The organism is Spirosoma pulveris, assembly GCF_054781875.1.
Map to the genome: position 1 here is coordinate 865,074 of NZ_BAAGTO010000002.1, position 57,671 is coordinate 922,744.

At 52.2% G+C, this 57,671-nt stretch carries 45 protein-coding genes (2 of these 45 cut by a window edge); 33 read left to right on the forward strand and 12 right to left on the reverse strand.

Annotated elements, in window-relative coordinates; genetic code table 11:
• Positions 1 to 550: the 3' portion of a CPBP family intramembrane glutamic endopeptidase gene (locus tag ACYVJM_RS11745; RefSeq protein ID WP_461148415.1), read on the forward strand. The gene continues 197 nt to the left of window position 1, outside the view; 550 of the gene's 747 nt are visible here — the last part of the coding sequence; the start codon falls outside the window, past its left edge; the stop codon is at positions 548 to 550.
• A gap of 11 nt (positions 551 to 561) precedes the next feature.
• Here ACYVJM_RS11745 and ACYVJM_RS11750 read toward each other — a convergent pair whose 3' ends face one another.
• Both ACYVJM_RS11750 and ACYVJM_RS11755 read right to left on the reverse strand, forming a co-directional pair.
• Positions 562 to 1,068 (reverse strand): GNAT family N-acetyltransferase, encoded by a 507-nt coding sequence (locus ACYVJM_RS11750; protein ID WP_461148416.1) that lies wholly within the window; start codon positions 1,066 to 1,068, stop codon positions 562 to 564.
• A gap of 4 nt (positions 1,069 to 1,072) precedes the next feature.
• Entirely contained in the window at positions 1,073 to 1,570 is a 498-nt protein-coding gene (locus tag ACYVJM_RS11755; RefSeq protein WP_461148417.1) for a MarR family winged helix-turn-helix transcriptional regulator, read from the reverse strand.
• Positions 1,571 to 1,805: 235 nt separating this feature from the next.
• On the opposite strand from ACYVJM_RS11755, the gene ahcY reads away from it, so the two are divergent.
• The 4 genes from ahcY to ACYVJM_RS11775 all read left to right on the forward strand — a co-directional run bounded on the left by ahcY (position 1,806) and on the right by ACYVJM_RS11775 (position 6,161).
• Positions 1,806 to 3,116, forward strand: a complete 1,311-nt coding sequence (gene ahcY / locus ACYVJM_RS11760) for an adenosylhomocysteinase (RefSeq protein ID WP_297382492.1) — start codon at positions 1,806 to 1,808, stop codon at positions 3,114 to 3,116.
• A 150-nt stretch (positions 3,117 to 3,266) separates the two neighbouring features.
• The gene (locus ACYVJM_RS11765) at positions 3,267 to 4,415 is read left to right on the forward strand and encodes a hypothetical protein (RefSeq protein ID WP_461148418.1); all 1,149 of its coding nucleotides are present in this window, start codon (positions 3,267 to 3,269) and stop codon (positions 4,413 to 4,415) included.
• 86 nt (positions 4,416 to 4,501) lie between these two features.
• A complete protein-coding gene (locus ACYVJM_RS11770; RefSeq protein ID WP_461148419.1) occupies positions 4,502 to 5,242 on the forward strand; it encodes a 5'-nucleotidase C-terminal domain-containing protein in 741 nt (246 codons plus the stop codon).
• Positions 5,220 to 6,161: a bifunctional metallophosphatase/5'-nucleotidase gene (locus ACYVJM_RS11775; protein WP_461148420.1), complete on the forward strand. Its 942-nt coding sequence runs from the start codon at positions 5,220 to 5,222 to the stop codon at positions 6,159 to 6,161. The genes ACYVJM_RS11770 and ACYVJM_RS11775 overlap by 23 nt, the downstream gene beginning before the upstream one ends.
• A 125-nt stretch (positions 6,162 to 6,286) precedes the next feature.
• Here the strand turns inward: ACYVJM_RS11775 and ACYVJM_RS11780 are convergent, their stop codons facing one another.
• On the reverse strand, positions 6,287 to 7,075 hold the full coding sequence (locus tag ACYVJM_RS11780; RefSeq protein WP_461148421.1) for a hypothetical protein: 789 nt from the start codon (positions 7,073 to 7,075) through the stop codon (positions 6,287 to 6,289).
• A gap of 392 nt (positions 7,076 to 7,467) precedes the next feature.
• Here ACYVJM_RS11780 and ACYVJM_RS11785 point away from each other — a divergent pair, with 392 nt between their 5' ends.
• The 3 genes from ACYVJM_RS11785 (at position 7,468) to ACYVJM_RS11795 (ending at position 10,686) form a co-directional block, all read left to right on the forward strand.
• Positions 7,468 to 7,764 carry a hypothetical protein gene (locus ACYVJM_RS11785; RefSeq protein ID WP_461148422.1) on the forward strand — a complete coding sequence of 99 codons (297 nt, stop codon included), beginning with the start codon at positions 7,468 to 7,470 and terminating at the stop codon, positions 7,762 to 7,764.
• A gap of 125 nt (positions 7,765 to 7,889) precedes the next feature.
• Positions 7,890 to 8,132 (forward strand): hypothetical protein, encoded by a 243-nt coding sequence (locus ACYVJM_RS11790; RefSeq protein ID WP_461148423.1) that lies wholly within the window; start codon positions 7,890 to 7,892, stop codon positions 8,130 to 8,132.
• Between the two features lie 400 nt (positions 8,133 to 8,532).
• Positions 8,533 to 10,686 (forward strand): catalase, encoded by a 2,154-nt coding sequence (locus ACYVJM_RS11795; protein WP_461148424.1) that lies wholly within the window; start codon positions 8,533 to 8,535, stop codon positions 10,684 to 10,686.
• A gap of 99 nt (positions 10,687 to 10,785) precedes the next feature.
• On the opposite strand, the gene ACYVJM_RS11800 is transcribed toward ACYVJM_RS11795, so the two are convergent.
• The 3 genes from ACYVJM_RS11800 to ACYVJM_RS11810 form a co-directional block, all read right to left on the reverse strand.
• The gene (locus tag ACYVJM_RS11800; RefSeq protein ID WP_461148425.1) at positions 10,786 to 12,057 is read right to left on the reverse strand and encodes a hypothetical protein; all 1,272 of its coding nucleotides are present in this window, start codon (positions 12,055 to 12,057) and stop codon (positions 10,786 to 10,788) included.
• A gap of 438 nt (positions 12,058 to 12,495) precedes the next feature.
• A complete protein-coding gene (locus ACYVJM_RS11805) occupies positions 12,496 to 16,275 on the reverse strand; it encodes an NPCBM/NEW2 domain-containing protein (RefSeq protein WP_461148426.1) in 3,780 nt (1,259 codons plus the stop codon).
• A gap of 364 nt (positions 16,276 to 16,639) precedes the next feature.
• On the reverse strand, positions 16,640 to 17,440 hold the full coding sequence (locus ACYVJM_RS11810) for a hypothetical protein (RefSeq protein ID WP_461148427.1): 801 nt from the start codon (positions 17,438 to 17,440) through the stop codon (positions 16,640 to 16,642).
• Between the two features lie 212 nt (positions 17,441 to 17,652).
• On the opposite strand from ACYVJM_RS11810, the gene ACYVJM_RS11815 reads away from it, so the two are divergent.
• The 25 genes from ACYVJM_RS11815 (at position 17,653) to ACYVJM_RS11935 (ending at position 48,347) form a co-directional block, all read left to right on the forward strand.
• Positions 17,653 to 18,018, forward strand: coding sequence for a LytTR family DNA-binding domain-containing protein (locus ACYVJM_RS11815; protein ID WP_461148428.1), 366 nt, complete (start codon positions 17,653 to 17,655; stop codon positions 18,016 to 18,018).
• A gap of 685 nt (positions 18,019 to 18,703) precedes the next feature.
• Positions 18,704 to 19,600 carry a glycosyltransferase family protein gene (locus ACYVJM_RS11820; protein WP_461148429.1) on the forward strand — a complete coding sequence of 299 codons (897 nt, stop codon included), beginning with the start codon at positions 18,704 to 18,706 and terminating at the stop codon, positions 19,598 to 19,600.
• Between the two features lie 76 nt (positions 19,601 to 19,676).
• Entirely contained in the window at positions 19,677 to 21,146 is a 1,470-nt protein-coding gene (locus ACYVJM_RS11825) for a right-handed parallel beta-helix repeat-containing protein (RefSeq protein ID WP_461148430.1), read from the forward strand.
• A 756-nt stretch (positions 21,147 to 21,902) separates the two neighbouring features.
• On the forward strand, positions 21,903 to 22,715 hold the full coding sequence (locus ACYVJM_RS11830; RefSeq protein WP_461148431.1) for a polysaccharide biosynthesis/export family protein: 813 nt from the start codon (positions 21,903 to 21,905) through the stop codon (positions 22,713 to 22,715).
• 33 nt (positions 22,716 to 22,748) lie between these two features.
• Positions 22,749 to 25,052: a GumC family protein gene (locus tag ACYVJM_RS11835; RefSeq protein ID WP_461148432.1), complete on the forward strand. Its 2,304-nt coding sequence runs from the start codon at positions 22,749 to 22,751 to the stop codon at positions 25,050 to 25,052.
• A 78-nt stretch (positions 25,053 to 25,130) separates the two neighbouring features.
• Positions 25,131 to 25,808 carry a sugar transferase gene (locus ACYVJM_RS11840; protein ID WP_461148433.1) on the forward strand — a complete coding sequence of 226 codons (678 nt, stop codon included), beginning with the start codon at positions 25,131 to 25,133 and terminating at the stop codon, positions 25,806 to 25,808.
• A gap of 41 nt (positions 25,809 to 25,849) precedes the next feature.
• Positions 25,850 to 26,632: a WecB/TagA/CpsF family glycosyltransferase gene (locus ACYVJM_RS11845; protein ID WP_461148434.1), complete on the forward strand. Its 783-nt coding sequence runs from the start codon at positions 25,850 to 25,852 to the stop codon at positions 26,630 to 26,632.
• Complete coding sequence (locus tag ACYVJM_RS11850) at positions 26,629 to 27,612, forward strand: NAD-dependent epimerase/dehydratase family protein (RefSeq protein WP_461148435.1); 984 nt, start codon at positions 26,629 to 26,631, stop codon at positions 27,610 to 27,612. The genes ACYVJM_RS11845 and ACYVJM_RS11850 overlap by 4 nt, the downstream gene beginning before the upstream one ends.
• A complete protein-coding gene (locus ACYVJM_RS11855; RefSeq protein ID WP_461148436.1) occupies positions 27,612 to 27,956 on the forward strand; it encodes a cupin domain-containing protein in 345 nt (114 codons plus the stop codon). The genes ACYVJM_RS11850 and ACYVJM_RS11855 overlap by 1 nt, the downstream gene beginning before the upstream one ends.
• Complete coding sequence (locus ACYVJM_RS11860; protein ID WP_461148437.1) at positions 27,865 to 29,472, forward strand: flippase; 1,608 nt, start codon at positions 27,865 to 27,867, stop codon at positions 29,470 to 29,472. The genes ACYVJM_RS11855 and ACYVJM_RS11860 overlap by 92 nt, the downstream gene beginning before the upstream one ends.
• On the forward strand, positions 29,469 to 30,377 hold the full coding sequence (locus tag ACYVJM_RS11865) for a glycosyltransferase family 2 protein (protein ID WP_461148438.1): 909 nt from the start codon (positions 29,469 to 29,471) through the stop codon (positions 30,375 to 30,377). The genes ACYVJM_RS11860 and ACYVJM_RS11865 overlap by 4 nt, the downstream gene beginning before the upstream one ends.
• Before the next feature lie 9 nt (positions 30,378 to 30,386).
• The gene (locus ACYVJM_RS11870) at positions 30,387 to 31,559 is read left to right on the forward strand and encodes a glycosyltransferase family 4 protein (protein ID WP_461148439.1); all 1,173 of its coding nucleotides are present in this window, start codon (positions 30,387 to 30,389) and stop codon (positions 31,557 to 31,559) included.
• On the forward strand, positions 31,556 to 32,818 hold the full coding sequence (locus tag ACYVJM_RS11875; RefSeq protein ID WP_461148440.1) for an O-antigen ligase family protein: 1,263 nt from the start codon (positions 31,556 to 31,558) through the stop codon (positions 32,816 to 32,818). The genes ACYVJM_RS11870 and ACYVJM_RS11875 overlap by 4 nt, the downstream gene beginning before the upstream one ends.
• Positions 32,815 to 33,699: a glycosyltransferase family 2 protein gene (locus ACYVJM_RS11880; protein WP_461148441.1), complete on the forward strand. Its 885-nt coding sequence runs from the start codon at positions 32,815 to 32,817 to the stop codon at positions 33,697 to 33,699. Before ACYVJM_RS11875 ends, ACYVJM_RS11880 begins: the two co-directional genes overlap by 4 nt.
• 3 nt (positions 33,700 to 33,702) lie before the next feature.
• Complete coding sequence (locus ACYVJM_RS11885) at positions 33,703 to 34,971, forward strand: glycosyltransferase family 4 protein (protein ID WP_461148442.1); 1,269 nt, start codon at positions 33,703 to 33,705, stop codon at positions 34,969 to 34,971.
• Positions 34,972 to 35,023: 52 nt separating this feature from the next.
• A complete protein-coding gene (locus ACYVJM_RS11890) occupies positions 35,024 to 35,911 on the forward strand; it encodes an aldo/keto reductase (protein WP_461148443.1) in 888 nt (295 codons plus the stop codon).
• The gene (locus ACYVJM_RS11895) at positions 35,908 to 37,572 is read left to right on the forward strand and encodes a GMC oxidoreductase (RefSeq protein ID WP_461148444.1); all 1,665 of its coding nucleotides are present in this window, start codon (positions 35,908 to 35,910) and stop codon (positions 37,570 to 37,572) included. Before ACYVJM_RS11890 ends, ACYVJM_RS11895 begins: the two co-directional genes overlap by 4 nt.
• Positions 37,573 to 37,639: 67 nt before the next feature.
• On the forward strand, positions 37,640 to 38,902 hold the full coding sequence (locus ACYVJM_RS11900) for a glycosyltransferase family 4 protein (RefSeq protein WP_461148445.1): 1,263 nt from the start codon (positions 37,640 to 37,642) through the stop codon (positions 38,900 to 38,902).
• A 24-nt stretch (positions 38,903 to 38,926) separates the two neighbouring features.
• On the forward strand, positions 38,927 to 40,168 hold the full coding sequence (locus tag ACYVJM_RS11905; RefSeq protein ID WP_461148446.1) for a glycosyltransferase family 4 protein: 1,242 nt from the start codon (positions 38,927 to 38,929) through the stop codon (positions 40,166 to 40,168).
• A gap of 53 nt (positions 40,169 to 40,221) precedes the next feature.
• A complete protein-coding gene (locus ACYVJM_RS11910; protein ID WP_461148447.1) occupies positions 40,222 to 41,805 on the forward strand; it encodes a hypothetical protein in 1,584 nt (527 codons plus the stop codon).
• A 32-nt stretch (positions 41,806 to 41,837) separates the two neighbouring features.
• Positions 41,838 to 43,523, forward strand: coding sequence for an IPT/TIG domain-containing protein (locus ACYVJM_RS11915; RefSeq protein WP_461148448.1), 1,686 nt, complete (start codon positions 41,838 to 41,840; stop codon positions 43,521 to 43,523).
• 206 nt (positions 43,524 to 43,729) lie between these two features.
• Positions 43,730 to 44,560 (forward strand): LytTR family transcriptional regulator DNA-binding domain-containing protein, encoded by an 831-nt coding sequence (locus ACYVJM_RS11920; protein ID WP_461148449.1) that lies wholly within the window; start codon positions 43,730 to 43,732, stop codon positions 44,558 to 44,560.
• 816 nt (positions 44,561 to 45,376) lie between these two features.
• Positions 45,377 to 45,841: a response regulator gene (locus ACYVJM_RS11925; protein WP_461148450.1), complete on the forward strand. Its 465-nt coding sequence runs from the start codon at positions 45,377 to 45,379 to the stop codon at positions 45,839 to 45,841.
• 695 nt (positions 45,842 to 46,536) lie between these two features.
• Complete coding sequence (locus tag ACYVJM_RS11930; protein ID WP_461148451.1) at positions 46,537 to 47,403, forward strand: alpha/beta hydrolase; 867 nt, start codon at positions 46,537 to 46,539, stop codon at positions 47,401 to 47,403.
• 143 nt (positions 47,404 to 47,546) lie between these two features.
• The gene (locus tag ACYVJM_RS11935; protein ID WP_461148452.1) at positions 47,547 to 48,347 is read left to right on the forward strand and encodes a GntR family transcriptional regulator; all 801 of its coding nucleotides are present in this window, start codon (positions 47,547 to 47,549) and stop codon (positions 48,345 to 48,347) included.
• Here the strand turns inward: ACYVJM_RS11935 and ACYVJM_RS11940 are convergent.
• The 6 genes from ACYVJM_RS11940 to ACYVJM_RS11965 all read right to left on the reverse strand — a co-directional run.
• A complete protein-coding gene (locus ACYVJM_RS11940; RefSeq protein WP_461148453.1) occupies positions 48,337 to 49,053 on the reverse strand; it encodes an SGNH/GDSL hydrolase family protein in 717 nt (238 codons plus the stop codon). The genes ACYVJM_RS11935 and ACYVJM_RS11940 overlap by 11 nt on opposite strands.
• Positions 49,054 to 49,080: 27 nt before the next feature.
• Positions 49,081 to 50,019 carry a prolyl oligopeptidase family serine peptidase gene (locus tag ACYVJM_RS11945; RefSeq protein ID WP_461148454.1) on the reverse strand — a complete coding sequence of 313 codons (939 nt, stop codon included), beginning with the start codon at positions 50,017 to 50,019 and terminating at the stop codon, positions 49,081 to 49,083.
• 158 nt (positions 50,020 to 50,177) lie between these two features.
• The gene (locus ACYVJM_RS11950; RefSeq protein WP_461148455.1) at positions 50,178 to 52,715 is read right to left on the reverse strand and encodes a hypothetical protein; all 2,538 of its coding nucleotides are present in this window, start codon (positions 52,713 to 52,715) and stop codon (positions 50,178 to 50,180) included.
• Between the two features lie 70 nt (positions 52,716 to 52,785).
• Complete coding sequence (locus tag ACYVJM_RS11955; RefSeq protein ID WP_461148456.1) at positions 52,786 to 54,222, reverse strand: RagB/SusD family nutrient uptake outer membrane protein; 1,437 nt, start codon at positions 54,220 to 54,222, stop codon at positions 52,786 to 52,788.
• A gap of 31 nt (positions 54,223 to 54,253) precedes the next feature.
• Positions 54,254 to 57,463: a SusC/RagA family TonB-linked outer membrane protein gene (locus ACYVJM_RS11960; protein WP_461148457.1), complete on the reverse strand. Its 3,210-nt coding sequence runs from the start codon at positions 57,461 to 57,463 to the stop codon at positions 54,254 to 54,256.
• A 34-nt stretch (positions 57,464 to 57,497) separates the two neighbouring features.
• On the reverse strand, positions 57,498 to 57,671 hold the final stretch of the coding sequence (locus ACYVJM_RS11965) for an L-fucose/L-arabinose isomerase family protein (RefSeq protein ID WP_461148458.1). The gene runs 1,323 nt beyond the window's last position; 174 of the gene's 1,497 nt are visible here — the last part of the coding sequence; the start codon falls outside the window, past its right edge — the gene reads right to left on this strand; the stop codon is at positions 57,498 to 57,500.

Genomic DNA, 57,671 nt, shown 5'->3' on the forward strand with positions numbered 1-57,671 from the left:
AGCTCCGTTCCAAGGCAACGCAATCTGGCAAAGCCTGGGTGCCCTGCTAGTCGTACAGATACTGATTAGCACACTGCTTACCAACTTATCGTCTCAAGTGCAGGCGGTTAACCTTACCCAGCGATTGTCATCCTTTTTACCGCTATTTATAGTAAACACATTACCCGGCGCTTTACTTGAAGAATGGCTGTTTCGTTACCTGCCATTTCGATTCGGGAAGCAGTCGCCGGGGCACTATCGATCCATTCTTATTTGTCTGGGCGCGGTGTTACTATTCACCGTTATTCATATTCCGGCTTATCTATTTCAATACGGCCTTGCTTTAACCGACCTAAGCAGGGTTTTTACGATGGGGCTATTTTTTCTGGCAATCTACATATTGACCCGAAGTATCATTTTTACCTCCCTCGTTCATGGGTTGACAAACAATCCACTAGTCCTTGTTGAATCACCCCATTACTGGTTATACTTCTATGCCAGCGTCGTTATCGTTAGTCTCTCATGGGGCCTGGTGCATTTAAAAAACCGGCGGAGGTCGGCTGTTGCCTAAATGCGAGCCCTTTACAATATCATTTCCATCCGGATATCTGCCCGTGCATAAGGTGTTGGTACGCTGGGTACTTCCCGAAACCCGACGCTTTCGTACATGGTGAGGGCGGGCGTAAGAATCCGGTTCGACTCCAGCCAGACCTTTTTGACACCCAACTGGCGGGCATATGCAATAGCCGCCAGGCACAGTTTCTTACCGATACCCTTACCCTGCACTCCGGGCGATACGGCCATTTTAGCCAGTTCAAATTCGGTCAGGTCCTGCTCCGGTGTTCCGTGGTCCGGTATTCCGTGGTCCGGCATTCCGGTGTTGACCATCGCGACACAGCCAACAACCTCCTCACCAAGAACAGCGAAAAAGATCTGGCCATGACGGGGCATCACATAAACTTCAGGATGATCCAGTTGCTCCAGATCGTGTGGCTCAACGGCAAAATAACGGGAAATCCATTCGATGTTCAGGCGCTTGAAATCAGGCTGATACTTAGGCGAGTAGGGAAAGATGGAAACGTCGTGCATAGTTTTATGGTTGGGTAGTGTTTGTCTTTTTTAGTTCTTCCTGCACCCGGTCGTAAAAGTTTTTTTCGCTGAGCTGGGTCTCCATCTCCTGGAGCGACTGCAGAAGGTTGTGTGTCTGCTGCGCCAGCATACTACCATTGACGGCGATGAAAGCATCCCAAATGGGCTGAAGCCTGGGCAACATAGCTTGGCCACGCTCGCTCAGGGTTAGCAGTCGCTTACGTCCGTCGGTCTCCGACTTAGCCGACACAATGAGATCATTCTTTTCGAGTTCATTGATAACCTGAATAACAGCCGGGTGCGTAATACCCAGCCGTTCGGCAATTTCCATAACCGCAACTGGCCCCTGCCGGGCAATAAGCACGAAAATGGTAGCCCAGCGCACGTCAAAATCCACCCCCGACTGCCTGTAGATGGCCGTTACTGCCTGCCAGTAAATATCACTTAATCGCCTGAGTCGGCTGGCAAGGGCCAATTCAGCCATTTCGGCCATGAAATCCATACTATGTAAGCAATTACGTAAGAAGTTACATAGTTATAAATCTTCCGGTTAATTGTCAAGTCTGTGCTTATAAATAGTTTGATATAGATCGTTCTGCCACTGGCTAAAGTAGTTGTTGTTCAGTAGGGATTCTGGCTATCAATCTTTAATTTTGCATTTTGCTAAGAATCGCAACATACGAAGGAATCCGTTTTTATGACCAATCGAACGTTCCTTTGTTTTTCACAAACTAATCATGCAAACGTCAACCTACGTTCCCTATAAGGTTAAGGATATTGCGCTGGCCGAATGGGGCCGCAAGGAAATCAAACTTGCCGAAGCCGAAATGCCGGGCCTGATGGCCCTTCGTGCTGAATATGGTCCTTCGCAACCGCTGAAAGGAGCACGCGTTGCCGGGTGTCTGCACATGACCATTCAAACGGCAGTGCTGATCGAAACACTCGTTGAGCTGGGTGCCGAGGTAACCTGGTCGTCGTGTAACATTTTCTCGACGCAAGACCACGCAGCGGCTGCCATTGCTGCGGCTGGCATTCCCGTGTATGCCTGGAAAGGGATGAACGAAGAAGAATTCAACTGGTGCATCGAGCAAACGCTGTTCTTCGGCGAAGATCGGCAGCCGTTGAACATGATCCTCGACGACGGTGGCGACCTGACCAACATGGTCTTTGACGTGTATCCCGAACTGATCGAAGGTATCAAAGGACTGTCGGAAGAAACAACGACCGGTGTTCATCGCCTGTACGAGCGCATGAAAAACGGTACGCTGCACCTGCCCGCTATCAACGTGAACGACTCGGTAACGAAGTCGAAGTTCGATAACAAGTACGGCTGCCGCGAGTCGCTGGTCGATGCGATCCGCCGGGCAACCGACCTGATGCTGGCCGGTAAAGTAGCCGTTGTGGCTGGTTACGGCGACGTAGGTAAAGGTTCTGCGGAGTCGCTCCGGGGAGCGGGTTGCCGCGTACTGGTAACGGAAATTGACCCGATCTGCGCCCTTCAGGCCGCTATGGATGGCTTTGAAGTCATTCCGATGGACGAAGCCGTTCCCCGCGCGCAGATTTTTGTAACCGCAACGGGCAACGTCGGCATCATCAAAGGACGCCATTTCGAAGCCATGCGCGACAAAGCAATTGTCTGCAACATTGGCCACTTCGACAATGAAATCGACATGGCGTGGCTCAACGAAAACTACGGCCACACGAAGAGCCAGATCAAGCCACAGGTAGACATGTATGAAGTAAACGGCAAAGAAGTTATCGTACTGGCCGAAGGCCGTCTGGTAAACCTTGGCTGTGCCATGGGCCACCCCTCTTTCGTCATGTCGTGTTCGTTCTCAAACCAGACATTGGCGCAGCTGGAGCTGTGGGCCAATTCAGACAAGTACGAGAACAAAGTCTATGTACTGCCCAAGATCCTGGATGAGAAAGTAGCCGCTTTGCACCTTGCTCACGTAGGTGCGAAACTGGAGCCGCTGGCGCAGGATCAGGCCGACTATATCGGTGTGCCGGTGCAAGGTCCGTTCAAATCGGAAATGTATCGGTATTAAAAGTATGTATGATGTAGGATATAGGATGTATTCTCCAGTGGGTTACATCATACATCCTATGTCTTACCTCATCAAGCGCGGGTTCGGAAACGGGGCCGCGCTTTTTTGCCTTAAATTTGTTAGTATTGACCCAAGGAAATACTATTTACTATGAACCGTCTGCTCTTTGTGCTGCTGTTGTCTCCTCTGCTCGGTTCGGCGCAGGCGACAATTGATACGCTGCACTGGAGCGCAACCCGGCGACTTCTGCTGAGCGATTTCCACGCGCCGATTCAATCGGGTCTGGGGGGCTCCGAATTTCATTACCAGATCGGCTATGAAGTGCGCCCTACCTCTGTCTGGAGCCAGCCCGCTATCGACGCTTTTTGCTTGATGTTCCGCAACCTGTCGTGGGTGTCCGAAACGGCCCGCAACGAACGCACCCTGGCTTACAATCAGGTGCTGTTCGATCTGGTTGAGGTATATACCCGATTGATGAAAGCCAAGCTCGTTGCCTTGCACACCGACCGGCATTTCAAACAGCAGGCTACCCAAATTGAATACCTGACCAATGCCGAGCTGGGCGCCGAAGTGAACCGGTTCCGGGCCGAAACGGGCGGGGGCGACGATCTGCCCGCGCTCAAACGCTGGCAGTTGCAGGTAGCCCAGCGCCTGTACGATACGCCCGATCTGCGAACAACGTTTCGTTCGTCGAAAATCGGGTATGGCATGTTCGTTGGCGGAGGAGGTATGCTGCCTGCGGGTCCGCTCGCACAAACGTTCAGCCCGGCCGCAGGCGTTGTTGTTGGCCTCGACATTGCTTTTCAGCGGACAGTGCTCCTCCTGCACCCAACCCTTTATAATGGCACCCTGCGGGCAGGCTTTTCGCACAACAAACAGACTTGGGAGAAAGACATGTCGGTTACGTCGAGTTTGTTTGAAGTTGGACTGGGGCGGATTATGGCCGACTTACCCCGCAGCCGACTCATTCCGTACGTTGGTTACCGCCTGCTCGACCTATCGCCCCGTGACGGTAACGACGAACGTTACAAAGGGTTGTCGCTTTATAACCATGCTCCCACCGTTGGGCTGATCATGGATATTAAGCTGGGGGATAACACCCACAAACCCGACCGCTCGGAAGATAGCTTCTGGTTTGTACGCACAAAAGTTTCGTATAGCCCCCTGCTGGCTCGGGACACCTTCTCGGGTGGGCTCATCAACCTGCAAATTAGTCTGGGCGGGTTCAGCCGAATTCGGCGAGTCGTTTATAAACCGGACCATACCCTGATTCCCTTGCAGGGCATTATACTCAACTAGGCTTTCGGACCGCCGGACCGCCGGACCGTCTTTCTAACGATTTATTAACGCACGATTCCGCAGAGTTTCCGAACTTGCCATTCTGTATGAAAAAACACCTTCTGCTACTGGCTCTGGCCGCTTTATCGGCCTGCAACCCGAGTTATCACCTCACGAACCGAACGGCCAGCCGCATCGGCGTAGACTCGCTCTCGGCCGCAACCGACAGCAGCGTAGCTACCTTTCTGACGCCTTACCGGCAGGGTCTCGAAAAGACCATGAACGAGGTACTGGCCCGGTCAACGGCCCGGATCGAGAAAGGCCAGCCCGAAGGACCACTCAATGATCTGCTCACCGACGCCCTGCTCAAACAGGCCATTGAGCGCTACGGCAAACCCATCGACTGTTCGCACCTGAATTACGGCGGCATTCGAAATAACCTGCCTGAAGGAAACATTACAACCGGCTCTATTTTCGAGGTCATGCCCTTCGATAACCAACTGATCGTACTGACCATGACCGGCGATATGCTCCGTCAGATGCTGAATCATTTTGCCAAAGGAGATAAGTTAGTCGTTGGTGGTTTGCGGGCTAAGCTGCACAACGGGCAGCTCCAATCGGCTACGTTCACCAACGGCCGGACGCTCCAGCCCAACGAAACCTACACCGTGGTCATGAGCGACTACGTGGCCAACGGGGGCGATGAAGCGGGATTCCTGAAAAATCCCATCAAAAGCGAAAACATCAATTACCTCATGCGCGATGCCCTGATCGACTATTTCCGGCTGTTGGGCAAAACCGGTCAACCCATTAACCCCGTTTCTGATGGACGCATTAGCATCGAATAGACGCCAGTTTTTAAAAGTATTCGGTACAGCCGCCGTCATTGGCTCTGTAGCGCCGGATGTGCTGGCGTATTCGGGTAAAGCCAGACCTACATCGCTCACCATTCTGCATACCAACGACGTGCACAGTCGCCTGGACCCATTCCCGATGGATGGCAGCCGAAATGCAGGCAAGGGCGGTGTGGCACGTCGGGCAACGCTGATTCGGAAAATCCGGCAGGAACAGGTGGATGGCCACCCGCGCCAGGTGTTACTCTTCGATGCTGGTGATATTTTCCAGGGAACGCCCTATTTCAATGTCTACAAGGGAGAACCCGAAATTCTGGCAATGAACCAGCTTGGCTACGATGCAGGCACCATCGGGAATCATGATTTCGACGGGGGGATCGACAACATGGTAACGCAGTTTGGCAAAGCCAGCTTTCCGTTGCTAATCGCCAACTACGACTTTAAAAATACCGTGCTGGATGGCCGGACAATGCCGTTTAAAATCTTTGAAAAAGAAGGCGTTCGGGTGGGTGTCTTTGGTCTTGGTATCAAACCGGAAGGATTGATTCCGCGTGATGCCTATAAAGAAACAAAGTACCTCGATCCCATAGAAATCGGGAATGACATGGCCGCTAAACTGCGCAGCGACAAAAAGTGCGACTACATCATTTGTCTCTCTCACCTGGGTTTCAAGTACAACGACGCCACCGTGTCGGACAATGTTCTGGCCGCTAAAACCAAACAAATCGACCTCATAATTGGCGGACATACGCACACCTTCCTGGACGCCCCGGTGGCGGTCAATAACCTCGATGGCCAGCCCGTCTGGATTAACCAAGTTGGGTTTGCGGGCATCAACCTCGGCCGCATCGACCTGGCCTTTGACCGGGGCAAAGCCGTTTCCAGTACCGGCCAATCCGTCGAAGTGAAATAGAATCACGCTAAGCTCTTTGCCCTGGAAAAGTCCGGCAAAAAAGATTAACCTGTACATACCCTCTTTTCTACTTTTGATAAAGACTCCGGTTAATCGGCGTGTCGCAAAGCCCACATCCGACAACCCTAGAGAAGGGTGTGGCCGTCCGGACCCGACCGACTAACGGGTAGGTTGTAGCCAAACCGAAGGACCGAATCTTTTACCAGTTTCACAAACCAGTCGGGCGTTTGGGGCGCAACTCGTACGGATTCGACCAGCGTATTCAGATCAACCGGTACGGTTTCAACCAGACGCACGTTTGTTGGACAGAAAAACTCGGCGGGGTTTCTCAGGTCATGCTGAAACTCGTAAGCGTCTACGTAACACACGCGCAATTCCCGTTCATGCTCGAAGGATTTTTGCTTGAACAGGATCGAAAAGAACCCTTCCTTTTCTTCGTTCACGTACGCTTCATGATCAATATACCGGACCTCGCCGATCTGATAACTAGCCGGCAATACATTTCGCAGCCGGTCGTAGGTCGTTTGAATAGCAATGGCCTCCTTCGTGGCTCCGTACACGTTCCACAACGCAGCCGACTCGTGGCTGTTCATGTGCCAGCAGTTGATGAACACATACTGTTTCTGATACTTTCGCCAAACCGTATTGAGCACCTGAGCCAACTGGTCGGGCGTTAGTCTGGCCTTGTTTTTCAGCGCGTCTCTGTAGTTGTCCCGTTGCCCTTGCGGGTCTTCTTTCAGGCCGGTTTCCTCAAACTGGTCGTTGAACTGATCGCATCTCGTCAGATGAAGACTTCCGCTATTGAGCAAAGCGACGAACTTTGTAAAATCCATGTACCGCCAGACTTTTACCGACCTGTCGGATGGGGGGCTGAAAAGTGTGTTTTCAAACGCGTCGACTCGTTCCTGTTCCATGATAAGGCCAGATGGTGTATGGCTCTTTAGGCGGGATGCACAGGCCTGATCCGACGGTTTCAATGGACTGATCCGGTCGTAAGCCTCTTCATAATATACCTCCCACAGTATATTGCAAGTAAAATATAAAACAACTAAAAAGCTAGCCTAAACGGACGAATGTAGGCTGGAGGAGGTTAAGCGGCCAACGCACTTTCTTAAGTTGCCCAACATACGTTTTGACAAATAGCCGCAATCATTTTCCCGAACAGTCGTTTAGTGTATTCACCAACAGGTAAGCCATTCTACAAAATCCACTGGCTAACTAACTGATTAAGTTTTCATTAACGATCAGCGCATTCTCAAACAATACAAACAGGATGCGGTTTGGCTACATACTAGCGTTTATCAACATGAAGTCTACTGTAGAAAACATCAAAAATCTCTGGTTCGGCGCAGACACTCCCATTCGCCAGTACAAGATCAAGTTACACCCCGAATTATGGGCTGCCTGCCAGCGTACCAGTCAGGAGTTTAGTCCGCCTTCCGGTGCCATGCACGTTGACGAGTATCGAAAATCCGATAAAATAGCCTTTGCCAAAGCGGTACTCAACGAATTAAACCAGAATCGTCCGGTTCGTAAAACACCGACTTACGACCTGGCTTACCCGGGTCTACACAACCAGACAAGGAAAGATTATCTGGCATAAACCGGTTGAGAGAAGGGCAGATTAGAGAGGATAATTTACAGTAAAACTACGCGTCGGTGCGCTTGCCCTCAGCTATAGTTTTGTTACCTTTATACTCTCAATGTTTTCAAAACTTCCCTTTACGCATGCTTAATAATCAAGAAGAAACTCAGTTAGCCAGTGCGCTCACGCATGACATTAATGATGCCCTGAACCGGCGAATTGAAGAGCGTTTTCGCGCTGCACTTTTTCTGGCTGATCCAAGTCTGAATATGGATTCCGTTGTTGTTGTCAGCAACGTCGAGAACGACAACGAACTAACCGTTGATGGTGTGGACGACGAAACCATCGACAAGGCCATGGCTATTTTCGAATCCCAGTCCGAGTAGCTAGTCAGTTCCAGGTTAGTTGCCATTTTTTTATGTAATCAGGAACTCACGCCTGCGTGTGTATTACGCAGACGATACCAGAACGCCCGACCACGCAAGTCGGGCGTTCTTCGTTTATTTCTAACGGATTTTCCGACTATCCCTTACATCAGGGGAACCGTACCCTCACATTTCTAATCTGGCTTACGCCCATATTAGGGCATTTTTTGAACGATGACCGGTATAAAAAGTAACTGCCTGGTTAGAATTAGGCTATTTTATGTATTTAGGCTGTTGGACATATCAGATAGAAAATCCACTTAATCCGTAGGTGAAATAGTTCGTGTTTTTCTGAACAAACACTACCCATGCGTGTAGTACAGGTAATCCTATAGAAGAAGTACATTAACTCGACGTCAACATGAGTACGGAACAAAACAAGACCAATACAAATGCTAAATTAGAAGAGCTGGACATGAACCGGGAAGACAGCACGGGCCAGTTTCTGACAACCAATCAGGGCTTACGTGTTAACGATGACCAGAACTCCCTGAAAGCGGGTCCACGGGGCGCCACCTTGCTGGAAGACTTCATTCTTCGCGAGAAGATTACCCATTTCGACCATGAACGGATTCCGGAACGCATTGTCCACGCGCGCGGTGCGGCTGCTCATGGCTATTTCCAGGCCTACGAACCCCAACCCGGTCTAACAAAAGCGAAGTTCTTGCTTGACCCTTCCGTTAAAACCCCCGTTTTTGTTCGTTTTTCTACCGTGGCCGGTTCGCGGGGATCTACTGACCTTGCCCGCGATGTTCGTGGCTTTGCCGTAAAATTCTATACCGAAGAAGGAAATTTCGATCTGGTCGGTAACAACATACCTGTGTTCTTCATTCAGGATGCGATCAAGTTCCCGGACTTGATTCATGCCGTGAAACCCGAACCCAACAACGAAATTCCACAGGCGGCATCGGCCCATGACACTTTCTGGGACTTTATTTCGCTAACCCCCGAATCCATGCACATGGTGATGTGGGTCATGTCGGATCGGGCCCTTCCCCGCAGCTACCGCATGATGGAAGGCTTCGGCGTACATACCTTCCGACTGATCAATAAGGAAGGCAAGTCGCGTTTCGTCAAGTTTCACTGGAAACCCCTGCTGGGCGTTCACTCGGTTGTGTGGGACGAAGCACAGCTTATCTCGGGCCGTGATCCCGATTTCCACCGTCGCGACTTGTGGGATTCCATTGAAGGGGGCGCTTACCCGGAATGGGAACTGGGCGTTCAGGTTGTCGAGGAAGAAGACGAGCATAAATTCGATTTCGACTTACTGGACTCGACTAAAGTCATTCCCGAAGAGCTGGTGCCCGTTATCCGTCTTGGCAAGATGACACTTGACCGAAATCCGGATAACTACTTCGCCGAAACCGAGCAGGTCGCTTTTCACCTAGGGCACGTTGTCCCCGGCATCGACTTCTCCAACGATCCGCTGTTGCAGGGGCGTCTGTTTTCCTACACCGATACGCAGTTGAAACGGCTCGGCGGACCAAACTTCCACGAAATCCCCATTAACCGGCCCATTGCACCGGTCCATAATGGCCAGCGCGACGGCCACATGCGCCAGACAATCAACGCAGGGCGCACCAGCTACGGCCCCAATGCCATCAACGGCGATTCGCCCGCGCAGGCCAGCGAGGCAGAAGGCGGCTTCGTTAGCTATGCCGAGCGGATTGATGCCAACAAGGTTCGTGCCCGCAGCAAGAGTTTCATGGACCATTATAACCAGGCCAAACTGTTCTGGAATAGTCAATCGAATACGGAGAAAACGCACATCGTTAAAGCGCTGCGTTTCGAGTTAGGCAAGGTGGTCGTTGAAGATATCCGGAAGCGGATGCTTATTCACCTGTCGCAGATTGATATGACGCTGGCAACGCTCGTTGGCGAAGGACTGGGCCTGGAGGTTCCATCGGCCAACGGGGTGCAGTTGAACAAGAGCGTTCCAGCCGATGCCAACCCGGCGGATTACCAGTCGGAACCAGCCAAGTCAACGGTAGGCAGCTCGGCAGCTCTGAGCATGGCGAATACCATAAAGAAAGGCATCAAGACACGCCAGGTAGCTATTCTGGCGGCCGATGGTGTCGATGCTACGCAGTTGAAAGCGATGATGAATGCCCTCTCAGCCGAGAAAGCGGTTATTGGTCTTGTTGCCCCGCGGGTAGGGATGCTGAAAACATCGGGCGGAGAAACGATAAAGATCGATGCCAGCCTTCAAACGACAGCGTCTGTACTGTTCGACGCCGTGTACGTGCCGGGTGGCCAAAGCAGCGTTAACTCACTGCTTCAGGAACCTGATGCGATTCGGTTCATTCACGAAGCGTTTATGCACTGCAAAGCCATAGCGGCTACCGGCGAAGGTTCCAATCTGCTACAGGCAGCTGCCAACGGAGGTGCCGAAAACCTGCTGAGCAGCGAGGGCGTGGTTACCAGTTCAGGAGCGAGTAGTGATGTACCTCAGAAGTTCATCGAGGCCATCGAACAGCATCGCTTCTGGAGCCGTGAAAAAACCCTGGTGAAGTAGTAAGCCGCAAATAGTCAATGTAGCAAGTGGTCAGGTAGTACGTAGTTAATAAGGGGCTCCCTTTCCTGCGTATTGCCTGACCACTTGCTGCGTTAAAGCTTACTGACTTACCACCTGACTGCTCACGCCTTCATTACTCGACAGTTGCGCGACAAGGTCGGTAAGGCGGTTTTGCATCATATTTTTTAGTGCCTGCCAACCGGTATCCCATCGGCGAATCACGTTGACTTCACGGACAATTGTTGGCTCCTTCGGCTGATTGGGCTGCTCATAATACTCCGGCATCCGTTCCGTCATCTGATCGACGATGGCGTCGATTGAGCCGTTCAGGATAAGATCGGGATCGGCCTTTATCAGTTGAATCAGCGCCCGGCACATTGAAGAGGTGTAAAAAGCACAATCGATATCCTGATGCCGAACGGGTACGCCATCGTGCAGACGCTGAAGCTTCACCCCTCCGTCTTCCAGCCGGACCGAAACAGGTTCGTAGCCTTCCGGCTGGGGAAAAACAAGATCGACTTTGTGCCTGAACTTATCCCACCAGGGTGGACGCGTACCGGTACTGAGCGTATCACAGAAAATGATGCGCTGAGGTACAGACGGTAGCTGCGGGTTCATAACCAGCAGGGCAGTTCCCAGATGTCGGTCGTCGGCGGCATGTCGACGCTGGATAACGAAGCAGTGCGGTGCCGTTACCCCTTGTTCGCCCAGTTGTTCGGCAACGGCTTTGACGCGTTGCAGCGAATCGATCATGTAGCCTTCCGTAACCACATGGATGGGCACTTCGGACGGCGACAGGGCTTCCCAGCGCAGTTGGTGAGCCAGAATAGCCAGGGCGGTGCTATCGGTACGGCGGGTACCAAAATAGACGCCAATATCTTCGTGAGACTGATTGCCGTTGGCATCGATCAGTTGAAGCGTATCGCCGTGATCACCCTGACGACTCAGGGGACTGTAGCGGAATGGAACTTCGAGGTTTTCCCGATGCGCGGCTATGTTATAAATGCGCTTTTCGAACTTGGCGAGTAATGGCTCGTAGGCATCGCCTTGAAAGTACACTTCGTCAATAGGCCGCAGCAAATGCCGGGCTATGGGCTCCTGTTCAAGCAGGCGTTCAAAGGCATCATCCCGGTGTTTGAAGAAACTACGCAGCGCACCGTGTTCAATAAACTCTTCGGTGTCGCCGATACCTTCCAGACTCCTCGTCGAAACGGTTCCCTGCTCGATCCAGTCGCGCAGAAATTGTTTGACCACCAAGTCGAAAGCATCATTAGCCGCTTCGGCCTGTTCTACCGTATAGGTTGTTGAATGACTGTTTATTTTGTTGACGGGGTTTTTCTGATCGACACAGGCCCCCATTGCCATGATCATTGACTGGTTCGTAAAAAGACGGTGGTTGATTGGCGAAAATCAGGTTATCTGGCGAATACCCCGACTGAACGCAAGGGTAAAATTAACGCTTTTCCGGCCAGTTTTAAAAGGATTTTCTGTCAATATGATCAACAATAACGAAGCGAATGAAGTTTCCCGGTTCCGGGTAATTCAAAATCGTAAAGCCGCCAGAATTAAGAGGCTGTGAGCTTCTCAATTCTGGCGGCTTTACGATTTTACAGAACCCCTTTTTATACAGTTCCTTTGGCGGGTGAACAATTAAAGGACCCCTCTCGTGAAGTCGGGTCTGAGGACCCGACTTATGGTCGATTTCTCAAAACCTGTTGAATAATGAACGCATAGGTTTTGAGAAAACTGACCACACGCCATCCACCTTCCCGCCTACTCACCTACCCAACCACACGACAAATTCAATATTTACTCCGCCAGGATCACTTTCCGGGTGAACCGTTTCCCGCCCTGCGTCACTGTCAGCACATAGAAGCCGCGTGTGAGTTCGCCAACGGGAAGTTTAATTAGGTTCTCACCAGCCACTACTGGCTGGCGAAGCTGAATGACCGGCATAGCCGCCGTGTTGACCAGTTCTACGATCACCTCACCGGCTGTCGGGGTTCGGTAGCGCAGCTGAACTTCATCGCGGGCGGGTACGGGGTAAACCAGCACAGCCAGTTCGGCCGGAAACTCCTCAGAACTACGGTCGGCCATGCGGCCACTGCCAGAGCCGGTTAGCCTGGCTCCGGCCCAGTCGGCATGGTCGCAGTTGGCGTCATCACCCGCGTTTGTCACCACCAGCCGCAACGTCTGTTTGCCGGATACGTCCAGCTCAATGGATCTGGTGGCCATGGCGGGGTTCATACGCCCGCTGCTGTAGGCCAGTACATCGTCGAGATAGACCTCAAACGTAACCGATCCGCAACTCCCGTTGGGAATTTCGTCATCAATACCAATGTCGGACAGAAAACGCGTGTACTGACCGTTAAGGCTATACGTAACAACGGAAGCGGCATGAACGCCCAAGCCTTTAGGGTACGTAACGCCATTGAGTGTTATGGTCCTTCCATCGCCTGCATTTGCTTCGCCATTGCTGCGGTCTTTCTCTACCGGGCCGTATCCGTTGCTGGCCGTTGTCCAGTTCAGGTCAGACAGGTAGACGCCACTGACTACGGGAGCTACGCGATAAAAAGCCGATGCCGGAATTTCCTGCTTGCTCAAGCCGGGACCTTCGTAGCTGACGATCATCGACTGACCACCGCCCGCCTGGAAATAAAGCAGGGTAACAGCATGTCGGCCCGCTTTTAAACCGATTTTGCCGGACTTCTCGACCACGTCGTGCACGCCATCGTTGATAACTACCTCCGTTGTTCCAATAAGGAGTTTGCTGCCATCGTCGGAAGATGTATAAAACGTGTAGTTGCCATCTGCCGGTATGTCAACGTATCCTGTATAACGCAGGGCGTACTGCTCCGTTCGGTTACGCACCGAGAGATCGACACGGGTAACGGTGCCCGACTTTGCGGGCGTGAGTCCGTTCATGTCGGGCAGGTTGTTCCAGTTCCCTTCATAATACTGAAAGTCGAGCCCCGCACTGGCATTCGCCGGATTTTCCGGTTCCCGCAAGGCCGTTACGGGAGCCGGTGCCGGGTTGATTTCCCTCATCAAAACTGCCGACGAGAAAGGCGACAGGGTTATCTGACTGGTATAGGCCGTGTTCTTCGCATCCCGGTACGAACCGTCCAGGCCTACAGTCTTATCCTGGCCGGTGGCGTTATACACCAGTTTAATATAGTCGTCCGGATTTACGGTGGTAAGCGTTGCCTCTTTCAGCCGAACGTTGTCAATCCAGGCGGTTTGGCCATCGCCCGTTACCTGCACCACCAGAATGGCATTGGCCTCGTCGGCCGTGGCGGTAAAAACAGCCTCGTACGTCTGGCGGGCAGTGCCCATTAATAACAGCGTGCGGGGCGACAGGTCTTTGTAACTACCCGAGAGCTGCCGGGGGTAGACTTCTACTTTCTTGCCATCGGACGATGCTACCCCATCGAACAGGAGCTGGTACGCTTTTCCTTTGGTAACGGCACCAATCTTTACCGTAGCCAGCAGGTACGAATCCGGCTGGCTGTTGCTGAACGACAAGCGAAGTGAGCCACCATCGAGTCGGCTGCCGTTATCCCACTCGGCCCGGCCGTTGCCCGCTGGCGACCAGACGCTCCACCCCCCGGCATCGCCCGAAAACGAGCTGTTCAGCAAGCTGGCTCCGGTCTGGTCAACGACCTGACTTTTATACGTGATCGGGCTATTGGCCGAGTTAGCGTCTTTACCAAACTGCGCCTGCCAGGCTTTCAGGGACAGTTCGGCTCCGGTAAGCCCGGAGCCGGGGTTGTAAACGGCCCTGATTTTGAACAAGTCTTCGAACGGCCGCACATAATAGTTGTAATCGAACTGGCCGTAGCTCGCCAGATCGTTTCCGTTCGATTCATAAGCGGCTACCACCTGATTAGCCAGACGACTGAACAGGATGTTATTCTCAACAATGTTATTCCGTAGCGCACAGGCCCCATTATAGGCTAGTTTGAGCTGTTCTTCCGTATTGTTGAAACTCGTATTTCCTCTAACGGTAATGCTGGACACGCCCCGCAGGAAAATGCCCATTCCTCTCGATCCAAAGGATGTATTGTTGAGGACCTCTATATTCTTTGAACAGTCGTCCAGAAAAATACCGTTGGCTCCGGAATAAGCTCCGCCGGGGGTTCCCTCCGGGGCACCAACGCCACTGAATACGATGTTTGACACGATGTGCAGGTCTCCTGCGCTGCTGCCGCTTCCGTTCCAGGTGTAAATGCCGCCCCCGTCGCTTTTAGTGAGGCAGAAGTTCGATACCTGATTATACCGCACCGTGGCGCTGGTTACGACGGCAATACCGCTGTATCCAATATTGTCGACCACATTATTTTCGATCAGGGTATTGCCGGTACACAGCGACTGGAGAGCCGAATAGGTGCCGTCACCGCTTTTTCCCCGGCCGGGCAGCGTCCCGATCCGCTGAAGCGTATTTCCCCGAAACGTAAAGTTCTGGTAAGGGCCAATGTAAAAGCCGCTGCTGTTGGCATCTTCAATCCGGTTATTTTCGGCCATTACGGTGTTCCCCGATCCAATAATGGTGACGCCATCTTCGCCGGAGTTGGTGATATCGTTATCGGAAAAAGTAAGATTCGATCCGCCCGTAACGGCGATACCACTGCTGAGGGTTTCCGTGATCTTAACATTACGCACCGTTATGTACGATACGTCTATCAGTTTTACACCTTCGCTGAACGCCGTGGCCGTAATGAACTGGCTATTCGGGTTGCTCTGACTGTCGAACAGCTGAATCGTCTTGGTAGCCGGGTTGTAATACCACTCCCCGGTCTGGTCCAGCGTGGCGGGGTGATTCTGGATAAAATAGCCCCACCCATCGGTCAGGTTGTAGCTGCTGGTATTGGCCAGAGTCAGGGTATTTCCATTCTGCTGGGTGATGGTCGCCCGGTCCAGAATCCACTGATTAGGTCGCACAACGGCTTCGCCCCCCGTCCAGTTGGTCGCGAGTCCCTGCTGGCTGGTAAGCTGCGTTTTCCCATTATGCGACTGGACGGTCAGGTAGCCTTTGCCGGCATCGTTCAGATTCGGGTATCGGCCCAGCGGTAAAGCCGTGGCATTTCGATATAATCCCGTTACCCGGCTTCCGCAGGCTGGGCAATCGGCCTGCCAAACGTTGTTGCCAATATTGGTCCAGTTGGTCACCGGCACCGACCCGGCCAGAACCGGTTTATTCCCGGACCCGTAGGCATCGAACACAATGGGCCTGCCCAACGCACCGGACTGCCGAACAACCAGGCTTCCGCGAAAGGTATCACCCCGTCGAAACAACACAGCGTCGCCCGGTTGTAAGCTCAGGCTATTGATTTTAGCCAGCGTTTGAAACGGCGCACCCTCCGAGTTGCCGCTGTTGGCATCGCTCCCCGAGCTAGCGATATAATACGTCGTCTGCGCCAGAATTGGTCGGCACACAGCATCACAAAAAAGAAGAATAAGCGTAAAATGCCGTAGTGGACGGGCACACAAATAGTGCTCACCAATAGTTTTTTGGAACATGTTCAATTGAATAAACCAGCGGATAAAAAGAGAAATGCGTTCGACCGACGGCTCCATTTTAAGAGCCATTAACGCAAGATAAGTCGAAGGATTTGTTTATTAAACGGTATGTAGATTAAAAAAACGCGAAGAAATGAAACGGTGTGAAATCTATTTCCGTCCCCTGAAAAAGGTATACATCATGCTTCCGCAAGCCGCATGACGTATACGAATACTACCCCGCTTACCAACTGGTTATGTGAAACTTATGCCGTTAAAAAGATACAAATAAAGCCGGAGTGAGGCTTGGCAAAGGCCGTCGAAGCAGGGAGGGCAGGCGCGTGGTCACTTTCTCAAAACCTATGTACTCAGTATTCAGTAGGTTTCTCAAAACCTACCGAAAATCGGTTCTGAGTACCCGACTTCACATCAGCTGGTCGTGCACGGTATTGAATTAATTGGAACCCGGCTTACCGTTCAGTTCCCGCTCCAGTTCACTTTCCTGATTAACCTGCTCAGGTTCGGTTTCCCGTTGGTTAACGGCTTTCGTTTCTTTACGCTGGGTAGCTTCTTTTCGGGGAAGATCGCTTCCCATTACAGCATTTACAGACGGCTGCCCGGCGGTTTCCTTAACGGACGGGCTTTTTGCCGGCGAAAGGGCATCGTTGGCCAGAGAGGTTGTTACTGAGTCGGTTGGAAGGGGCGCAGATTGGTCAACCGTTGATTCGCTGACCGATGCAGTTTGACATAAACCGGGAAAAAGTTCGCACCGGTACATGACGCCAGCGTAGCCCAGGCCACTTAGAAGAGCGACTACGACAAGCGCAATCCATCGCTTTCGGGTAGGCGGCTCAGTACCACTGGCCAACTGGGGGAGATTTCTGGCGGGTATCGCCTTTTGCACAACCGCCAGCAGCCCCGCCGTCCGCCCCTCCAGAGAGACCGTCTGCGTCGTATAAGGTGATTTTACGGTTAATACAGCCTGTATCGATGCCCGATTTGACGACAAATAACGTATGTGCACATACGTGCCTTCGGGCGATGGTATAAAGGTAAGTTTTGGCTTATAGATCGGCTGGTCGTCCGTTGCCATTAGAAAATGTTCGGGGGAATTCGTCTCGATGATTACGGGAGAATCTGCAAACTGTTGGGCAATGTTCAGCAGCAAATAACTGGGTTTGTCAACAGTTGCCTGCGTAAATGTAAGTGTCGATTGACTGATCCGTAGGATAGGTTGACGGCTGGATAGCTCCATAATTTCACCAATGTAATGTTACGAATAATAAATACTTTAGACGTAACAGCCTTTTTAATGTACCTTTTCAAGTAAATATAAGCATCTATTTCTTAGCTACCGTATGCTTACAAAATCAACTAAATAGGGCGCAACCCCTTTAAACTACCACCAGTTAACGAAAACCAGCGTTACATACAATACGTATATAGAAGCAACTCAACAAGCTCTATATGGATACCATTCAATTAGTAGGCTATACACACCAGGTTCACATAAGTTCTATTGTATGGCTGGAAGGCGATGCAAATTACACCCGGGTCCATTTTCAGAACGGCACTATTACAACAATCACTCAGCCGCTTCATTGGTTTGAGCAAAACCTGAATTTTGTTCGAATTCATCGTTCTGCTATCATTAATCCAGCGTACGCCCGCGAATTTGTTCAGAAAAAAGGGCGGTCGGGCTGGGTGCGGCTACTCGACGACACCGTCATACCGGTTTCCCGTGATCGGCTTCATTATACAGCGGCTCAGCTGAATCTGGTCATTAGTCAGGAAATGCAACCGGAGGATATGCAGGATGACCTGTCTGGCTAGCCGATTGAACGATTTGTCAGGCAACATACGACTAACACGCGCTGATCATCCAGTACACCCGAGCAATTGCCTGTCATAGACGACAGGCCAATTGCTTTTTTCGTTTTACGGGAGCCCGCACACGAAGGTTCTGCGCCGGACACCGTCAAAACCGAGTTAATTTCTTAACGGGCATAGGCAAGCAACAGACTATTCTATAGCAGAAAAGTTCAATTTTTTGTTTATCAATCAATCTGTTTACCAAGTAAATAGAGCCATTTGTGAAGCGGAGATATATAAAAGATGTCAATTAAGTAAATCATCAGCAAGCGACGACAGCGACCACTTTTTTGTTCTCACAATCTACCCGTCTAGATTTATAGTAGGTATTCCGTCAAACATGACAGAAACCAGAGGGCTCTCGCGGTCACTTACCGCCTTTGTTTTCACTAATATAAACAGACGGGTACACCCTGATACGACAGGCTGTTGATCAATACCTGCTCCAGTCAGCCATTGATACCCTTACTTACATCTCTTGTTGCTCCGGCCCCTTCCGGCATGCACCGCTGAACAGCGACCTGCTTACCGGACGGTGGCTAAAGGCCGAAAAATCCGGGCGCAACAGGACTCAGGAATGCAGACCTAGCCATCGACTTTGTCTTTTCAATAATGGCTTATTCTACTACTCAAACGTTTCGATTTTATGAATGCACCGGTCATCTTATTTGCCTTCAAGCGCCCTCATGAACTTAAAGCAACGATCCAGGCCTTGCAGGCAAATTACCTGGCGTCGGAAAGTGACCTGTATATCTTCGCCGACGCCCCAAAGCGTTCTGAAGACTGGGTTAAGGTAAATGAAGTTCGGCAACTTTTAGACGGCGTTACGGGGTTTCGAACCATTCAGCGGGACTATGCCCAGACCAACATCGGTTGTGCCGATTCGGTGATCCGGGGTATATCGTACGTATTAGCCCGGCATCCAACCGCGATTATCGTTGAAGATGATCTGATTACATCCCCCAACTTCCTGGATTTCATGAACCAGGGACTTCGCCAATATGCCCCCAACCGGCGGGTATATTCGGTAGCGGGTTATACATTTCCTTTTCAAAAACCGCTAACCCACGAAACGGACGCCTATTTGATCCCGCGCCATAGTCCGTGGGGCTGGGCTACCTGGGCCGACCGATGGGAATCCATCGACTGGGATATGCGCGAGTATCCAGCGTTTATACAGGACAAACAACAGCAAAAAGCGTTCATGCAGGGCGGATCGGACTTACTCGGCATGCTGCGCGACCAGATGGAAGGCCGGGCCGATGCCTGGGATATCCGGTTCTGCTTTAACCGATTCAAAGACAACGGATTGACAGTTTATCCAACCAAATCAAAAGTGCAAAACATTGGTTTTGGCGAAGAAGCTACTCATACCAACATCTACAATCGGTACAAAACGGACCTGGACGACGGTACGCAGCGCGTCTTTACGTTTCCCAGGCTTGTTCAAACGACCGACTACTACCACCAGCAAACGCTTCGCCGGTACAGTGTGCCCATTCGCATTTTTAACCGACTGAAAACCATTGCCGGTATGCGCTGATGGCGAATGGCCCCACTGATTTATTCGGGCAGGGGGCAGATTTTTCACAGCCCGGATTGATCTATTGACAACAACTATGAAGAATTCAAGCATACTTCAGATAGGCTCATTTGTGTGTGTAGTCAGCATGCTGGCTTACTGCAAACCAGCCGATCCCGTCCCTGAAACCGTTGTTCAGCGGGAAGATACCATGAGTATTGCGCAGGTAAGACTCTTCCACGAAAATCCGATCCCCAGTCGTATCCGGGTTACCGATGCGGGTCGGGAAGGTATTTTTACGCTCGATCAAGCCGACATGAGCAGCTCCGATAACCTGGGGACCACGCTCGTGACGACCAAGGGGCACCGCTACAAACGGGCCTATAGCGGCTCAGCCAATGCGTACTGGTTTGGTGTCGATGTGGCGGATACGGACATAGGCCCTGAGTTACAAACGGCGGTTACGGCTGTCAATGACCTGACCATTCCGGACGGCACCTACACCCAAACTACACCGGTGCATTTGAAGAGTAACATCGCCATCCGGGCCAATCCGGGCAACGTGACGATCAAGCTGCCCAAATCCTATATCTCGCTGGTTAACCCCGACGATCCGAAAATTCCGTTAAGCGACATCCTGATCGATGGCTTATCCTGGATTACAAGCTCGCAGGAAAAGGGTACTTATGGCACGATCTACATCGACGGACCTTCCATTACCAACCTGACCATCCAGAACTGTGCAGGTAACGATGCTGCGGCAAAAGACAGCACGAACTGGTTGACGGTGAAGATACAGGCCAATCGAACCGGTACAAACATCGTGGTACGAAATAACACCGTTCAGGCGAAACGAATGGCCTGCGAGATTTTCAACCACGACAATTACAATGTCTACGCGGGCAAAAACATAACGGTCAGCAACAACAAGTTTTCGAATTGCCACTTCGGAATTTCCCTGTCCGGACCGCTTGACCAACTTACCGTTGCGAACAATTACCTCAAAAGCTGTAGCCTGTTTGGGATCGAGATTGCCGGAGCCGCTCAGCATGTGAGCATTACGAACAACAAATTTGAGGGCGTTTTCGACAAATTTCTGACGGGTTCAAATGATGGGAGCGGACCAAACCAAAACGGAGGGACCATCATTGGCGGGATGATTATCAGCGGTAATGGAACCGTTGGTACCGTTACGGGTGGTATTCAGATTTTCAACGGGGGGGCCATTCAGTTTACGAAAAACACCTTTTCCATGACGGGAATGCTGGAGATTTCCCATTCTACGGCAGGTGGATTGTTCAGTGAAAACGTCATAGAAAGTATCGCCAACAAAGCAATCATCTGTGATAATTCACCGAATAATACATTTACAAATAATACGATCTCTAATAAAAACAGTCCCGGCAACCAGGCCACGATCATGGCTTATGGCAGTAAAGCCACCAATAATATCGTCACAAACAACAAGCTGATTCAGGGCGTTGGGGGCAAGCCTTACGAAGCAGTGCTGGGAGGCAGCTTTAAAGCATCAATGAATTATGACGAAGCGGGCAACCTACTCCCCTGATTTATAACACAATATCCTGGTTTGAACGTTTTGCCATTTACTAAAATCGTCTGTTGGTTCAATTCCGGCAGACGATTTGTGCTTTCCGTGCTCTTGTAGTATGTCTTTTTGACCAAATTTTACCTTTAGCTTTACACACCCATCTGTAAAACTAGATTCGTGCTTTTTCGCTATTTCTCGAATAGTGTAATTTTTTATGACTATTGTACCAACCTTAGTATAGTACAATTTCGCTTAGAGGTATAACTTTACCTGTAAACTATCCAAAGGGTACGTTAATTTCTAATTCGGTATTAGTAAGTATTAGCCAAAAAAAACTACATAATGTCCAATGATTGTATTAACGTTAGGTCATTATTAGGTCAAACTTGTTAACACATCAGAATAGACAACTACAAATATCCCCCGTTTATTAACCCCTGAATTTCAACCGCTCACACAGCATCCTTTGTCTTCAATTATCCCGGCTTTACATTCGGTAAATAATCAAGTAGAGATATTGAACACACCAGTCAATGCCTTTACAATCCACCGTGCTCCCTATCGTAAACGTACTCTTACAGTACACACTACAGTCATCTGCTATCAGCAAACTGTAGTACCAGTTTCACCAATCATCGGGATTAAAACCTCTTTTTAACCAACTGCTGATTATCAGCTATCAGATCATATCTGAAAGGACAATGACTGACTATGCACTTCAGGTGCCTTTTGCCCCCTGGAGCATTGAGTAGAATGACCAACCAACGTTTAAGAATGAGTAAGGGAACAAGTAAGAAAGTACACGCACGGGTAGTCACCTGGACTGCCTTCGCAGCCATTTTACTTTCAATAGCTTCACTGGACGGCTGTACATCCGCCAAGAAACTGGTTTATTTTCAGGGGGCAACCAGCAAGGATGATACGATCGCGATAGCGGAACCCTTTATTCCAACGATAAAAAAAGGCGATGTCCTCTCCGTTCAGGTGAGCAGCCTCAACGCCGAGGCCTCGGCCTATTTCAACCCGGTATCCATGGCCGAAGCTGCCGCAACGGCCAATGGTACCAACCCATTGGCCCGAACAGTAGGCTATGTAGTCGCTAATGATGGCACGATCAAACTGCCGCTGATCGGCCAAGTGGCGGTCGCCGACCTGACGAATGCCAAAGCGGGGGATTTGATCAGCAGTAAACTGAAAAACTACCTTAAAGAACCAACTGTCAATGTGCGCAACCTGAACTTCCGAATTTCCGTACTGGGAGAGGTGTCACGACCGGCGCTGTTTACTATTCCGACCGAGCAGATCACCATTCCGGAAGCCCTCGGGCTCGCCGGCGACCTCACGGTCTACGGTCGGCGGGACAACGTGCTGGTTATACGGGAAGAGAAAGGAAAGCGAATTTTTACGCGGCTCGATCTTACCCAGCGCGATGCCTTCCGGTCACCTTATTACACGCTTCACCCAAACGATATTGTGTATGTAGAACCCGGTAAGGCCCGAGCCACCAGCGTAGACCGGGCCTATCAGCTGGCCCCTATCCTGACAGGTATTCTATCCATCATTGCCATCATTGCGACCCGGCGTTAACCGGACTAACACTTACCTCTCAACGTAGACTTAATGAGTATGAATGCAAAACCCAACCAATCATATGTTTCCTATCAGGTAGTCGACCCTGGTGGCTCTCCGATTCGATCTCACCTGGCCCCCTACCTTCGCTACTGGCCCTGGTTCGCTCTGTCGCTGGCACTTTCTTTAGTGGGTGCGTATGTTTTTCTGCTCTACAAACAGCCGATTTACCGCATTCAGGCAAGCCTGATGCTGCAGGATGAGAAAAAGGGGAGCGGACAAACCAACCCCCTGAAGGAACTGGAAGTGTACTCGCCCAAAAAAGTCGTTGAAAACGAACTGGAAGTGCTTCGTTCCTCTACCCTGATGGAACGGGTTGTCTCTACGCTGCACCTCGATGCCCGGTATTTCCGGAAAGCGTCCTTTGGCAAACGGGAAATCTACACCGAATCGCCGGTTTGGGTACTTGTCGAAGAGGGCGATGAATCTTTATACAAAAAGCCACTTAATCTATCGTTTATCGATAATAAATCCGTACGAATTAATGACAGAATCTATCCTCTCAACCAGCGGATCGGAACGCCCTACGGCCAGCTGCGCATCCTGACCCGAAAGCCCATTACCCCAAAGACAGAACCCCTGATTGTCCAGGCGATGCCAATGGCAGCCGCCGTAGGGATGTATATGGATAATCTGAAGGCCGAACCAACCAGCAAAACCTCGACTGTTATACGCCTGACCCTCGAAGATGCCGTTCCCAAAAAAGGCGAAGCGGTGTTGAACAGCCTCATCAACGAATACAACCAGGCCTCCATCATCGACAAGAACAAAGTGGCCGATAACACGCTCAAGTTCGTCGAGAACCGCCTGCAGATCGTATCCGGCGAACTGGCTTCGGTTGAGAAAAACGTTGAAACCTATAAATCGACCTTGGGCATCACCGACCTGAGCGCACAGGCGCAGTCGATTATGCAAACAACAACACAGAACGACGCGCAGCTTAACCAGGTCAGCATTCAGCTGGCGGCTCTGGAAGACCTCGATAAGTTTGTCAGCACACGAGCCGACAAGCGGGGCAGCACGCCCGCCACCGTTGGCCTGGGCGATCCCGTTCTGCTCAATCAGATCGATAAACTGTCGCAGCTTGAATTGCAGCGCGACGAGTTACAGCAAACCAGTGGAGAACAGAACCCCAAGCTTCAATCGCTGGATCAGCAAATAAAAAATACGCAGAACAACATCGCGCAGAACATCCGCACGATGAAGTCCATGCTCAACCGGTCGAAAGACCAGTACGTGGCCACCAATGCCCGGCTGGAGGGCGTTATCCGGACGGTGCCCCAGAAAGAGCGGGCCTTGCTGGACATTACCCGGCAGCAGACCATCAAGAATAATCTGTATACCTACCTGCTTCAGAAACGCGAAGAAATGGCCGTGACTTTTGCCGCTGCCATTGCCGACAGCCGCACTGTCGATGCCGCCAAAAGCAGCCTCGGGCCAGTGAAACCGGTTGGCATTGTCATTTACTCCCTGTTTGCATTGGTTGGTTTGCTGATCCCAACGGCCGCCGTGGCGGGTAAAGGTGCCATGAACACCAAAGTGTTGCGCCGGAACGATGTGGAAGATGTGACGCAGGTGCCCATTCTGGGCGAGATCATGAACAAGCGCAACCGCGACGTACTAATCGTGGCGCCCAACAATCGATCGGTCATTGCCGAACAGATCCGGACGATCCGGACCAACCTCCACATTGGCCGGGGCGAATCGACCGATAGCCAGGTGCTGCTCTTTACGTCGAGCATCAGTGGCGAAGGCAAATCGTTCATATCACTCAACCTGGGTGCCAGTATGGCGTTACTGAAACAACCGACGGTCATTCTGGAGATGGACATGCGGTTGCCGCGTCTGCATCAGCATTTCGACATCGACAACTCGGTTGGTATCAGCAACTACCTCAACGGCGAAGCTACCCTGGCCGATATTCTGAAGCCGGTGCCGGGGTACCCCAACTACTTCATCATTCCCAGCGGTCCACTGCCACCAGACCCGTCGGAGCTCCTGAGCGGCCCGAACCTGAAACAACTCATTGGCGAACTCCGCGAGCGATTCCGCTACGTCGTTATCGACGCGCCACCCGTTGGCATCGTTACGGATGCGCAGGCCATTGCCCCTTATTCCGACGCGACCCTGTTTGTTGTTCGCCATGGCGTAACCCCGAAGGAGAGCCTCAAGATTCTGGATATGCTCCATCGCGAACACCGTTTTCAGAACATGAGTATCATTCTCAATGCCGTAGGCGGTGGCGATGGCTACCATTTCAACAGCAGATACAAGAATAGCTATTCATACCGCTAAACCCGGTGCCACTCTAGCTGGCTGTTTACTTTGGATGCTGGATTACTCACTTGTCCACCCCAGAAACTGGAGATTCCCATGCAGGCTTCTACCGACGGAAAAACATTTCATCTATATCTAAGCTACGATGGTGAGGCCAGGCCTTACACAACGAAGCGTATTGTTCAGGGGCTTAAAAAACGCGGATTCGATCTGTTCGTTGCGAGTATCGTGCTGGTGTCGGTGCTTATTTGGCTCATACCTCTACTTGCTCTATTGATAAAGCTGACCTCTCCCGGCCCGGCTATCTTCGTACAGTCCCGGACGGGGCGCAACGGCAAGGTATTCCCCTGCCTGAAATTTCGGACGATGGCTTACGAGCGCAATGCCCAGTTTAAGCAGGCAACCCGCAATGACATGCGGGTAACACGCATCGGAAAGTTTTTGCGAAGGACCAACCTCGACGAAATGCCGCAGTTCCTCAACGTACTGGCCGGGCACATGAGCATCGTTGGCCCCCGCCCCCATCCCATTCCGCTGGATGCCCAGCACTGGCACACGATGCCGGGCTACAAGGAACGCTACTCCGTCCGACCCGGCATTACAGGGCTGGCGCAGGCACGCGGGGCACGGGGCGAAACCGGTGAGCTGTACAAAATGAAGGTCCGCGTTCGCTACGACCATCTGTACATCAACCGCCAGTCGACCCGGCTGGATGCCAAAATCTGCTGGTGGACTGTCAAAGCGGCCATCGGTGGTAATAAAAACGCCTGGTAATACCCGGTATCCATATCAAATAACCCATTAAATCTGGTACGATGACACAAGTACTACAAGTCAAGCTGTACGATGCCGGGCTTCCGGCTGCCGTGCAGGATATTATCCGGCAATGCGATCCGGTACTGCCCAAACAAAACAAGTGCATTAGTGCTACGGGCGCGCATGGTCTGGTAACGGCCTTCAAAGAGCCTGATTTTAAAGCCACCCTGGATTCCTTTTACTGGAACCTGCCCGACGGTATGCCCGGTGTTTGGGTGGGTAAGATGAAAGGTGCCAAACAAATGACCCGGTGCTACGGCCCCGATTTTTTCAAGTATGTACTGGAGGGCAGCGCCGACAAATCGGTGAAGCACTTCTTCTGCGGAGGTCAGGAGGGAGTTGCCAATGAACTGAAGCAGGCCGTGGGCCGCAAGTTCGGCAATTACCAGATCAGCGGCACCTATTGCCCGCCCTTCCGCGAGCTGTCGGACGCTGAGTTTCAGGAACTGGGCGAAACCATTAACCGCTCGGGTGCCAACATCGTCTGGATCGGGCTGAGTACGCCCAAACAGGAACGCTTTGCCCGGCGGCTGGCCCAATGGGTTAACGTCAACTTCATTGTGACGGTAGGAGCCGCTTTCGACTTCCACACCGACCGTGTAGCACAGGCTCCGAGCTGGATGCAGCGGATGTCGCTGGAGTGGCTGTTCCGGCTCATGGCCGAACCTAAACGACTCTACAAGAGATACCTGGAAATTGTACCGCTCTTTATCCTGCTCAACATAAAAGAACTTATCTCACCCGTTAAACAATCAACTGCTTCGGCAAATCAACAAGTATGAAAAAAGCTCTCGTCTGTGGTGCTGGTGGCTTTATTGGCGGCCACCTCGTTAATCGACTCAAATCAGAAGGATACTGGGTTCGTGGAGTCGATGTTAAAGAAAATGAATACGAAAACCGGAATGCCGACGAGTTTATCCTTGGCGATTTACGAAACCCGGAGGTTGCGGATGAGGTCATCACATCTGATCTGGACGAAATCTATCAACTAGCGGCCGATATGGGCGGTGCCGGTTTTGTCTTTACGGGCACCAACGACGCGGCCATTATGCACAACTCGGTGCTTTGCAACCTCAACGTGCTCGAAGCGGCCAAGAACAAAGGGGTGAAACGGATTTTCTATTCGTCGTCGGCCTGTATGTACCCGGAGCACAACCAGATGGACCCCAACAACCCGAAGTGTTCCGAAGAGTCGGCCTACCCGGCTAACCCCGACAGCGAGTACGGCTGGGAGAAACTGTTCTCGGAGCGGCTGTTTCTGGCTTATCAGAAAAACCACGGCATCGAAGCCCGCATTGCCCGTTTCCACAACATTTTTGGTCCACAGGGCACCTGGGACGGCGGTCGTGAAAAAGCACCTGCTGCCGTTTGCCGGAAAGTGGCCATGGCCGAAGACGGCGGCTCTATCGAGATCTGGGGTGACGGTAAACAAACCCGTTCGTTCCTGATCGTCGACGAGTGCGTAGAAGGTATTCGCCGGTTGATGCTGTCTGACTTCTCAGGTCCGGTCAACATCGGTTCGGAAGAGATGATCTCGCTGAACGACTTCGCCAAAATGGTGATCGACATTTCAGGTAAGAACTTGTCTATCAATAACATTCCGGGACCGCTGGGCGTACGGGGCCGCAATTCGGACAACCACCTGATTCAGGAGAAACTGGGCTGGGCACCGTCGACCCCACTGCGCAAAGGCGTTGAGAAAACCTACGACTGGATTTCGGAACAGATCCAGAAGAAAGTCCTCGAACCGGTCGAAGCCTGATGGAACGGATAACGGCCTCCCTGCTGCACCTTGAGCGTGAGCTAACAGCTCATGCCCAGGGGGCAAAGCAGGTTTTCCTACGGAATGCCGACACGCCAACCAACGTAACCCAGGTGGCTTACGGCATTTTCACGAAAGCGGATTACTGCGAACTGCACACACATGCCACCATGGAAGAGTGCTTTTTCTTCCTTAAAGGCGAAGGTATTTACGTGGTCGACGACCAGACGATTCCGCTGAATCACGGTGTGTTTGTCCGGATTCCGGCGGGTGTTCCGCACCGACTGGAAGCCACCGGCAACGACCCGCTGGAATATGTCTATTTCGGGGTTGCCACAAATTAATTTATACGCATCGCTCAACAAACAAAAGTATATGGTTAGTAAAGAGGTAGGCTCCGTGGATATGGCGGCTGGTGAGTTGACCAACCAGGCAGAGAGTTCGATCCGGGTAATTGACCGGGCTGCCTATGCGGGTTCATCTTCCGGCGCGGTAGAAACGGCACCTGCTCCCGCTGCCCGCAAACAGGATATTTTATCGAAACCCATCCTGAAGCGGTTCGCGGTCAATGTGGCTTCGCTCTTTAGTCTGCACGTGGCGAACATGCTGCTCCCCCTGCTCACGGTGCCATACGTGGTGCGCATCATCGGGCCGGAGCGGCTGGGACTGCTCAACTTCTCACAGGCATTCGTCGCCTATTTTACCCTGCTGATCAACTACGGCTTCGACATGGCTTCGGTACGGGCCATTGCCGCCAACCGCGACAATGCGGAGGTAAAAAACCGGGTGTTCAGCGAGGTCATTTTCGGAAAATCGGCACTTTGGGTTGTTTCGACGGTCATTTTCGCCGTCATCTCTTCGTTTGTCGATGAGTTTCGGGCGCACTATTGGCTGCACATCTGCACGTACATTGGCACCATTGGTATCGTATTTTTCCCGGTCTGGCTGTACCAGGCTATGGAAAATCTGGGGCGGGTGGCGTTATTCAACACCATTATCAAGGTGCTGGTCACGCTCACCGTATTCATCTTTATCCAGCAGCCGGAAGATTATGTGTACCAGAACCTGTCGCTGAGTCTGTCGCAGGTGATGGTCAGTTTCGTGGCCTTTTTTGTGGCGGTCAAACGCTTCGACATCCATTTTTCCTGGCCAACCCTGGCCCAGATGACGAAGCGGTTCCGCGACGACAGTACACTGTTCTTTACCTCGGTGGTGGCAACGATCTACGCCGGATCGAACATCTTCCTGCTGGGCATGTTCAGCACGCCCTACAACGTGGGCATTTTCTCGGCCGGGACCCGGATTGTTGGGATTGCTCAGGCGTTTGTGTCGCTGGCACTGAATCAGGCCTTTTTTCCCATCGTGGCCAACGCGTTCGGGCAAAGCGAAGAAAAAGGGCTAACTATCGTGCGGACCATTTTCTTCCCGGTAACGCTCCTGATGATGCTGGTTTCGGCGGGCATCTGGCTCATCGCCCCCATTTTCATTTCGATGTTTTACGGGGCGAAGTTCGAGGAGGCTGTGCTGGTACTGCGCATTGTGGCGCTATTGCCCATTACGCTCGGTCTTAACAATTTATTCGGCGTTCATACCATGCTCAGCCTGCGTATGGACAAAGCCTTCTTCAGAATTTCGGCGGTGGGCTCCATCGTGAGTTTGTCACTCAATGCGCTCTTTATCCAGCGCTTCGGCCATGTGGGTGTGGCCTGTTCGTGGGTGATTACCGAGGCCTTCGTTACTACATCGTTCTACGTCTACCTCCGCTACAAAGGCATCGAGGTCGTGAAGCTCAGTTACTTACAGGAAGCTATAACATTCAGCAAGAGCCGATTGGCGGTCCTGTTTAAACAACAATCATGAAACAAATAGCCGCAGTTGTCGTAACCTATAACCGACTGAACGATCTGAAGATCTGTTTGGCAAGTCTGCACGCCCAGACCCGCCGGGCCGACGCGATCTATGTCGTCAATAACGGCAGTACCGACGGTACCGGCGAGTGGCTGAAAAACCAGCCGGAGCTAATTGTGCTGACACAGGCTAACCTGGGTGGCGCCGGGGGCTTCGCCACGGGTATCGAACGAACGTTTCAGGATGGTTTCGACAGTATCTGGTGCATGGACGACGACTGCATTGCCGCCCCGGATGCGCTTGAAAACCTGCTGCTGTCGCCCAATATCGGGCCAGCTATCAAGAACTGCGTATCCATTAGCGTCAAAGACCACGAAGAGCTGGCTTTTTACGTCGACCGGCCCAACCAGAGCTTTCGGAAAGTGACCGACATGACCCAGTTCGACCTGGTGTATGGTGTAGCGTCCCTCTTCAATGGCACACTCATCAGTGCGGAGGTGATCCGGGCCATTGGCATCCCCGACAGGAAGCTGTTCATCTGGGGCGATGAGGTAGAATATATGACCCGCGCCCAGAAAATGGGCTTTCCGGTGGTTACGGTGCCAACATCGGTATTTTATCACCCACCCTCCTTCGACCGGAACGGCATTCCCTGGCCCGGTGCCTGGAAGCAGTATTATGCTGTCCGGAACCAGCGACGCATTTTCCAGAACATGTACGGCAGCAAATACGGCATCGTCGTTTTTCTGCAATGGTCCATCCGGGCCACGCTGCAGCAAGCCAAAGAGAAACGGCAAAACCGGCTCTACAACTTCCTGCTCTATGGCGAAGCGGCCTTCGACAGCCTGTTGAACAACTTCCGCAAACGTCCCGAAACCATATTCACGGTTCGGCTTTATCGATTCATGCATAAATAAGATTCAGTCATGAATGTACTGATTGCCACGTATCTCGCCCCAAACTCACCCTCGGGTGTTGTGACCTACAGCAAAGCACTGGCCAGCGATCTGGCCGATGCCGGGGTTGGCGTGCGTACCGTCGATGCCACGAATACGCCGGTCCTCTGGCGGAAATTTCTGGGTATCCTGAAACGGGTAATGCGGCCACTGGGCGGTGCGTTTTTCGTTCTGTACGACGAGTTCGCGTATTTCACCGGCATTTATCTGTCAACGCGTAAGCTGCGGAGTGCCAACATCGACCTTATCCATGCGCAGGACCCCCGCTCCGGTGTAGCGGCTTACCTGGCGCTGGGTCGGCGGGCACCCATCGTGCTGACCTGCCATTTCAACGACGACCCCGTAAAGGAGCTGGTCGACCAGTTTGCGCTCAAGCCGGGCTTTACCAAACGGCTCACTAACTGGTACGCCTACCTGTTTTCGTACATCAGCAACTACATCTTCGTCTCGAACTACGCTTACAACCAGTCGAAGCACCTTTTACCAGCCAGCGTCAACAAGCAGATTCTCCGCAACACGGTTCGACTGGCGGGTTCGGTGAGCAAGAGCCGCCCAACTGAACTAGCCCCCGACACGATCATTATCAGCAATGTGGGCTACATCGACGAGCGAAAAAATCAGAAACTCCTGCTGGAGGTCGGCCATGAACTCCGCAGCCGGGGTATTCACAACTTTATGATCTGGCTGATTGGCGATGGTCCGAAACGCGCCGATTACGAGCAACTGACCCAGCAGTTTGACCTGAAAAACCATGTTCGTTTTCTGGGTCGGCAGGCTGCGCCCTGGCAGCTGGTCGCGCAGAGTGACCTGTATGTGCACACGGCCCTCAACGACAATTGTCCTTACTCCATTGTCGAAGCCTTTGCCGTAGAGACCCCCGTTCTGGCACTACCCGTGGGCGGTATTCCCGAAATGCTGCCCAAAAACGCGGGAATTTTCAGCGGCACAACGCCCGCCGATCTGGCGAGTGAGGTAGTCCGTTACTTCGATTCGACCCGGCGGAAACAACTGACCGATGCCCAGCGGGCCAATGCCGCCGTATCGTTCAATCATCGGAACAACCTCGAAAAACTGCTTTCATTTTACCGGCAAACGGCGGGTGTTCCTGCCGATGCTGTCACTCAACTGGAACCTGTCTTATGATGACCTGGGTCTATCGGTTCGTCCTGTTTGTCCTGCTGTTCGGGATGAGTGCCCTGATTTACGGGGGCAACGCCCTGAATCCGCTGTTCGATAAAGCCGTTAGCGGCACGGCGCTGATTGGCATTGTCGGGCTGGTGGTGTATTATTTCGACCAGCCGGGTATTTACAAAGTAGCGGCCTGGATGATTCTGCTGGGCGTTATCGGTCTGGTGCTCGAATCGAAGTACGAGTACGGGCAGTTCGTTTACTCCTATTTCGTGATCAAACGCTTTGCCTATTGCGGGCTGGCCTTGCTCGCCTATGCCATTGCCCGGAAGGTGGGCGATGTAAGCGTACAGCACATTGTGCTCCTGATTTTTGGCTTTTACATCATCAACCAGTTGTTTCTGGGTCAGATTTTCAGTTATAACCTCACCTCCGAAAGCCGCACCGTAACCTCCAACGAAGCCCTTTATCTGGTTATCCCGTGTCTGTATTACCTGATGCTCTACCTGCGCGATCGTCAGGTGCGGGATTTGCTGCTCACGCTGTTCACCTTCGCGTTCATCGTTTTCCTGCTGCACCGCTCGGTGATTTCGGCGGCTTTCATTGCCATTGGCGTGGTGGCCGGTCTGTCGGTGATGGGAAAGCTGCCCAGCCGTGGCTTTCCAATGGGCCGTACCATTGCCACGTTTGCCGTACTGCTGGTGCTGGTAGCTCCGCTGGCGGGCATGCTGCCCGACAATAAAGTGGCGGGCTTTCTGGAAAACATCGGCGGTATCCTCGACCCCAAAGATGACAATACGGGCAGCTGGCGGCTGGAACAGTCGGAGTATTACCTGAGCAAGATTCCCGACAAACCCATGCTGGGCTGGCGGTACGTTGGCTACGACAATGGGGAGATCATGGAGAACGAAGATTTTCCCGAGAAAGGCACCATCATTCACTCGCAGTACATCGACATGCTCTACAACTACGGATTCGTGGGTCTGTTCATCAACCTGCTCATCATACTGGGCACGCTGCTGGTCATGTACCGTCGAAACCGGGTGTTCACCCTGGAGCAGACTGTCCTCTTCGGCTTTCTCGTCAGCGGCCTTGTGTACGCCGTTTCGTATCAGTTACCGGTCTTTTTCTGGGGGTTTGTCGGGTTGGGCATGTATTACGGTCTCAAACGCCCCGCACCCGAACTCCCCGTTGAGTATACTCCCTTCGAGGAGGTCGATTCTACCCATCCATCACAATCCACTGAGTTAACCAAAAGCCAATTCATGTCATGATTAGTATCGTTATACCTGTCCATAACCGCCTTGAGTACACCCGGCAATGCCTGGCGTGCCTTTCGGTGCAAACCTATCGCAATTTTCAGGTCATTGTCGTCGACGACGGCTCAACCGACGGTACCGATGTCATGATTAGCCAGGAGTTTCCGGAAGTTATCGTCCTGAAAGGCGACGGCAATTTATGGTGGACAGAAGCCACGAACTGGGGCATTCGCTACGCCCAGAAAACGCAGGACAAACGCCACGAAAATTTTGTCCTGACGCTCAACGATGACACCCGTGTAGCCCCCGACTACCTGCAAACCATGCTGGATGCCTACCGGAAATATAAACCCTGCCTGATTGGGTCGGTGAGCGTAGACAGCGATAACCCCGAAAAGCTGGAATACGCCGGGGCTTCCTTTGAACTGTACACGGCGGGTGGTCGTCACCTGTGCGAAGATTACCATAACAGCTACCGCGAACTGGCTGCCAAGACTTCCTACGTTGAATCGCACTCGTTGCCCGGCCGGGGTACGCTGATCCCGATGGAAGTTTTCGATAAGATCGGGCTGTACGATTCCAAAAAATACATCCATTACATGTCCGACATCGAGTTTTCGGTACGGGCGCGGAAGGCGGGCTACCGGCTCATCGTCAACGTGCCGAGTGTGGTGTATGAATACGTGAAAGCAACGGGTATTCAGGTGGAGCGCAAAATAACGCTGAAAGAATTCATCGACAGCTTCACCTCCATCAAGTCGCCTACCAACCTGCGGATACGCTACAACTTCGCCATTGATCACTCCAAGACGAAAGCATTGTATTTCTGCTTCGACGTGGGCCGGATCTGCACGGGTTTTTTACTACGTAAAGTAAGACTGATGAAACCGCTATAACCTATGAAGAAAGTGCTTCTATCCGCCTATGCCTGCATTCCCAATCATGGTTCTGAAGAGGGAACAGGCTGGACGTATGCCACAACTCTGAGCACAAACGGGCTGGAGGTTCACTGTCTGACCAAAAAAGACGGCAGAGCGGCCATCGACCCCCTACTGGCCAACGGGTTCTTTCCGAATCTGATGGTTCACTACGTGCTGCTGCCGCAGTGGGTCGACAAGTTCTGCGATTCCAACCTGATCGGCATGTATTTCCATTACCTCTACTGGCAGTGGAGCGCCATGAAGCTGGCCCGAAAGCTGGACCGGGTTCACCAGTTCGACCTGGTTCATCATGTTACTTACGGCAGCATTCAGTTGGGCAGCTTCATGTATAAGCTGCGCAAGCCGTTCATTTTTGGCCCCGTTGGTGGCGGACAACGGGCACCCAAGAACATGAAACGGTACTTCGGCCAGTACTGGTCGCGGGAATGGATGCGCGACTGGGTAGGTACGATGCTCCAGTACGTCAATCCGGGCTTTTATAAGTCTGTAGCCACCGCCGACCGGCTGGTCGTGACCAACATGGATACCTTTGCCATGGCCCGAAAGCTACGTCCGGCACGACCCATCGACCGTATCTGGGACGCTGGCCTTAGTCCCTCCTTTTTACCAGCCAAGCCAACGGAGCATTACCCCGGCCCTCGTCTGAACCTACTCTGGACGGGCCGCATGTTGCCCCGAAAAGCCCTCGAATTAACCATTCAGGCACTCGGAAAAGTGGACCGGACTATTCCGGTTACCCTCACCATTGTGGGCGGTAAAGGCGAAATGGCCGAACAGGTGCCCCATTACCTCGACCGCTACAAGGTACACGACCGGGTGAACTGGGTGGGCCATGTGTCCTATCAGGAAGTGAAGGAGTTCTACGAACAATCGGATGTATTTTTCTTCACGAGCCTGCGCGACTCCTGCCCGCATCAATTGCTGGAAGCCATGGCGTACTCACTGCCCGTTGTTACACTCGATCTGCACGGCCAGTCCGAACTCGTGTCCGACGCAACCGGTCTGCGGGTGAAGGTGACCGATGAAGAGCAGGTGGTGGCCGATCTGGCCCGCGCCATCGAGTGGATGTACCATCATCCAACGGAACGACTGGCCATGGGCCAGGCGGGGTACGCCTTCGCCCAGACGCAGGTCTGGGAAACCAAGATCAGGGTGTTCCTCGACGAGCTGTACCCATCTGTCCTGCCCAAACCGGCTGCGTATGCTGCAGCGCTTAAACGAAGCTAACGGATTATCCCGACCAGCCTTCAGAACGTTACACACGCTAACCCTTCTCATCATGATAACCCTGGATCAACTATCACCCTTAGGGATTGGCACCAGCCGGGCGGCATCGCTGGGAAGCAGGCTGGCAACGCATGATTTCGTTGAGTTTTTACGTGTCGCGTCTGAAGGTGGGATCAATCTGATTGATACTGCCGATTTTTATGGATCCGGTGATGCCGAACGGCTCATTTCCCGAAGCGTACGAGCCACGGGGCTTCCTTTTTTCGTGGTCACCAAAGCCGGGCTTCCGCGTGTGCATACACCGGGCTGGCTGTCGCCCCTGAACCAGATCGGCAAGAAGATCATCCAGCGGGTTGGGGCTAAAAAGAACTACACATCAGGGTACCTGCTCGACAGCGTTCGGCAAAGCAACAAACGCCTGCGGGTCGAAGCGGCAGATGCGCTGCTGCTGCACGAACCCGACTGGGCCGACCTGGCCGATGCCGATAGCTGGGATGGGCTGGCCCAAATCCGGCAGCAGGGACTGGCCCGTTACACGGGGGTATCGACCAACGATTACCGTGTGGTGGAAGAAGGCATTCGGAGTGGGCAGGTGCAACTGGTGCAAACGGCTGTCTGCTGGCAGGAAAACGGCACATCGCCCATTCTTGAGCTGTGCCGGCTGCACCGGATTCCGGTAATCGCCAACCAGACACTACGCCCCTTCCAGTCCCTGAAGGATACGTTCTCCCGCAATGCCGATGCCATCCGTCAGCTGGACGGTCTGTCCAAAATCTCACTGCCTCAGTTTCTAATTGCGGCTGTACTGGCGGAAGGGAAGTCGACTAGTGCCCTGTTCGGTACCAGTAACCCGGAGCACCTCCGGCATAACATCGATGCCCTGCCGTACGTGGAACCCCTGCGTCCGCATTTGTCGAGACTTAATCAACTCCTGTCATGATCGTCACCAAAAACACGTTCCCGCCAGGTCACATACTCGACGCCGATATCTGCATTATTGGTAGTGGTCCGGCGGCTATTTCGATAGCCCTCAGCCTGGACGGTTCCCCGCTCTCGGTCATTATGATTACGGGAGGCAACTGGTCCGAAACCCTTCCGAATCAGGATTTATACCGGGGTGCTGTTTCGCCCAGAGGGTCCCATGAACCGCTGGAAGAAAACCGCCGACGCCAGTTTGGCGGTACCTCGTCGGCCTGGGGTGGTCGTTGTATGCCCTTTGAGCCAGTCGATTTCAAGGCGCGCTCCTGGGTACCCAACAGCGGCTGGCCAATGAGATACAAAGACCTGCGCCCCTATTACGAACAGGCAGCAGCGCTCTGCCAGATCGGCCGTTTTGAGTTTAACGCCCAAAAGGCCTTTCCGGAAAACAAACAGCAAATTCTGGAAGGGCTCGACTCCGATGAACTGGTCTCTTACCCGCTGGAGCGCTGGAGTCCGCCCGTACATTTCGGTAAAACCTACCAGAAACAACTCGAAAACAGCCCCAACATTCAGGTGTTGCTGGATGCGCACGTCATCAGCCTGCAAACGCAGGAAACGACCGATAGTGTCAGCCATGTCGATGTGTCCATGACAGACAGGATGCTGTCTGTTCAGGCCCGTGATTTTGTGCTGGCAACCGGCGGAATTGAAAATGCCCGTCTGCTGCTGGCCTCTACAAACGACCGCTTCCCCACCGGACTCGGCAACCAGCACGACAACGTAGGTCGATACTACATGGTACACATCAGCGGCACCTATGCGGAATTGAAACTGCACGACAAGGAAAAACTCATGGCCGACTTCGAGCGGGACGAGGGGGGCGTTTACTGCCGACGGCGCTGGTGGTTCCCCGAGCCGGTTCAGGCCAGGAACAACTTGCTGAACACCATCTTCTTTTTATATCACCCAATCCAGAAAGACGGCCATCGGGATGTGCTGTTCTCATCGCTGTTCATAGCCAAATCAGTGCTGACTATTCTGAATCAGCGCTCGCTTCATCGGTCAATGGATAAGGCTAAACAGTTGATCCCCGACCTCCGGGAGCATACCGTCAACATTGCCCGGAATGGCCTCAAGGACGTTCCGGACCTGATCCGGCTCGGGTTGAAACGCATGGCGAAGCGCCGGTTACCTTACTTACTCCCTTCCAAACGAAACGAATTCTGGGGGCTGTATTTTCAGGCGGAGCAGTCGCCCAACCGGACGAGCCGGGTTCGCTTGTCCGATTCCCAGAAAGACTCATTTGGTATACCGCGGGCCGAAGTTCAGCTCGCCTTTCTGGAGGCCGACATTGAGTCGATCGTAAAAACGCACGCCCTTTTCGTCAGGACGTTTGTCGAGAAAAGAATGGGCGAGATACGGTATTCGGAACCGGGTTTACGAGCCTACCTGCGCGAACGGATAAAGACATTTAACTCGGCTTCGCACCACATCGGTACCACGCGTATGTCTGACGATCCGCAAACGGGCGTGGTCGATAAAGATGCCAAAGTATACGGCTTGACCAATCTGTACGTGGCGGGGTCATCGGTGTTTCCAACCGGCGGACACGCCAACCCGACCCTCACCATCGTTGCACACGCCTTACAGCTGGCCAACTTCCTTAAAACCAAACCCTGACGCCTATATGCTCCACTAACCATTGACCTTTTACCCTTTCAACTCAGTGCATTGACTCCCTTACGTTATGAAAAAAGTTCTTATCTCTGCCTACGCCTGCATTCCCGACCGAGGGTCGGAGGAGGGGAATGGCTGGTTTTACTCCTCGCTGGTTAGCCAGCAGGGGTATGAAGTCTGGTGCCTCACCCGAGACATTGGTAAAGCCGAAATTGACCAAAAACTCCGGCAGTGTTCGTACCCTAACCTGAATTTTGAGTTCGTCACCTTACCCCGCTGGGCCGACAAAGCCGGTTCGTTTGGCCTGCTGGGCATGTACTTTCATTATCTCTACTGGCAGTGGTCCGCCTTACAATCGGCCCGGAAACTTGCCCGGACACACAAGTTCGATCTGGTGCACCATGTGAGTTACACCAGTCTGCAACTTGGCAGCTACCTCTATAAACTCGGCCTACCCTTCATCTACGGGCCCGTTGGCGGTGGTCAGGAAGCCCCCGCCAACATGCGCCATTACTTCAAATCGCACTGGCTGAAAGAGAAGATGCGGTCGTGGGTGAGCGATCTCATGCTGCACTTCAATCCCGGTTGCTACCAGTCTGTCCGCCAAGCCGATTACGTGCTGGCCTGGAACGAAGATACCCGCCAGATGATCGCAGCCATGGGCCGGACCAACGGTGTTGAGAAGGAATTTGGCGGTGTTGGAGCCAGCTTCATTCCGTCGAAACCCATTCACCGCCCTGCCCATGAGTCGCTGGAGCTGGTTTGGGTTGGCCGGCTTATGCCCCGCAAAGCCCTTGAACTCTCCCTGCATGGCATGAGCAAAGTAGACCCTCAGTTGCCCATTCACCTGACGATTGTCGGCGATGGCGAAATGGGGCAGTTTGTCCCTGAGTACATCGCAAAATACAACCTTGGCCAACGGGTTACGTGGGTCGGCAAGGTCAACTACGAGCAGGTGAAGGAATACTATCGACAGGCCGATGCCTTTCTGTTCACGAGTCTGCGCGACACCGGCCCGGCTCAGCTGATGGAGGCTATGGGCTACTCCCTGCCGGTAGTGACGCTGAAGTTGCACGGCCAGGCCGAACTGGTAGACGATTCGACCGGTATTCGGGTGCCCGTGACAACCCCCGAAACCGTTGCGCAGGGGCTGGCCGAAGCGATTACCTGGATGTATGACAACGAGCAAAAGCGGATTGACATGGGGATCAACGCTTTTCATTTTGCCCAGCGGCAACGGTGGGAGCAGAAAGTAGCCCACATTATTCACAGATACTATACTGCCCTTATAGGCCAGCCCGCCAGCGCGGTAATGGCCGTCAATCAGGCGTAGGTAACCACTAACTCAACAACCAACATGTACATCAGCATCCTGGGTTCTATTGCAACGAACGACTTGTTAACGGAGGCCGCCCGGCGGCAACTCGGCTCCTACCCGAAAGGACAGCCGGGGGCTCCGTTGATCAGTAATCTCATTAACGAATACCTGTCTCGAGGATACAGGGTGCTGGCCATTACCATGGACGATCAGCTAGCCGACGATGAGCCGCCGTTTGTGTATACCGACCCGTTGCTGACGTATGTAGTGGTTCCCAAGCGAAAACATACCTTCCGCCCCAACGGAAAGCGTCCCGGCCGTACCGCCGACTTCTTCCGCTTCGAGCGAAACCAGATGGTGGCTGTACTGAAGCAGCACAAGCCCGACGTGGTACACGCTCACTGGACGTACGAATACGCGCTGGCGGGTTTGATGTACACACCCAACACGCTCATTACCGTACACGACAACGCCAAGATAATTTTCGGTTACGTCCGCACACTGAATCGCTTCTTCCACCTGTTGCTCGCCCGGTACGTGTTTCAGCGGGGCCGGTGGTTTACGGCGGTATCGCCCTATATGGCCGGAACCATTCAGCAATGGATAACGGAGCCCGTAGCCGTGGTGCCTAACCCGGTGCCGATGCCTGATCAGGAACGAAACCCAACCCGGTCAAACGTGCCAGCAATCAGCATGGTAGTGAATGGCTGGGACGACCGAAAGAACAGCAAAAATGCCCTGCTGGCCTTTAAGGGCATTCAGCAGCGGCACCCGAACGCGGTCCTGTGGGCTTTTGGTACGGCCTTCGAACCGGGCGAACATGCCGACGCTTTCTGCCGGGAACATCAGATTCCCAACGTGGTGCTGCATGGCTCAACACGCTACACGGAAGTGCTCGATAAAGTTGCTCAGAGTACGGTACTGCTGCATGCTTCCCTTGAAGAATCGTTTGGTATGGTCCTGGCCGAAGCCATGAGTTTCGGGGTGCCCGTAGTAGCCGGAAAAGACAGCGGGGCGGTGGCCTGGGTGGTCGAAGATGGCGGCCTGCTGGTCGACGTCACGAAAGTGGATGAGATGGTGGAGGCCGTTGACAAACTCCTATCCGATCCGGTGCTCTACAAACGATGCTCGGCCAATGCGGTCCGGGTTGTGCGAACCCGCTTCCCCATCGGCGAAGTGGCCGATCAATACGTATCGCTTTATGAAAAACACTGTATCAGCCAAAAAGTGGCCAAACCCCTTGGCAGGAGCAGTACCCGACTAAGCGTTGACCCGGCTTAGAAACGGGACGTGCTACAAGCAAAAAAAGACACTGTTCCAAACCTGTTACGAACGTGCATCGGCAAAGAAAACAGATCATTTTATTGAGTTTAGCCCTGCTGCTTATCTTCTCGATCAGCCTGATCGTCTCGTTGTTTTTCAAGGAGAAATGGCTGTGGATGGATGAGGTGCTGAGCTATATCCTGATTTCTGACCCTTCTATTGCGCACATGAATGATGCACTGGTGAGTAACATGGACCAGAATCCACCCATTTTTCCCAATCTGTACTGGGTCATCGGACATAGTATCAGTGAGAATCCGCAGTTTTTACGGGCGGTTTCGGTGCTTCTTTTTTCCGCTACGCTTGCCCTGTTTTACCGCTACACAACCGCACTGATCGGCACGCCGGTCAGGAACTTCCTGCTCATCAGCCTCATCGTTGCATTCACCTACCTGAACCTGACGCTATCGACCCAGATTCGCGGCTACTCCCTTTTTCTGCTCATCAGCTTCGGTTATTTTGTGGTGTTGCACCAACTCATTGCTTCCCCGGAGCGGGTGCCTTTGCTCATTGCCTTCTGCGTACTGGGCTTACTGATCGTGTTCACCCATAGTTTCGGGCTGTTTTACGCAGCAGCCTCGGGTGCTCTTTTTGCCGGTTTGTTTATCTGGTCAGGAAACAAACGGTACGCCTATATCGTGGGGGGACATGTACTGATTCTGGTCGTCTGGCTCCTGCTCTGGTATCCCAGCTTTGCCATTCAAACCGAAGCGGGCAAGCCCCATTCCTGGATACCGGTGCCTACGTTTTCGTCTTTCTTTACGGTTGTCGGTGAACTTGCTCCGTCACTTTCATCCTCCCTCGAACGGAAATCTATCTTTAAACTAGTACCCATTTTACGGTTTCTGCTCATTTTGGGATTGTGGGCGTACATCGCCCTGCCACGTCTGCGAACCACCCGGTTTCAGTTCCTCATCACCGACAGCGCCTTTACGTTTTACCTGCTGGCGGGGTTTCTGTATCTGGTTCCGGTGGGCATTGCCCTGGTCGTGTCCCTGTTTTTCAGGTCGGTGTTCATCAGCCGGTATCTGTGGCCGAGTCATTTGTTGGTCGTGTACCAACTGGTGTATGCCGTCTACTTTTTTCTGGATCGCCGACCGTTACAGCCGGGCCGTGTGGCGGTGCGGGTAAAGTTTCTGCCCCTGTATATGCTCGCGCTGGCGGGGTTCGTCTTCTATCAGAACCGGAAAATCAATGTCTTTCCCAGCGGAGTGCTGAGTTACCTCCCGCAATTGAACAAAGCGTACCCCGTCTTTGTCGAAACCGCCGATTACTTCCTGCCCATCTGGTTCCACGACAAGACAACGAAAGTCCGTTACCTGCTGGATTGGGATACTGCAGTGCAACCAACGAATATCCTGAGCGCTACCGTAGAGCACAAGGTGCTGAAATCGGTTCGGGAAAAGTATCAGGTCAATGACATCATTCCGAGCCGGAACTTCACCCGGTCGGTGGTGCCGCACTTTTACGTGATCGATGAAAGCAGCAATTACCAGATCGAGCACTTCATCGAAACCGGACGGGTTCAGATCATCCGCGAATTACCCATTGCCATTAAAGGTCACCGCATTTTAGAATGTACACTTCAGTCCTGAACAGTCATCATCTTACCAACTAATACCCTGTTATGAAACATGTAAACCCCTTTTTGTCCGCACTGCTCCTGCTGCTGAGCCTGTCACTGGCCTTCGTTGCCTGTAAAAAAGATCCCGTCGATCCCGACCCGCAGCCCGCCGTTACGGCGATAACGTCCATCGACCCGGCCACTGCTCCGGTGGGCAGCACCATTGCCATTACGGGAACGAACTTCAACACCAATCCGGCCAGCAACACCATTACCATTGGGGGCGTTACGGCCACGGTAGTGTCGGCCTCACCAACACAACTGGTGGTTGTGGTGCCAACGGGTGCCGCCAACGGCCCCGTTTCGGTAACAGCGAATGGCCAGACAGCCCAGAGTGCCGGAACATTTACCGTTGCCCTTCCGGGCCTTAAACCCACAAAAGAGGTACGCGGAACGACGTTCGCCAACCTGACCTGGAAGAAGGATACGATCTACGTACTCCGTGGTCAGGTCTACATCCCGGCCGATTATAAGCTGACCATTGAGCCGGGGACGATCATTAAAGGCACCGGCCCCGAGATGGACCCCAGCGGCACCAATTATCCGGGGGCACTGATCGTTGAGCGCCGGGCGCAGTTAATTGCCATTGGCACCCCTACGCAGCCCATCGTATTTACCTCATCGAAAGCGGCCGGTCAGCGTAAGTACGGCGACTGGGGTGGCGTTGTATTGATCGGAAAATCGCCGGTTAACCAATCACGTACAGCCGCTTACCCGTATGGCGTTCGGGGTACGGTCGAAGCCTACGGCGAACCTTTGGACAACTCGGGTACGATGCAGTATGTACGCATTGAATACGCCGGAGCTACCCAGCCAACCACGCCTGCCAGCCGGCTCGGCGGCCTGACGCTGATCGGTGTTGGCGCCAACACCACGATCGACCATGTGCAGGTGTCGTACAGTGGCAGCGATGCGTTTGCCTGGTTTGGCGGTACCGCCCGACTGAAGAACCTGTTTTCGTACCGGGCCTTCGACGACGACTGGAGTGCTGACTGGGGCTATGTGGGCAACGCACAGTTTGGCGTGTCGCTGCGGGATGTGAGTGTGGGCGACCCCTCCGGCTCGAATGGCTTTGAAGTCGACAATTACCAGTCTGCCGAAACCAGCGATGTAACGGCCGTAACGGCCATTAACGGCTATACGCAAACGGCCCCTACCTTCGCTAACTTCAGCAATTTCGCCTTTGGTACTGCCCCTACTACGGGCTTGTACAATGCAGGCATTTATTTACGCCGGAACACCGCTGTTTCCATTTATAACTCGCTGGTGTATGGTTTCCCGGTGGGCGTTTATCTGGAAGGAGCCGCTATTGGGCAGCAGGCCAACTATGTAAGTGGAACGCTGGATTTGAAGGGCGTCGTTGTTGCCAATGCATTAACCCCTGTAGTGGGTGCCGGATCGAACACCCCCGAGCAGGCTACAGCCTACTTTACGGCGACCGGGCGCTCCAACCAGATTACGGCAACGTCTGATGTCGCATCCTTGCTGCTGAGTCCGGGCAACCTGACCCTTAGCTCCCCAACTTTTGTCCCACAAACCGGCTCACCCCTCCTGACGGGCGCCGTAACGGGAGCTAAACTGACCAATTCGTTCTTTACGTCGGTAACTTACCGGGGCGCTTTTGGTACGGATAACTGGCTTGCGGGCTGGACAAATACCAATCCACAAGCAACCGATTACGACCGGTAAGACCTGACTGGTGGGCGTTCAAACGTTTCCGGCCGGGCCTGTTTCTGAAAAGACAGGCCCGGCCCTATTAATCTACTATTTTAATAGATAATTTTAAGGCAAACTCAGAACAGTATTCCTATACAAAACGTAGACTTTATAGACCGATACTTTTGTTGCAGACCGTTGGTAAGCCTGACCTTTTTTTAACATCTCTACTTTTCACCATGAGCGTTATAAAACCGGCCCTTGAACACCCAAACCTCATCACCCATTTATTAGGTGCTAATAATTATTGCTGGATTTATTATCGCAACGGCGATAAGAAACTGTTAGCGAAACCGATCAGCTATTTACAGGATGAGCTACCGGGTTTTATCCGGACCCATAAGAGTGTGCTCATCAATCCGATTTATGCCCGGACCCTGACGGCTCCGCCACGGCAGAAAATGGCCGGCGAAATTCAACTTGAAAGTGGACTTATTTTCCCGGTGAGTCGCCGACGCTGGAACGAAGTGGCAGAAGCCCTTGACCGCCGTTTAGCACCGAATGGCGAAAAAGCCAGCGCAACGGTCATGTTTACGGTAAGCCCGCCCAAAACGCTTTCTGAAGTAAGGGTGGCAAAACGATCAATTCTGCTGGTTACCGACGATTTCACTTACAAGCCTATCGTTACAAAGATGATGGAGCAGCGCTGGCCTGATTACCGTTTACAGATCGAGGAGCAAAGCAGCCAGTTGTCTGACCATCTGGGCGGAGTTCCAGCCGAGGAACTGCCAACGCTTACGCTACTGGATGCCCGCACAAATACGGTGGAGCGTTTACAAGCCCTGCAACGGCTAAAACGTGATCCTTATTTATGCCGAATACCCGTCATTTTATTCGTTGCACCGGCCGATGCCTTGATTAGCGATGGATACAAACGACAGGCAAATTCAGTCATTTCTTTGCAGGAGGGTCATTTGTCATTTGTACAAACGATTGAGCGCGTCTGCCGATTTTGGTTACAAACAGCCGCGTTACCCAGTTTACCGAAGCCGGCCCTTACCAACACATAGATCAAGCCAAACAAGAATTGATCTTCGTCATGTTACGTAAGTACATCAAACCCGTCTTAGGTAACAGTATACTCATCAGATGCTTAGCTTACTGCGCTTAGTTTATTCCTGTTAAGGTTGATCACGCAACCGATTTACGCTATCCCACAAAGAAATTTCCGTAAATGAATCCACACATGAATACTTTTTTTGATCTCTACAAGCTACTAATCGATTTAGATAAACCATAAATAACTTTTATGATACGCTTTAACAAGAATTTACACCTGAAAAAATCAACCAAGTACCCCAAAAAGCGCCTTTTCCTAATGAATATGCGCTCAACAACTTCACTTTTAAATAATTACATACTTTGTGTGGTAAAACAGAGTCATGATAAATCCAGCGTGTCTTCGAGCGATTTCGCTCAGGTAAGTACTTTCTACAGTTGAGTTCATAAAAAATACCTTTTATCGTAGATAAATTTTACCCTAAGTACGCCTTTCCCATGCCTAATATAGTCACTGTAAATCAGTGTATTGTGAATAGTATACTTAATTAATATACTTAATTTGGTGACTTATAGATTTTTTACTTTTATTTTATTAATTTATAGAATCCATACAAAAGAAATTAATAGAAATTATACATCATAAACCTTTCCCTTAAATCAATAATTGACATATTCATTCAGACGATTTGATTTCAACAAAAAATACGTCGTACGATAAATATATATTAAAAAGGCGGGACAAAAGTATAGCCCGGCGAAAAAGTACGTGTTATTCTGGATATATTTGATTTGAATAAACTAGCTCAACAATTACTATAAATTCTATGGCTAAGCTACACAGTACACGACGTCGCAAAGTACCCCGGATTCCCATTCTAGTTATAGAAGATAATGCTGACCACTGGCTTATAATTCGTTCTGCCCTTTCCCAATGCTTTCCTGAGGTAGAACCGTTGTGGATGAATAACGCGGCCCAGGTAATCAATCATCTAAATTCCTGCTTATCGGCCGAGAAAGAACTTCCCAGACTTATTTTAACGGATTTGTATTTACCCCGTCGGGAAGATGGTTTCTCGCTTTTGGAATCTATAAAGAATCACCTTGTTTTCCGGCAACTACCCGTTGTTGTGTTAAGCAACTCCACGGACCGGCAGGACATAGAACAAGCGTATACCTTCAGCATTGCCTCATACATTGTAAAGCCGGTAAGTTATCATCAATGGTTGAACTGCTTTTATACGTTCAGACGCTATTGGCTTGAAGCCGTTACGCTGCCGATACACCCTTAGCCAGTTTGTTTTCAATGTGTTCTCCTTATTCGAAAAACAAACTATTAACATTAAATCAACCCATAAAAAAATTAAACTTATCGTAGATTAATTATTATTTATTAAACCTAAGTATTAGAAAAACAAGTATCAAACATTGAAATTTGAAGAAGCTAAACGAATTAAATACAAAGTTATATCTACAAATTATCGAATGTATAATTGAAACTATTCAACTTATTTTTAGGCTTCTAATCATCAGATTTCAGGTCACTTAAGAGGTTTTTTTATAGAAAAATAACTATAAAATACCATTTACAAGTACTAATGATACAGCATTAGTGGACTTTCATTGAGTTAATTGACTGTAAATTGGCAATTTTATTATATTCTTCCTGCCGCCTGTCGACTAATCATGATTACAGCACTGCAAGGCCGCGCATAAATCAGAATAATTGCTTGAGTTTTTGCCACCAGACTTCAAGCCCGGTGGTCAGTAGACTAGTAGACTGAATTTCTAGAACCTCTCCATCCTGCTGCAGATGGTTGCCTCACCTGAACGACTGGCACATCCCCTATCTGACGGATTATCGTCCGATTTAAGCGCCCCCTATACCGAGTCTCGGTTTTATCAACTATACTTCCGACTGTATCCATCCGATCACTGACCAATGGATACCAAAGGTATTTTTGATGGTGGCTAACGCAATCTGAACATGATCAATAAAATAAGTCTGTTTTTCTTCTTTACCCTATTCAGCTTCTCCTTGTTCGGGCAAGTACCACAGGCAAGCCAATTACCTGGCACTAAGCCCTTTGTATTAGGCCTAATTGCCGACCTCCAATCCCAGGTTCTCCGCGAAAAAAGGACGTTAAACATCTATTTGCCCCCAGATTACAACCCGAAAGACACGCTAAAATACCCTGTAGTGTATTTGCTGGATGGCTCGGCAGACGAAGATTTCATTCACGTAGTGGGTCTGTATCAATTCACGTCGTTTGAGTGGATCAATATGACTCCGAAATCAATTATTGTCGGTATTGCCACCGTTGACCGACGACGCGATTTTACGTATCCAACTACGATCGACGCGGATAAAAAAAGATACCCTACCACCGGCCACTCAGATAACTTCATTCAGTTTCTGGAAAAGGAACTGGTGCCCTATGTTGAAAAAAACTACAAAACCAGCCCATCCAGAACCCTGATCGGCCAATCGTTAGGAGGCTTGCTGGCTACCGAGGTGTTATTGAAAAAAACCGCGCTCTTTACGCAGTACATTATTACAAGTCCAAGTTTATGGTGGGACAATGGCTCGCTATTGAGTCTTAGCACCAGCTCGTTAGAACGCTCGAGAAACCGGCCAACCAACGTCTACATTGGCGTTGGGAAGGAAGGTTTGACGCCTACCGAAATTCCCCGTGTTATGGAAGTGGATGCCAATCTGCTGGCCGAAAAAATAAAGAAAAGTAAACCCGGTACAATGACGGTCTACTTCGATTACCTGCCACAGGAAGATCATGCCACCATTGCTCACCAGGCCATCTACAATGCCCTGCGCTTTTTCAGTGCTAAAAAGTAAGCCGGCTACCCATTCCGAGCGTTTGTCGCACAAGGGCATAGCTAGTGATCAATTATCCAGTCTGTTATATTTACGGAACTTGTTGACGCGATACACCTTCCAGCCTTGGCTGGAAGGTGTCAGCTCATTATTGTCACAATTAAATGGAAAAGAAACGGGCAACTGCTCCAGCTACTCCCCCGAAAGCGAAATTCATTGCGCTGAGCGAGAGCATTATTGAAAAAATAAAGACGGGTGAACTCCTGCCGGGCGACCAGATCCCTTCTGAAAATGAGCTTATAAAAACGTTCAACATCAGTAACACTACCGCCCGTAAGACGCTCCTCGAAATAGAATCCAAAGGCTGGGCACGACGAATAAAAGGTAAAGGAACGTATGTGTTAAACCGGACGGAGGATCATCATTTGCTCCGTACCCTCGGCTCGATCTATGCCACCCGGCGCGGTTTTCACGACAGCCTGATTGCCGAAGGCTTTACGCCCAGAAATATCGTACTGGAGAAAACGATTTTACAGGATGGCATCTCGTCAGAAATAAACGGCCGCCATTTTATCATTGAAGGCCCTGCCTTGAAAATTCATCAGCTGCGCTACGCGGATGAACTGCTCATTAAAGACGAGGTTAAGTACATTTCTTTGACGCTGTGTCCTAAAATCAACAAGATACCCACGGAGGTATCCTATTTTAAAGTTTACGAAAGCAACTATCACCTGAAAATAGACGAAGTTCAGCAGACGCTGGGTGTGAAAATTCTGGAGCCCAATACCACTAATTTTGACCTCAGCAAGCCAACGCCCGTCTTCGTGCTCGACAGTGCCGTTATCTGCACCGGCGATAAGGTCGTGGAAATAGAGCAGTCGTATTATCACGGCGACAAGTACAAGTTTGCCGTTATTGCCAGCCCGGAACACGACTACCGCCCTCCCAGCCCGATCACTTCGTAAACCACTTTAGAATTTCGCTGGTAATCAGGTCGTGGCCAGCCCGGTTGGGGTGGTTCACGTGCGACATGTAGTTAGCCAGTTCCCCGGCTTTGGCTACCCGCTTAAACTGGGTGTATGGGTCTGCCAGTCCGATGTGGTACTGATTGGCCAGCTGGTGAATTTGCCGAACATGCGGCTCCAGCGGATTGGCCGTATCCAGGATGTTCAGCCGCTGGTCGGGCGAGGGCGTTAAAAGAATGACTTTTATGTTTCGGGCCAGGGCCGCTTCCACCATCTTCGACCACGCTTTCTTCACCTTGCCAATGTCCGAAAACCGGTCGTTCAGCGCATAGTCGATGAACAGTACATCCGGTTTATGCACGAGCACCTCCTGCTCAAAGCGGGTTTGTCCTTTGATCGCATTCTCTCCGCCAATGGCCGTAACGATCACGTTGATAACCGCGTATGGATACTGCTTTTTCAACTGAGCCAGTACCAGATTCGGGTACGATTCCAGCGTATGCACCTCATGATCATGCCAGAAGCCAGCGGGTACCGAATGCCCATGAAACACCAGATTGATCGTCCGATTTTTGGGCCATTGTACAGTCAGCTCCTGCTTGATGTTCGCTAAATACGTGGCCGAATCGGCAACGGAGGACGACTGGGCTTTGGCACTGATGGTCAGGCCTATGAGTAAGGTAAGGACTACGTGTATTTTGTTCATAAACAGGGCATAGACAGGTTGGGCAATTTACCGAAGATATTTCTCAAACCAATTGGCCAGTACACCCAGGTCCGACTCCCAGGTTTCGTCCCAGCCGTGCCCGCCACCCTGATGTACGATCAGTTGAGCGGGTACGCCCGTTCGTTTAAGTTTGTCAATAAACCGCTCGGATTGCTCAAGCGGAACGATTGGGTCGACCGTTCCGTGCAAAATCAGGGTGGGCGGGGTATCCGGAGTAATAGCCATGAACGGAGATAAGGACGCCATCAACTTCAGTTTTTCCGCTCTCGATTTGTTGTCAACGCCAAACTGCGGCCAGTACCGCCTAACGGTATCGCATTCCACAAATAAGCGGCCCGGATTTCCAAAATTAGCCAGATCGGCTGGCGGGAAGAAACAGGCCACTGCCTGCACCCGACTGGACACCCGGTCGATAGAATCGAGCGTAGCAGCGGGGCTTCGCTGCGTCGTATCCGCCAAGCGGGGGCGACCAACGCCGGTGCCAATGCACAAAGACAGGTGCCCGCCGGAACTCATGCCCGAAATGCCCAGCCTATTGGGATGTACGCCGTACTCGGCCGCGTGAAATCGAATGAATCGAACGGCCCGGTGAATATCCGGAACAACCTCACTCACCAGAAATTTAGGGGCTGAACTGTGAATAACCAGGAATACCGTTTGGCCCCGGTCGGTGAAGTAATGGAAATGCTTCCGGCGCTTTTCAATCATGCTGATGTCCGAATACCAGCCTCCGCTCAGGACAAAAACAACACCGATGCCATTGGGTTTAGCCGGTTTGAGAACATCCATTGTGAGCGCCGTACCGAACTTATGTCCGTAAATAACATTGCGGATGTGGGTTGGTTCGTCGGCCTTGTTGGGTTGCGCCAATGGCATTGCAACAGGCAGGCCAACCAGGCCGATCAGCACCAGTAAGAGCGACCATATAAACCTTTTTATATGCATTTTGACTGAGTTTGTTTCGGAAGCATGAGTATGGAGTGGTTCCTGAATTTATGGACAGAACTCCGGTCAGAGATCGGATAACACCCGGACATAGTCACAGCCTACGCCCAACGCTCATTCATCTATCCGTTCAGGCTGTCGGTAAACACCAGTATCAATCACCAGAACGTCACCAGATCGCCCGTTACGTTTTCGACTACGTAATGCTTGCCGTATTTCTGATCGCCAGCTTTAAAAGCCGTTTGCCCTTTTTTCCAAGGGTAGCTGGTATTCGTGTAAACATGCAGTGTCTGGTCCGTAATGTCATCGTCGGGATAAATGCGGACGGTGGCGTTTTTCAGGCCCGTCAGGCGAATGCACCGTTTCATGTGTTTCACGCCCGAGGTCATTTCCTGACACGACACAATACCCTCCGGCTGGTCGATAAAAACCCGGCTTTCGCGGTGCCAGGCTTTGGGCATCGAATAGACCGAATAGCCTTTGGCCAGTTCCGTTTCGTAGCCGGTCAGGATGGGCGCACCCTGCGGTAGTTTGAACCGATGAGTAATGGTGGTATTGGGGCAATAACCGGAAAAGAAAAAGCCGTTGCTGCCCCGCGAAATAGTGAGTACGGGATTCTTGACGGACGGGTTGCGCTTGTCGACCCGGTAGTCGAGGCCAAACTGGCTGAGCACGTAGCGCATCAGCAATGGCCCGGTAAAAAGTTGCTCGGGATCATCGGGCGTCAGGAGTTTGCCACCCGTGAATTTGCTCGAATTGGTGCCGCGTACATACGCTACTTTACCGCCTTTCCAGTCGGGTTTTTCGCGTGTCCAGACCACGTCCCGCTGGGTCGTTCCCTGCGTCATGCTGGCCAGGACTTTGGTACCTGCATCGGTCCTGTTCTTGACTAGCGTTGCCACGCCCCCGCCCGAAAACAGCGGATTATGAACCAGCCGATCGGGGTATTTTTTCGTTAGTTCATCGAGCATGATCGTCGATTTTACCTGAAACTCGCCCTCCAGAGACCTGGTGTTCCGGAGGTTCAGCAGATTCAGAAAAGCGGGACCAGCATGGTCGGCGGGGCCGTAGACGAGGAGCTTGCCACCCTTCTGCACAAAGTCGATCAGCGTTTTTTCGAGCGATGACCCCGCTTCCGGCACGATAGACACCAGAATTGACTCATTGAAGTACGTCGGTTTGGTGGACAATACCTTCTGAAGCGAGCCCGTCGAAGTGATCGTATTCAACGGAAATCCGTTGTTGATGGCCTGTCGGATGAGCCAGTCGCCGTAATAGATTTCCGGCAGTCGGTCGGGTTGTTTATAGGCCCAGTCGTGGTATTCATCGAATGGATACACCCAGACCAGCGGCCCCGGCGACGTAGGCGCATCGTATCGGGCTTTCAGAATGTGGGGCGTTACTTCGTCGGGCACCTGCGCTGGCATTTCGCCGTATGAGTTATCGGCCGTCAGGAAATTCAGGTGGGTCGGCAGCCGAATCTCGCCCTTTGCGTTGATACGTGCCACGGCCATGGGCAGGTAAATGTCGTGCGGCTCCTGACCGTAGCGGTCCAGCCACGGAGAGTTTACCCACCAGGGGTCGTGCGTGTAATACCGGAACAGGTACCGCTCATCGGGCAGCTCGGCCATACGCGACATATACCCAACCATTTCCAGCCCGAAATCCCCATCCAGCGCGGCCCAGGGCGAATTTGGGGGCGGCAGCATGTTGTACTTGCCGCTGTAAATCTGTTTTAGATCGACCCCATCACGGGCCAGATCGGCCCCCGTCGACAGGTTCGTGCCCCGGGTTTGAATTTGAAACGTTGGGCATTCCTTACGAAACAGGTTCCAGAAACCGGCAATCAGGGCCTTGGTATTCGCCAGTTTTTCGGGTGCAAACGCTTTGCCGTTAAAGATAGCTCCGGTCGATGACCAGCCCTCCACCCCAAAACCGAAACCATTGCTAAGCCAGATGTAATCGTAGCCCAGATCGGTGAGAAAATGCTGACTTTGCCGACCCAGAAACGTGCCGAAGGGCGTGTTGGCCGGAATACCTTTGGGAAACCCGGCGTAGGCATCGGCGTCGGCGTTCAGCGTCGAGTAACAACTCACCATGGTCTTGTGGCCCATGGCATTGCCCCCCAGAATTTCGGGGTGTTTTTTGTACTTAAACTCCGATTTGGCAAACTCCGGCCCTGGATCGAACGTCGCCCCAATCAGAACCGGCTTCCCCGTTATGCGTTTGCCGGTTTCCTTGAGTGTCTGGATGATGAATTTCAGATCGCCATAGGTGAAAGCGGGCGGATTGTCTATGTACAGATACGCCCGTTCGTGCAGCGACAGCTCTTTCGGTCCCGACCCCACCTCATGCTCGGTATTGGGATTACCAATGTAGCGCGCCCATTCCAGCGGCTGATCCAGCTTTCCTTTGTAGTCCAGTATCTCCGACCCATCCGATGTCCAGAGCATTACGGAAACTGTGTCCGTATGCCGCAGCAGGGCCGACCATTGCGTGAACAACTCGGTAGCTACCTGCTGTATATAGACCTTATCGTTTTTTTTGAACGGCTTCAGCGAAGCTTCCAGGGTGATGCTGTTGAAGGGTTTACCGCGCAGCGTCGAGTTATCCAGATTAGGCGTGTCGACGGTTGTTGTAAAACCTAATAAAGCCAGACTTAACAGGCAGAGAAAGGACAGGAATTGAGTACGCATCGGGTAAAAAGTTAAGATTGGGTAGATACCCACAGGTCAGGCCTCATTCGGCTCCAGCCCGTGGGTACGATTAATAGCCCGGATTTTGCTTCAGCGTTGGATTCAGGTCGATTTCGGCTTGCGGTATGGGGAACAGCAACTCGAAATCCTGTACGGAAAAGTTCAGTTTCTGACCCGCGTAGTGCGCATTCAGCACCGTTTGTGCCTGCCCCGTCCGGACCAGATCAAACCAGCGCTGGCCTTCATACAGAAACTCGACACGCCGTTCCTGTTCCAGTGCCAGCCGTAAATCGGCCTGCGAGAGCCCCGCCAAAGCAGGCAGTTTAGCCCGTTGCCGTACCAGATTGAGAGAAGGGAGGGCATCGGCTGTTTTACCCTGTTCGTTCAGCGCTTCGGCATACAGCAACAGCACATCGGCAAAGCGCAGAATGGTAAACGAGACACTGCCATCCCCCGGATCAACCGCTTTAAAGTCGACAAATTTCAACCCGTATCGACTGTAGGATTTCTTCCCGCCAATCAACGATACCGAATCACTCACGGATGCGGGCTTGCGGGCATCACCCGTTTCGTAGGTTTTTAGTAGATCCAGCGTTGGCACGATGCGCCCCGCCCCCTGCGCATTACCGGGAAAAATGGCCATGCTCGTAATGGCTGGTGTGAACAGCGCCGAGTAGTTGTTTCCCAGCGTCTGCCCGGAAAGGTAGGCGACTTCCAGAATCGTTTCGGGCAGGTTGGTATTGCCGTTGGTCGACAGCGTTTTATAATCGGCAACCAGCGAATACTGCTTTGAGTCAATGACTTCCTTCAACTTTGCAGCGGCCAGGTCGTAACTTTTCTGCGTCAGGTAAACCTTGCCCAACAACGTTTTTACCGTCATCTGCGACGCCCTGGTCTTGTCTGTCACGGCCGTAGCGGGCAGCAGTGTTTCGGCGCTGGTCAGGTCCGAAACGATCAATTTATATACGTCCTCTTTGGGCTTCAGCGTCAGGTCGGCGGCTGCCACCTGCGCCGGGCTGGTGAACGTTTGCGTGGCAATAGGAACATTACCGAACATACGCACGAGGTAGAAATAGCTGAACGCGCGCAGAAACTGGGCCTCGCCTTTGATCCGATTCTTGACGGTCGGGTCGAAGGCAACGGCATCAATTCGGTTCAGGATGTTGCTGGACTGCGAGATGGTGTACAGGCAGGTATTCCAGACCGACCGCACGTAGGCATTGGTTGCCGTAACGCCATTCTGATCCAGTTGCATCTCATCGGCCGAGGGCGACGACCACTGAATTTCGGCATTGTCGGTCGTTAGATCACCTACGTACTGAATGGTACTGCTGCTGTAGAGGCCACGCGTGGTGCTGTAAACCCCAATCAGCGCCGTTTCGAAATCATTTTGATTCTGGTAAAAACCCTGATCACTGATCTGGTAGGCGGGTTTCAGGTTCAGGAAATCCTGACAGGATGTTAAAGTAGCTGTTAGGGCTAGTATGGCCAGTATTCGCTTTTTCATGACAGTTAATGGGAGTTGATCGATGGTCTGATTAGAAAGTCACGCGCAGGCCGACGGTGTAGGTCCTTGGGTTTGGATACGAGAAGAAGTCAACGCCACTTTTGGCCAGGTTATCGCCCCCGGTACTCCCTTCCGGGTCGTAGCCCGGGTACTTCGTAAAGGTGTAGAGGTTCGTTACATCGGCATAGAGCGAGAGGGCCTGAAGCTTCAGCTTGCTAACCGCCGTTGCCGGAAACGTGTACGATAAATTAACATCCCGAATGCGGGTGAAGGACCCATCGAACAGGTATTTGGTCGTTCCGGCACTGAACCCGAAAGCGTAGTCGTTCCGGATAGCGCGCGTATACAAACCAGCACCCGGACTCTCCGGCGACTTCCAGCGGTCGGCCATCGCGGCCAGCTGGTTCTGCACCCCGGCCCCGTTCAGGTTGACTTCGCCCCCCTGAAAATAAACCTGGTTGCCGTAGGTGCCATTGAGGCTCACGCTCAGGGCGAAATTTTTGTAAGAAAAGCGGTTGCCCAGTCCCCAGGTATATCGGGGCCAGGGGTTACCAACAATGGTTCTGTCCGAGGTGTTGATGGTGCCATTGCCGTCGGCATCCTGGTACTTATAATCACCGGGCTGCACGCGTGGGTTTTGCTTCGGGCTGTTGTTAACCTCTTCCTGGGTCTGGAAAACACCCAGAATGTTGAGTAGCCGGAAGCTGGAAATGGGGTAACCCACCTGCGCCACCTGATAATCGGACGTAACGATGCGGGCTGAATTTGAGTTGAGCGCCAGCACCTTGTTGCGGTTCCAGCTAATGTTAAAGTCCGTATTCCACTGGAACGGCCCTTTACCAATGTTCTGCGAGTTAACCGTCAGTTCAATCCCCTTATTTTCTACTTCGCCGATGTTCTGCACCGAACTGCCAAAGCCTGAAGCCGAGGGCAGCGTTACGTTGAGCAGCAGGTTCTTCTTATAGGCCTGGTAGGCATCGACGGTAAACGACAGCCGGTTCTGAAACAGCGACAGATCGACGCCCACGTTGCTCTGAACCGACTGCTCCCAGGTCAGTTCGTCGTTGGCTAAGCTGGTCGGCATAACCCCCGATACGATCTGGCCATTCGCCACCGTTCGGGCCACGCCCAGCAAGCCCTGCGTGGCGTAGTTGGGGATCAGGTTATTGCCTGAAATACCGTAACTGGCCCTGATTTTCAAATCGCTGATGAAGCTGGCCGACTTCATAAAGGGTTCGTCCGACAGGCGGTAGGCGGCCGAAATTGACGGGAATGTTCCCCACCGGTTCTTCGAGCCAAAGCGCGAGCTGCCGTCTTTTCGAATGGTTGCCGTGAGCAGGTATTTGCCGTTGTAGGTGTAATTTACCCTGGCCAGCCACGACATAATGGCCCATTCGCTGATGTAGTTCGTTCCCGTCGAAACGGTTCCTGCGGCCAGGAAAGGCACATAATCGGTCGAGAAGCCGGTGGCCCCGGCTTGCAGTACCTCGTCCGAATTTTTCTGGATAGTATAGCCCGCCAGTGCGTCAATGTCGTGTTTGCCGCCAAATTTATGCCGATAATTGATGGTGTTTTCGTTCAGCCAGTTCAGGCTTTTAATTTCGGTGGCCGCTGCGGTGGCGGCACCCGTTCGGCTGGTCGCCAGCCCCACCTTCGACGACTTCCACAGTCGGGTTACGTTGTTGGAGTAATTTACCCCAACGGACGTTTTCAGGACAAGCCCCGGTGCCAGATCAAATTGCAGGTAGTTGTTGGTGAATACGTTTGTGTTGTTGCGCTTGTCCGAAAATTCGGCGGCAATGATCAGCGGATTTTCGACGGGAATGCCCGTTGGACTGGAGAATTCGGAATAGGGCGTACCATCGGGATTGGTGACCGGGATGGTCGGGTCGCTGGCGAGTGCCGCCGAAATCAGGCCCCGGAACTGGAGGTGACCCTCCGCTCGGGCAAAGTTGCCGTACGAATGAGCCCCCGAAAACGACGCGCCGATTTTCAGGCGGGGGGTAAGCTGGGCGTCGATGTTGGTGCGCAGGGTGAACTTGTTGAAGTCCGACCCGATGATGATGCCTTTCTGATTGAAAAAACCGCCGGAAACGTAATAGCTAACGTCCCGGCTCGTACCACTAGCCGACAACTGGTAATTCTGGACCATCCCTTTTCGGAAGATCACGTCCTGCCAGTCGGTGCCATAACCGGCATCGGCAAACTGCCCGGGGTTGCGAAAGTCGGGCTTCACCTGCGTAGCTGTGCTCCGAACGCTGTTTGGATCGGTAGCTTTACCGCCCGCGAATACCCAGGCATTGTCGCGCCCTTCGGCAACAAATTCGGCATACTGGCGGGGCGTCAGGAGTTTCATTTTGCGGGCCAGTTCCTGCATACCCGTCGAGTGCTCGAAACTGATGGTGGGCTTGCCAAGCTTACCCCGCTTAGTGGTGATAATAATAACCCCGTTAGAGCCCCGTGAGCCGTAAATAGCTGTGGCCGACGCATCTTTCAGTACCTGAATTGACTCAATATCGGCGGGGTTGATGATGCTGAGCGGGTTGATCCGGTTGGTCGAACTACTGCTGGCGAGTCCGCTGGCCGTGTAGGAATTAGCACCGAAGCTGCTCAGATCCGAGCCGCCCCCGCCGGTGCCAATGGCGTATCCATCCACAACATACAACGGGGAGTTACCGCCCGTAATGGAGCTGATTCCCCGAATGATCACGTTGACATTGCCGCCCGGTGCCCCCGAGGTTTGGGTGATCTGTACCCCCGCCACTTTGCCCTGCATCATCTGGTCGACACTCGTTGCCGAGGGCACCGGCACCAGGTCTTTGCTGGTCAGGTTGACGATAGAGCCCGTCAGGTCTTTTTTGCGCTGGGTACCATAGCCCACCACAACTACGTCCTGCAACTGCTGCTGGTCTGTTTTCAGCGCGATGGTCAAGTTGGTACGCGGCTGGCCGTTACCGAGGGGCAGTTCCCGGGACGCATAGCCGATGAAGCTGACTACCAGCGTTGCATTGGCCGATACGTTCAGCTTGAACGTGCCGTTCACATCCGTAGTCGTCCCATTGGTGGTTCCCTTCTCGGTAACGGTGGCCCCAACCAGGGCTTCACCATCTTCCTCAGCGGTAATTTTACCACTCACCAGCTCTTTGGCTGACTGAGCAGATACGCTATAAGCAACCGTCAACACGCTTAACATACTCCCGATGACCAGGAGCCGAAGCCGATGGAATAAAAAGTGATTCATAGGAAAAGATGGGGTTTAAGGGGTTATAAAACGGTTATCCACTAATGATGACGGATTCGATTTTCAGATAGTCGGCAATTTTCCGGATCGACTCGGCATGATGCCCAACGCCCAGCGCAAAGTGGTGGGTTGGCCCTTCCTGAATCCAGCGCTTGAGGAACGTCCGGACATCGGGTTTAAAAAAGCCCCGGGTATTGGTATTGCCCGT

What these genes read in the sequence shown, in the direction of transcription:
- ACYVJM_RS11845 (WP_461148434.1), top strand. Translation starts at nt 25,850, where the DNA reads ATGACACAAGTACTACAAGTCAAGCTGTACGATGCCGGGCTTCCGGCT.
- ACYVJM_RS11955 (WP_461148456.1), bottom strand. Translation starts at nt 54,222, where the DNA reads ATGAAAAAGCGAATACTGGCCATACTAGCCCTAACAGCTACTTTAACA.
- ACYVJM_RS11930 (WP_461148451.1), top strand. Translation starts at nt 46,537, where the DNA reads ATGATCAATAAAATAAGTCTGTTTTTCTTCTTTACCCTATTCAGCTTC.
- ACYVJM_RS11850 (WP_461148435.1), top strand. Translation starts at nt 26,629, where the DNA reads ATGAAAAAAGCTCTCGTCTGTGGTGCTGGTGGCTTTATTGGCGGCCAC.
- ACYVJM_RS11800 (WP_461148425.1), bottom strand. Translation starts at nt 12,057, where the DNA reads ATGATCATGGCAATGGGGGCCTGTGTCGATCAGAAAAACCCCGTCAAC.
- ACYVJM_RS11775 (WP_461148420.1), top strand. Translation starts at nt 5,220, where the DNA reads ATGGACGCATTAGCATCGAATAGACGCCAGTTTTTAAAAGTATTCGGT.
- ACYVJM_RS11890 (WP_461148443.1), top strand. Translation starts at nt 35,024, where the DNA reads ATGATAACCCTGGATCAACTATCACCCTTAGGGATTGGCACCAGCCGG.
- ACYVJM_RS11820 (WP_461148429.1), top strand. Translation starts at nt 18,704, where the DNA reads ATGAATGCACCGGTCATCTTATTTGCCTTCAAGCGCCCTCATGAACTT.
- ACYVJM_RS11895 (WP_461148444.1), top strand. Translation starts at nt 35,908, where the DNA reads ATGATCGTCACCAAAAACACGTTCCCGCCAGGTCACATACTCGACGCC.
- ACYVJM_RS11915 (WP_461148448.1), top strand. Translation starts at nt 41,838, where the DNA reads ATGAAACATGTAAACCCCTTTTTGTCCGCACTGCTCCTGCTGCTGAGC.
- ACYVJM_RS11815 (WP_461148428.1), top strand. Translation starts at nt 17,653, where the DNA reads ATGGATACCATTCAATTAGTAGGCTATACACACCAGGTTCACATAAGT.
- ACYVJM_RS11805 (WP_461148426.1), bottom strand. Translation starts at nt 16,275, where the DNA reads ATGGCTCTTAAAATGGAGCCGTCGGTCGAACGCATTTCTCTTTTTATC.
- ACYVJM_RS11940 (WP_461148453.1), bottom strand. Translation starts at nt 49,053, where the DNA reads ATGAACAAAATACACGTAGTCCTTACCTTACTCATAGGCCTGACCATC.
- ACYVJM_RS11810 (WP_461148427.1), bottom strand. Translation starts at nt 17,440, where the DNA reads ATGGAGCTATCCAGCCGTCAACCTATCCTACGGATCAGTCAATCGACA.
- ahcY (WP_297382492.1), top strand. Translation starts at nt 1,806, where the DNA reads ATGCAAACGTCAACCTACGTTCCCTATAAGGTTAAGGATATTGCGCTG.
- ACYVJM_RS11950 (WP_461148455.1), bottom strand. Translation starts at nt 52,715, where the DNA reads ATGCGTACTCAATTCCTGTCCTTTCTCTGCCTGTTAAGTCTGGCTTTA.
- ACYVJM_RS11865 (WP_461148438.1), top strand. Translation starts at nt 29,469, where the DNA reads ATGAAACAAATAGCCGCAGTTGTCGTAACCTATAACCGACTGAACGAT.
- ACYVJM_RS11780 (WP_461148421.1), bottom strand. Translation starts at nt 7,075, where the DNA reads ATGGAACAGGAACGAGTCGACGCGTTTGAAAACACACTTTTCAGCCCC.
- ACYVJM_RS11905 (WP_461148446.1), top strand. Translation starts at nt 38,927, where the DNA reads ATGTACATCAGCATCCTGGGTTCTATTGCAACGAACGACTTGTTAACG.
- ACYVJM_RS11785 (WP_461148422.1), top strand. Translation starts at nt 7,468, where the DNA reads ATGAAGTCTACTGTAGAAAACATCAAAAATCTCTGGTTCGGCGCAGAC.
- ACYVJM_RS11870 (WP_461148439.1), top strand. Translation starts at nt 30,387, where the DNA reads ATGAATGTACTGATTGCCACGTATCTCGCCCCAAACTCACCCTCGGGT.
- ACYVJM_RS11830 (WP_461148431.1), top strand. Translation starts at nt 21,903, where the DNA reads ATGAGTAAGGGAACAAGTAAGAAAGTACACGCACGGGTAGTCACCTGG.
- ACYVJM_RS11750 (WP_461148416.1), bottom strand. Translation starts at nt 1,068, where the DNA reads ATGCACGACGTTTCCATCTTTCCCTACTCGCCTAAGTATCAGCCTGAT.
- ACYVJM_RS11770 (WP_461148419.1), top strand. Translation starts at nt 4,502, where the DNA reads ATGAAAAAACACCTTCTGCTACTGGCTCTGGCCGCTTTATCGGCCTGC.
- ACYVJM_RS11880 (WP_461148441.1), top strand. Translation starts at nt 32,815, where the DNA reads ATGATTAGTATCGTTATACCTGTCCATAACCGCCTTGAGTACACCCGG.
- ACYVJM_RS11900 (WP_461148445.1), top strand. Translation starts at nt 37,640, where the DNA reads ATGAAAAAAGTTCTTATCTCTGCCTACGCCTGCATTCCCGACCGAGGG.
- ACYVJM_RS11875 (WP_461148440.1), top strand. Translation starts at nt 31,556, where the DNA reads ATGATGACCTGGGTCTATCGGTTCGTCCTGTTTGTCCTGCTGTTCGGG.
- ACYVJM_RS11920 (WP_461148449.1), top strand. Translation starts at nt 43,730, where the DNA reads ATGAGCGTTATAAAACCGGCCCTTGAACACCCAAACCTCATCACCCAT.
- ACYVJM_RS11790 (WP_461148423.1), top strand. Translation starts at nt 7,890, where the DNA reads ATGCTTAATAATCAAGAAGAAACTCAGTTAGCCAGTGCGCTCACGCAT.
- ACYVJM_RS11825 (WP_461148430.1), top strand. Translation starts at nt 19,677, where the DNA reads ATGAAGAATTCAAGCATACTTCAGATAGGCTCATTTGTGTGTGTAGTC.
- ACYVJM_RS11835 (WP_461148432.1), top strand. Translation starts at nt 22,749, where the DNA reads ATGAGTATGAATGCAAAACCCAACCAATCATATGTTTCCTATCAGGTA.
- ACYVJM_RS11840 (WP_461148433.1), top strand. Translation starts at nt 25,131, where the DNA reads ATGCAGGCTTCTACCGACGGAAAAACATTTCATCTATATCTAAGCTAC.
- ACYVJM_RS11855 (WP_461148436.1), top strand. Translation starts at nt 27,612, where the DNA reads ATGGAACGGATAACGGCCTCCCTGCTGCACCTTGAGCGTGAGCTAACA.
- ACYVJM_RS11765 (WP_461148418.1), top strand. Translation starts at nt 3,267, where the DNA reads ATGAACCGTCTGCTCTTTGTGCTGCTGTTGTCTCCTCTGCTCGGTTCG.
- ACYVJM_RS11960 (WP_461148457.1), bottom strand. Translation starts at nt 57,463, where the DNA reads ATGAATCACTTTTTATTCCATCGGCTTCGGCTCCTGGTCATCGGGAGT.
- ACYVJM_RS11925 (WP_461148450.1), top strand. Translation starts at nt 45,377, where the DNA reads ATGGCTAAGCTACACAGTACACGACGTCGCAAAGTACCCCGGATTCCC.
- ACYVJM_RS11885 (WP_461148442.1), top strand. Translation starts at nt 33,703, where the DNA reads ATGAAGAAAGTGCTTCTATCCGCCTATGCCTGCATTCCCAATCATGGT.
- ACYVJM_RS11795 (WP_461148424.1), top strand. Translation starts at nt 8,533, where the DNA reads ATGAGTACGGAACAAAACAAGACCAATACAAATGCTAAATTAGAAGAG.
- ACYVJM_RS11935 (WP_461148452.1), top strand. Translation starts at nt 47,547, where the DNA reads ATGGAAAAGAAACGGGCAACTGCTCCAGCTACTCCCCCGAAAGCGAAA.
- ACYVJM_RS11945 (WP_461148454.1), bottom strand. Translation starts at nt 50,019, where the DNA reads ATGCATATAAAAAGGTTTATATGGTCGCTCTTACTGGTGCTGATCGGC.
- ACYVJM_RS11755 (WP_461148417.1), bottom strand. Translation starts at nt 1,570, where the DNA reads ATGGATTTCATGGCCGAAATGGCTGAATTGGCCCTTGCCAGCCGACTC.